55 protein-coding genes are annotated in these 43411 nt (G+C 61.6%); 29 read left to right on the top strand and 26 right to left on the bottom strand.

Annotated features, from left to right (window positions below):
- Positions 1-487: 487 nt before the first annotated feature.
- The 17 genes from KTQ37_RS14505 to atpD form a co-directional block, all read right to left on the bottom strand.
- A complete protein-coding gene (locus KTQ37_RS14505; protein ID WP_218631236.1) occupies positions 488-628 on the bottom strand; it encodes a hypothetical protein in 141 nt (46 codons plus the stop codon).
- A gap of 83 nt (positions 629-711) precedes the next feature.
- Positions 712-921, bottom strand: a complete 210-nt coding sequence (locus KTQ37_RS14510) for a hypothetical protein (RefSeq protein WP_218631237.1) — start codon at positions 919-921, stop codon at positions 712-714.
- A gap of 242 nt (positions 922-1163) precedes the next feature.
- Positions 1164-2180 (bottom strand): carbamate kinase, encoded by a 1017-nt coding sequence (arcC, locus tag KTQ37_RS14515; protein WP_218631238.1) that lies wholly within the window; start codon positions 2178-2180, stop codon positions 1164-1166.
- Position 2181: 1 nt separating this feature from the next.
- Positions 2182-3183, bottom strand: coding sequence for an ornithine carbamoyltransferase (gene argF, locus KTQ37_RS14520; protein ID WP_218631239.1), 1002 nt, complete (start codon positions 3181-3183; stop codon positions 2182-2184).
- 10 nt (positions 3184-3193) lie between these two features.
- Positions 3194-4417 (bottom strand): arginine deiminase, encoded by a 1224-nt coding sequence (locus tag KTQ37_RS14525; protein ID WP_218631240.1) that lies wholly within the window; start codon positions 4415-4417, stop codon positions 3194-3196.
- Complete coding sequence (locus KTQ37_RS14530; protein ID WP_218631241.1) at positions 4414-5865, bottom strand: YfcC family protein; 1452 nt, start codon at positions 5863-5865, stop codon at positions 4414-4416. Before KTQ37_RS14530 ends, KTQ37_RS14525 begins: the two co-directional genes overlap by 4 nt.
- 198 nt (positions 5866-6063) lie before the next feature.
- Positions 6064-6411, bottom strand: a complete 348-nt coding sequence (locus KTQ37_RS14535; protein ID WP_218631242.1) for a hypothetical protein — start codon at positions 6409-6411, stop codon at positions 6064-6066.
- A 63-nt stretch (positions 6412-6474) separates the two neighbouring features.
- Positions 6475-6996, bottom strand: a complete 522-nt coding sequence (locus tag KTQ37_RS14540) for a hypothetical protein (protein WP_218631243.1) — start codon at positions 6994-6996, stop codon at positions 6475-6477.
- Positions 6997-7060: 64 nt separating this feature from the next.
- A complete protein-coding gene (locus KTQ37_RS14545; protein WP_218631244.1) occupies positions 7061-7915 on the bottom strand; it encodes a F0F1 ATP synthase subunit gamma in 855 nt (284 codons plus the stop codon).
- Complete coding sequence (locus KTQ37_RS14550) at positions 7912-9435, bottom strand: F0F1 ATP synthase subunit alpha (RefSeq protein ID WP_218631245.1); 1524 nt, start codon at positions 9433-9435, stop codon at positions 7912-7914. Before KTQ37_RS14550 ends, KTQ37_RS14545 begins: the two co-directional genes overlap by 4 nt.
- Positions 9425-10162 carry a F0F1 ATP synthase subunit delta gene (locus KTQ37_RS14555; protein WP_218631246.1) on the bottom strand — a complete coding sequence of 246 codons (738 nt, stop codon included), beginning with the start codon at positions 10160-10162 and terminating at the stop codon, positions 9425-9427. The genes KTQ37_RS14550 and KTQ37_RS14555 overlap by 11 nt, the downstream gene beginning before the upstream one ends.
- Before the next feature lie 4 nt (positions 10163-10166).
- On the bottom strand, positions 10167-10412 hold the full coding sequence (locus KTQ37_RS14560; RefSeq protein ID WP_218631279.1) for a F0F1 ATP synthase subunit C: 246 nt from the start codon (positions 10410-10412) through the stop codon (positions 10167-10169).
- Positions 10412-11125: a F0F1 ATP synthase subunit A gene (locus KTQ37_RS14565; protein ID WP_218631247.1), complete on the bottom strand. Its 714-nt coding sequence runs from the start codon at positions 11123-11125 to the stop codon at positions 10412-10414. Before KTQ37_RS14565 ends, KTQ37_RS14560 begins: the two co-directional genes overlap by 1 nt.
- Complete coding sequence (locus KTQ37_RS14570) at positions 11122-11412, bottom strand: N-ATPase subunit AtpR (RefSeq protein ID WP_218631248.1); 291 nt, start codon at positions 11410-11412, stop codon at positions 11122-11124. The genes KTQ37_RS14565 and KTQ37_RS14570 overlap by 4 nt, the downstream gene beginning before the upstream one ends.
- Positions 11409-11702: an AtpZ/AtpI family protein gene (locus KTQ37_RS14575; protein ID WP_218631249.1), complete on the bottom strand. Its 294-nt coding sequence runs from the start codon at positions 11700-11702 to the stop codon at positions 11409-11411. The genes KTQ37_RS14570 and KTQ37_RS14575 overlap by 4 nt, the downstream gene beginning before the upstream one ends.
- Positions 11699-12109: a F0F1 ATP synthase subunit epsilon gene (locus KTQ37_RS14580; RefSeq protein ID WP_236021246.1), complete on the bottom strand. Its 411-nt coding sequence runs from the start codon at positions 12107-12109 to the stop codon at positions 11699-11701. The genes KTQ37_RS14575 and KTQ37_RS14580 overlap by 4 nt, the downstream gene beginning before the upstream one ends.
- Positions 12106-13584 carry a F0F1 ATP synthase subunit beta gene (gene atpD / locus KTQ37_RS14585; RefSeq protein ID WP_218631250.1) on the bottom strand — a complete coding sequence of 493 codons (1479 nt, stop codon included), beginning with the start codon at positions 13582-13584 and terminating at the stop codon, positions 12106-12108. The genes KTQ37_RS14580 and atpD overlap by 4 nt, the downstream gene beginning before the upstream one ends.
- 489 nt (positions 13585-14073) lie before the next feature.
- On the opposite strand from atpD, the gene KTQ37_RS14590 reads away from it, so the two are divergent.
- From KTQ37_RS14590 to KTQ37_RS14605, 3 genes are all read left to right on the top strand, one after another.
- Positions 14074-14505: a cupin domain-containing protein gene (locus KTQ37_RS14590; protein ID WP_218631251.1), complete on the top strand. Its 432-nt coding sequence runs from the start codon at positions 14074-14076 to the stop codon at positions 14503-14505.
- An 81-nt stretch (positions 14506-14586) separates the two neighbouring features.
- Positions 14587-14898, top strand: coding sequence for an ElaB/YgaM/YqjD family protein (locus KTQ37_RS14595; RefSeq protein WP_218631252.1), 312 nt, complete (start codon positions 14587-14589; stop codon positions 14896-14898).
- A gap of 471 nt (positions 14899-15369) precedes the next feature.
- The gene (locus KTQ37_RS14605; RefSeq protein WP_218631254.1) at positions 15370-16125 is read left to right on the top strand and encodes an SDR family NAD(P)-dependent oxidoreductase; all 756 of its coding nucleotides are present in this window, start codon (positions 15370-15372) and stop codon (positions 16123-16125) included.
- Positions 16126-16142: 17 nt separating this feature from the next.
- On the opposite strand, the gene KTQ37_RS14610 is transcribed toward KTQ37_RS14605, so the two are convergent.
- From KTQ37_RS14610 to KTQ37_RS14620, 3 genes are read right to left on the bottom strand one after another with little or no spacing between them, the layout of a single operon-like run.
- Positions 16143-16820, bottom strand: a complete 678-nt coding sequence (locus KTQ37_RS14610) for an ABC transporter ATP-binding protein (RefSeq protein WP_218631255.1) — start codon at positions 16818-16820, stop codon at positions 16143-16145.
- Positions 16817-18022, bottom strand: coding sequence for an ABC transporter permease (locus KTQ37_RS14615; RefSeq protein WP_218631256.1), 1206 nt, complete (start codon positions 18020-18022; stop codon positions 16817-16819). Before KTQ37_RS14615 ends, KTQ37_RS14610 begins: the two co-directional genes overlap by 4 nt.
- Positions 18022-19164: an efflux RND transporter periplasmic adaptor subunit gene (locus KTQ37_RS14620; RefSeq protein WP_236021247.1), complete on the bottom strand. Its 1143-nt coding sequence runs from the start codon at positions 19162-19164 to the stop codon at positions 18022-18024. The genes KTQ37_RS14615 and KTQ37_RS14620 overlap by 1 nt, the downstream gene beginning before the upstream one ends.
- A 223-nt stretch (positions 19165-19387) precedes the next feature.
- Here KTQ37_RS14620 and KTQ37_RS14625 point away from each other — a divergent pair, with 223 nt between their 5' ends.
- Together KTQ37_RS14625 and KTQ37_RS14630 are read left to right on the top strand one after the other, a co-directional pair.
- Complete coding sequence (locus KTQ37_RS14625) at positions 19388-20332, top strand: DnaJ C-terminal domain-containing protein (RefSeq protein WP_218631258.1); 945 nt, start codon at positions 19388-19390, stop codon at positions 20330-20332.
- Complete coding sequence (locus KTQ37_RS14630) at positions 20329-20658, top strand: chaperone modulator CbpM (RefSeq protein WP_218631259.1); 330 nt, start codon at positions 20329-20331, stop codon at positions 20656-20658. The genes KTQ37_RS14625 and KTQ37_RS14630 overlap by 4 nt, the downstream gene beginning before the upstream one ends.
- A gap of 354 nt (positions 20659-21012) precedes the next feature.
- On the opposite strand, the gene KTQ37_RS14635 is transcribed toward KTQ37_RS14630, so the two are convergent.
- Together KTQ37_RS14635 and KTQ37_RS14640 are read right to left on the bottom strand one after the other, a co-directional pair.
- Positions 21013-21855 carry a hypothetical protein gene (locus KTQ37_RS14635; RefSeq protein ID WP_218631260.1) on the bottom strand — a complete coding sequence of 281 codons (843 nt, stop codon included), beginning with the start codon at positions 21853-21855 and terminating at the stop codon, positions 21013-21015.
- 236 nt (positions 21856-22091) lie between these two features.
- Positions 22092-22688 carry a hypothetical protein gene (locus KTQ37_RS14640; RefSeq protein WP_413243727.1) on the bottom strand — a complete coding sequence of 199 codons (597 nt, stop codon included), beginning with the start codon at positions 22686-22688 and terminating at the stop codon, positions 22092-22094.
- 519 nt (positions 22689-23207) lie between these two features.
- On the opposite strand from KTQ37_RS14640, the gene KTQ37_RS14645 reads away from it, so the two are divergent.
- Positions 23208-23450 (top strand): type II toxin-antitoxin system ParD family antitoxin, encoded by a 243-nt coding sequence (locus KTQ37_RS14645; protein WP_010138160.1) that lies wholly within the window; start codon positions 23208-23210, stop codon positions 23448-23450.
- A gap of 5 nt (positions 23451-23455) precedes the next feature.
- Positions 23456-23776, top strand: a complete 321-nt coding sequence (locus tag KTQ37_RS14650; protein ID WP_010138159.1) for a type II toxin-antitoxin system RelE/ParE family toxin — start codon at positions 23456-23458, stop codon at positions 23774-23776.
- Between the two features lie 13 nt (positions 23777-23789).
- Here the strand turns inward: KTQ37_RS14650 and KTQ37_RS14655 are convergent, their stop codons facing one another.
- Positions 23790-24017 carry a hypothetical protein gene (locus tag KTQ37_RS14655; protein WP_218631282.1) on the bottom strand — a complete coding sequence of 76 codons (228 nt, stop codon included), beginning with the start codon at positions 24015-24017 and terminating at the stop codon, positions 23790-23792.
- Between the two features lie 245 nt (positions 24018-24262).
- Between KTQ37_RS14655 and KTQ37_RS14660 the strand changes: the two genes are divergently transcribed.
- Genes KTQ37_RS14660 through KTQ37_RS14725 form a run of 14 tightly spaced genes read left to right on the top strand, consistent with a single transcriptional unit; the run spans position 24263 to position 35545 of the window.
- On the top strand, positions 24263-24589 hold the full coding sequence (locus KTQ37_RS14660) for a hypothetical protein (RefSeq protein WP_010138156.1): 327 nt from the start codon (positions 24263-24265) through the stop codon (positions 24587-24589).
- Positions 24546-25229 carry a lytic transglycosylase domain-containing protein gene (locus KTQ37_RS14665; RefSeq protein WP_218631283.1) on the top strand — a complete coding sequence of 228 codons (684 nt, stop codon included), beginning with the start codon at positions 24546-24548 and terminating at the stop codon, positions 25227-25229. Before KTQ37_RS14660 ends, KTQ37_RS14665 begins: the two co-directional genes overlap by 44 nt.
- A complete protein-coding gene (locus tag KTQ37_RS14670) occupies positions 25226-25516 on the top strand; it encodes a TrbC/VirB2 family protein (RefSeq protein ID WP_054540759.1) in 291 nt (96 codons plus the stop codon). Before KTQ37_RS14665 ends, KTQ37_RS14670 begins: the two co-directional genes overlap by 4 nt.
- 9 nt (positions 25517-25525) lie before the next feature.
- Positions 25526-25804: a VirB3 family type IV secretion system protein gene (locus KTQ37_RS14675; protein ID WP_218631261.1), complete on the top strand. Its 279-nt coding sequence runs from the start codon at positions 25526-25528 to the stop codon at positions 25802-25804.
- Positions 25794-28178 (top strand): VirB4 family type IV secretion/conjugal transfer ATPase, encoded by a 2385-nt coding sequence (locus KTQ37_RS14680; RefSeq protein ID WP_218631262.1) that lies wholly within the window; start codon positions 25794-25796, stop codon positions 28176-28178. Before KTQ37_RS14675 ends, KTQ37_RS14680 begins: the two co-directional genes overlap by 11 nt.
- Positions 28175-28390, top strand: coding sequence for a hypothetical protein (locus tag KTQ37_RS14685; protein ID WP_218631263.1), 216 nt, complete (start codon positions 28175-28177; stop codon positions 28388-28390). The genes KTQ37_RS14680 and KTQ37_RS14685 overlap by 4 nt, the downstream gene beginning before the upstream one ends.
- 4 nt (positions 28391-28394) lie before the next feature.
- The gene (locus KTQ37_RS14690; RefSeq protein ID WP_218631264.1) at positions 28395-29561 is read left to right on the top strand and encodes a lytic transglycosylase domain-containing protein; all 1167 of its coding nucleotides are present in this window, start codon (positions 28395-28397) and stop codon (positions 29559-29561) included.
- A complete protein-coding gene (locus KTQ37_RS14695) occupies positions 29558-30355 on the top strand; it encodes a type IV secretion system protein (protein WP_218631265.1) in 798 nt (265 codons plus the stop codon). The genes KTQ37_RS14690 and KTQ37_RS14695 overlap by 4 nt, the downstream gene beginning before the upstream one ends.
- A 14-nt stretch (positions 30356-30369) precedes the next feature.
- Positions 30370-31017, top strand: a complete 648-nt coding sequence (locus KTQ37_RS14700; RefSeq protein WP_218631266.1) for a VirB8 family type IV secretion system protein — start codon at positions 30370-30372, stop codon at positions 31015-31017.
- Entirely contained in the window at positions 31014-31715 is a 702-nt protein-coding gene (locus tag KTQ37_RS14705) for a TrbG/VirB9 family P-type conjugative transfer protein (RefSeq protein WP_218631267.1), read from the top strand. The genes KTQ37_RS14700 and KTQ37_RS14705 overlap by 4 nt, the downstream gene beginning before the upstream one ends.
- Positions 31712-33037: a TraB/TrbI/VirB10 family type IV secretion system protein gene (locus tag KTQ37_RS14710; RefSeq protein ID WP_218631268.1), complete on the top strand. Its 1326-nt coding sequence runs from the start codon at positions 31712-31714 to the stop codon at positions 33035-33037. The genes KTQ37_RS14705 and KTQ37_RS14710 overlap by 4 nt, the downstream gene beginning before the upstream one ends.
- A gap of 1 nt (position 33038) precedes the next feature.
- Positions 33039-34073, top strand: coding sequence for an ATPase, T2SS/T4P/T4SS family (locus tag KTQ37_RS14715; protein WP_218631269.1), 1035 nt, complete (start codon positions 33039-33041; stop codon positions 34071-34073).
- Positions 34074-34088: 15 nt separating this feature from the next.
- Positions 34089-34508, top strand: a complete 420-nt coding sequence (locus KTQ37_RS14720) for a hypothetical protein (protein WP_218631270.1) — start codon at positions 34089-34091, stop codon at positions 34506-34508.
- A complete protein-coding gene (locus tag KTQ37_RS14725; RefSeq protein WP_218631271.1) occupies positions 34508-35545 on the top strand; it encodes a TrbL/VirB6 family protein in 1038 nt (345 codons plus the stop codon). The genes KTQ37_RS14720 and KTQ37_RS14725 overlap by 1 nt, the downstream gene beginning before the upstream one ends.
- Before the next feature lie 275 nt (positions 35546-35820).
- On the opposite strand, the gene KTQ37_RS14730 is transcribed toward KTQ37_RS14725, so the two are convergent.
- Both KTQ37_RS14730 and KTQ37_RS14735 read right to left on the bottom strand, forming a co-directional pair.
- Positions 35821-36234, bottom strand: a complete 414-nt coding sequence (locus KTQ37_RS14730; RefSeq protein WP_236021250.1) for a hypothetical protein — start codon at positions 36232-36234, stop codon at positions 35821-35823.
- Positions 36231-36650, bottom strand: a complete 420-nt coding sequence (locus KTQ37_RS14735) for a hypothetical protein (RefSeq protein ID WP_218631272.1) — start codon at positions 36648-36650, stop codon at positions 36231-36233. Before KTQ37_RS14735 ends, KTQ37_RS14730 begins: the two co-directional genes overlap by 4 nt.
- 343 nt (positions 36651-36993) lie before the next feature.
- Here KTQ37_RS14735 and KTQ37_RS14740 point away from each other — a divergent pair, with 343 nt between their 5' ends.
- The 8 genes from KTQ37_RS14740 to KTQ37_RS14775 all read left to right on the top strand — a co-directional run bounded on the left by KTQ37_RS14740 (position 36994) and on the right by KTQ37_RS14775 (position 42753).
- A complete protein-coding gene (locus tag KTQ37_RS14740) occupies positions 36994-37302 on the top strand; it encodes a hypothetical protein (protein ID WP_218631273.1) in 309 nt (102 codons plus the stop codon).
- Positions 37299-37643 carry a hypothetical protein gene (locus KTQ37_RS14745; RefSeq protein ID WP_218631274.1) on the top strand — a complete coding sequence of 115 codons (345 nt, stop codon included), beginning with the start codon at positions 37299-37301 and terminating at the stop codon, positions 37641-37643. Before KTQ37_RS14740 ends, KTQ37_RS14745 begins: the two co-directional genes overlap by 4 nt.
- A gap of 325 nt (positions 37644-37968) precedes the next feature.
- Positions 37969-38772, top strand: a complete 804-nt coding sequence (locus KTQ37_RS14750; RefSeq protein ID WP_218631275.1) for a hypothetical protein — start codon at positions 37969-37971, stop codon at positions 38770-38772.
- 34 nt (positions 38773-38806) lie between these two features.
- The gene (locus KTQ37_RS14755) at positions 38807-39613 is read left to right on the top strand and encodes a transglutaminase-like domain-containing protein (RefSeq protein WP_101754712.1); all 807 of its coding nucleotides are present in this window, start codon (positions 38807-38809) and stop codon (positions 39611-39613) included.
- Positions 39614-39763: 150 nt separating this feature from the next.
- Complete coding sequence (locus KTQ37_RS14760; RefSeq protein ID WP_218631276.1) at positions 39764-40255, top strand: hypothetical protein; 492 nt, start codon at positions 39764-39766, stop codon at positions 40253-40255.
- A gap of 80 nt (positions 40256-40335) precedes the next feature.
- Positions 40336-41406, top strand: a complete 1071-nt coding sequence (hflK, locus tag KTQ37_RS14765) for an FtsH protease activity modulator HflK (RefSeq protein WP_218631277.1) — start codon at positions 40336-40338, stop codon at positions 41404-41406.
- Positions 41403-42422 carry a protease modulator HflC gene (gene hflC, locus KTQ37_RS14770; protein WP_236021251.1) on the top strand — a complete coding sequence of 340 codons (1020 nt, stop codon included), beginning with the start codon at positions 41403-41405 and terminating at the stop codon, positions 42420-42422. Before hflK ends, hflC begins: the two co-directional genes overlap by 4 nt.
- Before the next feature lie 19 nt (positions 42423-42441).
- Positions 42442-42753: a hypothetical protein gene (locus KTQ37_RS14775; protein WP_218631278.1), complete on the top strand. Its 312-nt coding sequence runs from the start codon at positions 42442-42444 to the stop codon at positions 42751-42753.
- Between the two features lie 275 nt (positions 42754-43028).
- Here the strand turns inward: KTQ37_RS14775 and KTQ37_RS14780 are convergent, their stop codons facing one another.
- The gene (locus tag KTQ37_RS14780; RefSeq protein ID WP_218631285.1) at positions 43029-43340 is read right to left on the bottom strand and encodes a Na+/H+ antiporter NhaA; all 312 of its coding nucleotides are present in this window, start codon (positions 43338-43340) and stop codon (positions 43029-43031) included.
- Between the last annotated feature and the right edge of the window lie 71 nt (positions 43341-43411).

Here is a 43411-nt window from a genome sequence, read left to right on the forward strand (position 1 = left end):
TCGATGGCTTCATGGTCCGATCCTTCTGTTGGGTCGGACTCTAGCATCAACTGGAGGAATTATCGGGGGTCACAGCACCGGGCATCGCGGTGCTCGGTGTAGAACGGACTCTCGACAATAGGCCGTTGATGGCCGGGTGCACGGCGCTGTCTTGATACCTGGGGAGCCGCTAACGCCGATCAGTGCGGCGTCAGTATATCCGCGGCACAAAGAGACCTGTCGACAAACCAGATGACACATTGAGCGGAGAAGCATCATGATAGGATATGTCGCTAACATTGAAGAACTGACGGAAGAGAACACCGACTTTCGACGTGTTCTCTATTCAGGCTCGAAGCTGTAACTGGTTCTGATGTGCGTCAAGCCGGGGGAAGAACTCGGCGGCGAGATCCATGCCGATACCGATCAGTTCTTTCGCATCGAAGAAGGCAAGGGGCGGGTCATGATTGACGGCGTGACTGACCTCTGCGCCGCGAGGCCGGTCAGTTCAGTTCCCGTCGATGGTCACGCCATGCTCGTTGATCTCGATATCGATGCCACTTTGGCGTTCCTGATAGTAGAGATACCCAGCCCCGATGGCGAAAATGGCGAGCATCGCGATCAGGATGATCAAGAAGTTGCGACTCATTGCCGTCTTCCTTTCAGCTTTCCGGTGTTAGGCGTGTCCAAGGGAACATGTATCAAGCGCTTGTTCCGATGGCTTTTGACCCACTATTCGTTGCGGCAGCCGGGCACGTTCAGGTCTCTGCAAAAGTAACCCGCGGCGCCGCCGATAACAGCGCCGGTAACAGGGCTTCCGCCAGTTGCTCCGGAAATCACCGCGCCGCCTGCAGCACCGGCAACACCGCGTTCTGTATCGCTTCCGAGACATCCACCGAGGCCAAACAAGACCGGCAGGAGAAGAATGGCTTTGAAGTACATCTGATAATCCTTTGGTCTGTTGGAGCGGAAATCTGCTCGATACTCCGGACGGATTTTGGCTCGTGCGCGATCGCCAGGCGGCAGCGTTGGTCTATTTGTTTGTTTCGGGTGTCATTGCATTGTTCTTTCTTGGACGCTCCGGAAACGAGAGACACGCAAGGCAGGGGAACGAGGGGACAACTTGCCTAGCGCGTCTCTGGCTCACTCGTACTGGTAAATGTCCACCGATACTCGGCTAACACTCAGACGATCGCACCGCCGTCGTCGAGCCACACTGATACAGGTTGGTCTTGGCCCGTGAATCCGGAGGTTTTTGGGCCGAATTTGGCGTTTGGAGTGGTTTTGACCTTATCCGGCAGGATGCGGGTTCCGGCTTTGCCTTCTAAGATCGCGCGAGCGTCTGTCAATTGGCCAATGCCGGCAAGCTTGCCGCTGGCCTGGACAAAGGCGACTGCGGCACCGACCTTCGGACCCATCGACCCCGGTGCGAGCTCGAGGTCGCCCATCGCCTCGGGTGTCGCTGCGCCAATCGCGCTTTGATCCGCCTTGCCATAGTTGCGGAAGACCGCCGGCACATCGGTCAGCAGCAGGAGCGCGTCGGCCTCGACGCCCAAAGCCAGCAATGCTGACGTCCGATCCTTGTCGATGACCGCCTCCACGCCCATCATCTCTCCGTCCGCGTTCCGCATGACGGGAATGCCACCACCCCCGGCGCAGATCACGGTGTGCCCGGCGCCCAGGAGCAGTTTGATGGCTTCCAGCCCCATGATCCTAAGGGGCAGTGGAGAGGGAACCACGCGACGGCGGCCTCCTGATGCCTCGGTTATCATGGCCCAGCCATGATCGCGTGCTACCCGATCAGCTTCTGTCTCTGTGTAGATGGGGCCGATGGGTTTGCTCGGGGCCTCAAAAGCCGGATCCTCCGGGTCCACTTCCACTCGGCTGAGCAGGGTGGCGCATTGGGAGCCCTCGGGCAGCGCATTCATCAGTTCCTGCTCGATCAGATATCCGATCATGCCCTCGGTTTCGGCACCCAGCACATCCAGCGGCCAAGGTGTCGCCGGATCATAGGCCGCCCCCTGTAGCGCCAAGAGACCGACCTGCGGCCCATTGCCGTGTGCCACGACGATCTGATGATCGCGGGCCAAATCTGCCAGCGCGATTGCCGCGATCCGGACGTTCGTGTGTTGCGCGTCAGCTGTCATGGGCTGTCCTCGCTGCAAAAGCGCATTGCCGCCAAGAGCCACTACCACCCGCATCTTAGGACCCCATCGTGGCGACAAGAACGGCCTTGATCGTGTGCATTCGGTTTTCCGCCTGATCAAAAATGACCGACGCTGCGCTTTCGAACACCTCTTCGGTCACTTCCATGCAGTCGATCCCGAACTTTTGGAACAGCGCCTCGCCCAGTTCAGTGTCGCGGTTGTGGAAAGCCGGCAGGCAATGCAGGAACTTGGCATAAGGATTGCCGGTCATCTCCATGACTTTAGTGTTGACCTGATAGGGCGATAGCAGTGCGATCCGTTCTTCCCAGACCTCATCAGGTTCGCCCATGGAGACCCAGACATCGGTATAAACGAAATCGGCCCCTTCCAATCCTTCGGCATGCTTCTCAGTCAGCGTGATCCGCGCTCCCGTGGTCTCGGCGATGGTGCGACATTGCGTGACAAGGTCTGCATCTGGCCAGCAACTTTGTGGGCCACACAGGCGGATATCCATGCCGATCAGGGCGGCACCAACCATCAGGCTTGAGCCCATGTTGTTGCCTGCATCCCCCATGAAGCAAAAGGCGATATCAGACAGGTGCTTGTGCGTAAACTCGCGCATGGTCATCAGGTCGGCGAGGATCTGTGTCGGGTGAAAATCGTCCGTCAGCCCGTTGAACACCGGCACGCCGGAGAACTCCGCCAGCACCTCGGCATCCTTTTGGCCGAAGCCGCGATACTCGATGCCATCATAAAATCGGCCCAGAACTCGCGCGGTGTCCTTCATGGTTTCCTTGTGGCCGATATGGCTGCCGGATGGTCCCAGATAAGTGACATGCGCGCCTTGATCGTAGGCCGCCACCTCAAACCCGCTGCGGGTGCGCGTGCTGTCCTTCTCGAAAATGAGGGCGATGTTCTTGCCTTCAAGCATGGAGCGTTCATATCCGCCTGCTTTCGCCATCTTGAGGCTGGCGGCGAGTTGCAACAGGTGCCAGATCTGGTCCGGTGTGAAATCCAGCAGTTTGATAAAGCTACGTCCGCGCAGGTTCTGTGGCATTGGATGTTCCTCAAATGGGGTCGCGGATCAGCGGACAGGTCATGCAATGCGACCCACCGCGCCCGCGCCCAAGCTCTGATCCGGGAATGGTTATGACCTCGACACCCGCCTTGCGCAGAAGGGTGTTGGAGTAGACGTTGCGTTCGTATCCGACGACAACGCCAGGCTCGAGGCAGACCACGTTGTTGGCGTCGTCCCATTGTTCGCGGGCGGATTCGTAAGCATTGCCGCCCGTGGGCACGGTACGCAGTTTCTTGAGGCCAAGGGCGTCGGCCACGACCGCCAGAAACGGTTTCGTTTCGGCCTCCACGACGACGTCCTCGCCCTTGCCGGGGCGCAGGCTGTAGCAACGGATGGCATCGGTCAGCTCGGCAAAGACCGTGACCAGATCGCGGTCGCAGAAGGTAAAGACCGTATCGAGGTGCATGGACCCGCGCGCACGGGGAAACTGACAGGCAATGACACGTGTCGCACCGCCACCGGCAAACAATCCACGGGCAATCTGGCCGACGGCCTGTGGTGTTGTGCGCTCCCCCATGCCGATCAGAACGGTGCCGTTTCCGATGGGCATGACATCCCCGCCTTCGACCGTCGCCGGGCCATGATCGGCCATCGGGTCGCCCCACCAGACGGGAAAGCCCACGTCCTTGAAGTCGGGATGAAAGCGGTAGATCGCGGCGAGGTTCAGCGTCTCCAGCCGCCGCGCGGGCCAGTGCATCGGGTTGAGTGTAACGCCGCCATAGATCCAAGCCGTCGTATCGCGGGTGAAGATGTGGTTGGGCAGCGGCGCCAGGATAAAATCTGCGGGCTCCAGCATGGGGGCCAGCACACCCTTTTCCGGGATCGGCAGTTCGGCCCTGCTCATGCCGCCGATCAGGATGGTCGACAGTAGATCGGCGTCGACCTCCATCAGGTGGGCCATGAGGTCATCGGCCAGACCGACGCCGACGGTGTTGTCGCTGATCCGCGCATCGAGCAGCCATTTGCGGGCGTCCATATCTTTTAGCGTTTCCATCAGCAACTGGCGCAGATACACCACCTCGACCCCGCGATTGCGCATGGCATCGGTAAACGTCATGTGGTCAATCCGCGCCTGTTTGACCCACATCACATCATCGAACAGCAGCTCGGCGCAGTTGGCGGGCGTCAGGCGCGCCATGGCGGCTCCGGGCTTGTGAACGAGGACGCGGCGCAGCTTGCCCGCCTCGGAATGGACACCGTAGGTGATGCTCATGTCGGTGTTCCTTGCAAAAGAACGCCAAGGCTGAGGGCAGCCATGACGATGATCGTGAGACCCAGAAGCACCGGCCAGACGAAGCGCAGCCAGCGCTCATAGGGCACCCGCCCGATGGCAAGGCCGCCCATGACGACCGCAGAGGTGGGGGTGACCAGATTGACCACGCCTTCGGCCGACTGGAACGCGGTCACCACGAGGCTGCGCGATACCCCGGCAAAGTCGCCGACGGGGGCAAGGATCGGCATGGACAGGACGGCAAGGCCGGAGGTGGAGGGCACGAAGAAGGACAGAACGACCTGGATCCAGTACATCACGTTGATGAAGATCACCTCATTAAGGCCGGCGACGGTGCCTTCGGCCCAGTGCAGGATCGTGTCGGTGATGTGGCCCGCGTCCATGATCACGACGATGCCGCGGGCCAACCCGATGATCAGCGCCACGCCCAAAAGGTCGCGCGCACCGCCGACGAAGGCGTCGACCAGTTTCCTTTCGCCCAGACGTCCCACGATGCCGATGCCGATGCCGGCGAACAGGAAGAGCCCACTCATTTCGGCCATCCACCAGCCGCCCAAGGACACGCCCCAGATCATCACCGCGAAGGTCGCGCCGAAGAGCAGCAGGACGATCTTGTGCAGACCTGTGAAATCGCTTGTCTCGGCCTCGGTCGTGCTCAGGAAATGCGCCTCGTTCTCGGCCTTTCTGTCAAAGACCAGCGACCGCGACGGGTCGGCCTTGATCCGTGCGGCATAGCGCATGACGTAAGTGACGGCCGCGGCGAAGGTCAGCGCAAGCAGGACCAGCCGAAGCATAAGCCCGTCGGTGAAGGGCACTCCGGCGGCGTCCGACGCGATCACGGTTGAAAAGGCGTTCACGGTCGAGCCGAGCACGCCCACCCCGGCGCCCAGCAGGATCACCGCCACGGCCGTCAGCGCGTCGTAGCCCGCCGCGATCATCACCGGCGTCAGGATGACGTAAAAAGCCAGCGTTTCCTCGGCCATGCCATAGGTCGAGCCGCCCGCTGCAAAAAGCGCCATGAGGATCGGGATCATCCACTTTTCCCGCCCCTTCAGCCGTGCCATTGCGCGTTTGATGCCCGCATCGATGGCCCCCGTGGCCGTCACAACACCGATGAACCCGCCGATCATCAGGACGAAGAGCGCGACGTCGATGGCATTGGCAGAGTAGCTGCCCGGATCGTAGAAGCCCGCGATCGGGGCCAGGATGACGTCGAAGAAGCCCTGCGGATTTGCGTCGGTGGGGGCGTAGGTGCCGGCAACCGGAACGTCCTTGCCAAGCGCCTCGGACGCCACGCGTTCATACTGGCCGGCCGGGATCACCCATGTAAGGCCTGCTATAATCACGATCAGCGCGTACAGGATGGTGTAGGCAGAGGGGAAGTGGAAACGGGGGCTGCGTTCGGCAGATGTCGTTGTGGTGGGGGGCATGATGAGATCCTTTCCCTGTCCGGTCATGAAAAAGAACCGGCGGCCAACCCAATCATGATCCAGGATCGCAAATGGCGGACTGACCGAGGTTAGGCTGCGCGCATCACAGAGGCTTGTGGATCAGAACGCGAACTGTGCCCGCGATGCTTCGCCTGAACCTTGCCGCCCGTCTGGACCCGCGCCGGGTAACTCTCGCGATCAACTCAGCGGCGTCTGCTGGTGCGCTAACCGCAACCATTTGCCGTCGTCGTTCAGGTAGGTCGAGGTGCAGAGCGCCTCATAGATCGGCTCGTCGCCCCGTTCGGCAGAGACACGATAGGCCAACACGGCAATGTCGTTTTGGAGGGAGAGGTAACGCTCGCTCATCACGACCGAACGCCACCGCTGGGCGACGTCTTTTTCTCTCCAGAGCGCGTCGCCCTGAAGAATGCCTGCAGGGTACGGCAAGACGAAGACAGCTCCCTTTGCCGTGGCGTGACGCGCACTGTCGGCGCCTTGTGTCCAGAAGCGTTCTTCCAGATCCCAGATAGTGTCATCTGCAGTCACTCAAGGCTCCTTTCAAGATTGACGGTTGTGCTGGGTGATCGCTGTTTTGCGCGGGGGTTCATCTCACTGGCCTTGTGCAAGCACGGCGACCCAGCCAATGAACAGGGCTGCAGCAATGATCCAGTAGAAGGGGGATCCCTGCGGCGGCAGCGCAAGCTTGGCCGGAGTGCCGTCCCGGGGCGAACTTGCCATCGTCGCCCGCCTCGGCAGCAGGGCAAGAAGGCCCGAGACAATCCTGCTCCGATCCGGAACAGGGGTCGGTACGTCATGGAAACGTGTCATCAGCGCCTCCAACCTTTGCCGTGCCGCCGCTGCGGGCAGCCTGGAAAGCTCCGAGGCTTCGCTCCAGGGATCCATGCCGAGCCGGGCGAGCATCGATAGAACGGTGACGCTTCTTCCGCGTCGATCTTCACCCAAGGGTGCGTACAGAAACGGCTCGAATTGCGGGTCTTGTCCAAGTTGCGTCGGGGCGTATGCCATTGCGGGATCCTTGCTGGCGCCGTTTGCATGAGCCGAACTGGCCGATGTCATGGCGCCGGTCGAACCAAAACGGGCGGGTGCCACACCTTTGGTGACGACCAACATGACGGAAATCGCGTTACCTTGTACTTACCCAGATCAATAGGAGGCTACGATAGCCCTGTAGCGCTCACCTTACGCCTCGCGCGGACGCGGTCCCGGTCCCCAGTTCGATGATTTCGGCTGTGATCGCTTCCTGTCGTACCTGGCGCAGAGTCGCCTCGAATTCACCCAGCTCGCGCGTGATCTGGCTGCCCGCGGCGGACATGGCCTCCATGCGCGCCTCGTTCTCGGCGGCAAAGGCATGAAGTGCTGCCTTGCAGACCAGAGCATGAAGATAGTCCCCGCTGAGGCTATTGATCAGGGCGTCTGTTGGAAGCTGGGTCAGCGGACGTATCGCCCCGGGCGGCGGCAGGGCCGACAGATCGACCGGCAACAGAACCTGCCGGACGACTTGAGGTTGCCGGGACGCCCATCCGGCATGGACCATATCCATACGCTCAAAACGACCCTCGCCCAGGGCGCGGTAGATCGCCTTGGTAATTTGATCGGCCAGTTTCGGAATGCCGGGCGTGTGCGAGGACATCGGCGCAGACCAGACCGGATCTAGCCCGCGCGCGGCGGCGATCGACAAGCCACGGGTGCCGATCAGAAACAAGCTGGTGGCCGACAAGTCGTCTTCGATGCTGTCCAGAACGCGTTCACTGAAGGCCCCGGCAAAGCCCTGTTCTGCGCAGAACACCAAAAGACCGGTGTTGCCGTCGGCTTGGCTATCGGAGGTCTTGGCCGATGATGCGGGACTTGCGGGGCCAAGTGCATCGGATATGGCGGTTGCAATTGTCGCGGCATAGCTGTCGACGGCCTTGATCTCGGTGCGCGCGGTGCTGGCGCGCGCCGCGGCGATGCCCTTCATCGCGTTTACCACGGCCCCCAACTGGCGAATGCCGTCGATCCGGGCGCTGACATCGGCCAACCGTTCGGTCATGGCGCGGGCTCCGCATTGCCAAGCTGCGTCGCGAGGCGGGTCATCGCGGCCATCAGGGTGGCTCGTGCCGTCTCATTCAGTTCCCCTGTCTCGGCAATGGCACGCAGTGCATCGGCGGCATCCTGATCAAGATTTTCCGGCAGTTTGTCCCGAAAGGTAGCAACCGCATCGAGCGACAGGGGGTCCAGCAGCCCTGACTGCACGGCGAGCAGGATCGCCACCTCATCTGCCAGGCGAAGCGGCGCATTCTGCGGCTGACGCAGGATTGCGCGGATCCTTTTCCCGCGTCTGAGTTGCTCGCGCACGCGACCTTCGGGCATGCCCCCGAACCGGGTAAACACCTCGAGTTCCAGAAACTGCGCATGATCGAGCCGCAGCGTGCCGGCCGCCTCGCGCAGCACAGGCGCCTGGGTCTTGCCACCCACACGGCTGACGCTCAGCCCCACGTCCACAGCCGGTTTCTGCCCCTGATGGAACAGGTCCGCGTCCAGCACGATCTGCCCGTCGGTGATCGAGATCAGATTGGTAGGAATATAGGCCGACAGGTTTCCCGCATCGGTTTCCGCGATCGGTAAGGCGGTCAGAGACCCGCCGCCACGCGCCTTCGAAAGCTTGGCCGCCCGTTCCAGCAGGCGGGCATGGATGTAGAACACGTCCCCCGGATAGGCCTCGCGCCCCGGCGATTGCCGGGTCAGGAGGGCGATCTCGCGGTGGGTGGCGGCGTGTTTGGACAGATCGTCGATCACCACGAGGGCGTGCCCGCCCTTGTCGCGGAAGTATTCCGCCATCGTAACGCCCGCATAGGGCGCGATCCATTGCAGTCCCGGCGCCGAGGCGGAGCCCGCAACAATCACGATGCAGCGTGCGAAATTCCCATGCGCCTGAAGCGCGTCGATGGCACGTCGCACGCTGGATGTTTTTTGCCCCACGGCGACATAGACGCAGATCATGTCGCTGTGCGCTTGGGCGATCATCGCGTCGGTGGCCAGCGTCGTCTTTCCGGTGGAATGGTCCCCGACGATCAACTCGCGCTGGCCCCGGCCAAGCGCGAACAGCGTGTCCATCACGAGTATCCCGGTTTGCACCGGCTGGGTCACGAGATCTCGTTCGATGATCGACGGCGCCGGGCGCTCGATCGGCCAGCGCTCCTCTGCCTCGATCGCTCCCTCGCCGTCCAGCGGGCGGCCGAGCGGGTCCACGATGCGCCCAAGCAGCGCGTCACCGACAGGCACGCTTATCACTTCGCCGGTGCCGAAAACGGCATCGCCCGCCTCGACCTTGGTCGCCGCGTCGATGAACACACAGCCAATCAGGTCTGGGTCCAGAACCCGAGCGAACCCGAATTGGCCGCCCTCGAACCGCAGAACCTCGTCCAGCCGCACATCGCGCAGCCCAGAGATCATGGCCACACCGTCCCCGATCTCTTCGACACGGCCCCTGTGTTCGGGTCTCGGACCCAGTGCCGCGCGCCGCACCGCGTCTTGCGCCGATGCGAACCAGTCTGGTGTATCAACCGGCATTCTCGACCTCCTTCAGGACATTCTCCAGATCGGCCCGCCAGCTGTTGTGAAGCACGAAATGCCCGCTGCGGAGTTCCAGTCCGGCGATCAGGCTGGGATCGGTGACAAGACGAACGCTGGGCGTGCCGTCCAATGCATCCTTTACCGCTTGTTCGATGTTGGCCCTTTCCGCGTCCTCCGGGTTTGTCGCGGTGATGATCTCGATGTCGTCTGCCGAGGCTATCAGCGCCGTTCGGTCGGAGGCGGACATGCCCGCGATCGCCTCGACAAGTTGCGCAAGGAACGTCGCCTGAACCGCAGGCGTGTTGAACCGGCCCAGAAGCCGGGCTGCAATCTCGACCGACAATTCGGCGGCCCTCGTTGCGTTCTCTTTCCGCGCTGTGTTTCTGTCGCGGTCAATGGCGGTGCGCGCGGCAGCGATCATGGCGTCCGCCTTGCTCTGCGCCTCCTTCAGCTCGGCTTTCGTGGCTTTGTCCGCAGCCGCCTTGGCCTCGGCAAGTATGGCATCGCGTTCCTTCGCGATTCCTGCGCGGGTCTCAACTACCTCGGCCAGCGCAGCGTCGGCTTTCGCTTGTGCTGTCTTGCCTTCCTCCAGCATGGCCTGCGCCGCGTCCTGTCGCCGGGTGATGGCCCCGGCTATCGGCCGCCAGAACACGCGGCTGAGCAGCCAGACGAGGATTAGGACGTTGATGGCCTGAAGACCCAGTCCCCACCAATCGAGGGTCATGCGCTCATGCCAGTAGCGGGTTGGCGAAGAGCAGCAGGAGCGCAATAACCAGACAATAGATTGCCGTCGTCTCGATCATCGCGAGCCCGACAAACAGCGTGCGCGAAATCGTATTTGCGGCATCGGGCTGACGGGCGATGGCATCCATCGCCGCGGCAACGGCGCGCCCCTCTGCAAGGGCGGGGCCGATAGCGCCAAAGGCAACCGCAAAGGCCGCACAGAAGATACTGGCAAGCGAAGCATAGTCCATCATGAATCCTTTTTCGTTGGGGAAGGGGCAAGGTCGATAGTCGGTTGAGTCCGCGCGCCGTCCTCGACCGCAGAGGTAATGAACACCATCGCCAACACCGCGAAGATGTAGGCCTGCACCAGCCCGGTCAGCAGATCGAGCGCCATCAATGGGATCGGTACCAGCAGGCCAGCCAATGAGGCGACTATGCCGATGACAAATACCCCACTCATCACGTTGCCGAACAGGCGGACGAACATGGAAAAGACCCGCGTCAGGCTTTGCAGGATGTTCAGCGGGATCATCACCGGATTGGGCGCGGCGAAAGTTTTCAGCCAGCCGCCAACACCGCCCGCGCGTATGCCGAACCAGATTACGGACAGGAACACCAGAACGGCGAGGGCGGCATCGGTTTCAAGCTTTGCGGTCGGAGGGTCGATCCCCGGCACAAGAGAGGACCAATTCGCCACGAGGATGAACACAAAGAGCGTGCCGATGAACCCTCGATAGGGGGCGGGCGCGGCGCCTGTCGTCTCGGTGATCTGGGTATCGAGCGTAGCGACCATCAGCTCCAGCGCTGCCTGACGCCGGGTTGGTCTGAGATCAAGCCGCCGGGTCAAGAGGAACGCCCCGATCACCAGTATCGCCATGATCGCCCATGTCGTGACAATGGCTTGCGTGATCGGAACCGGTCCGATCTGGAACAGAACGGTGGAGTCGAGGGGAGAGTTCATGTTTGGATATCCCCCATCCTGCGGAGCAGGATCCACTTTGCGCAGAGGACCCCTGCAAGGGCCGCCAACAGGGCAAGGCCGCCTGCCAGCACGACGATGAAGAACCCGGTGGCCAGAAGCGAGATGCGCGCGAGAGTCAGGACGATCGCCCTGAGCGGTTTGCCCCCACCCACGATCAGGTTGGCGGTCTCGCGAAGCGCACGGAAATAGCCCCATCCGATGAATAACCCACCCAGAAAGCAGATCGGAAGAAGGACGATGAGCGGGAGAGTGGAGGGATCGGTCATCGTGCGTTCATCCATTTCCAAGCGGTCCAGCCGCCTATGCAAAGCCCGAGCAGCATCATCGGGGCGCTCCAGAAAATGCCCGTCTCAAATTGCGCATCGAGCCAGCGTCCGAAGAACAGGCCCGCCAGAGTCGGCACCACGAAAATCCAGCCCAGCACGCCGATCTGCGCCAGACGCCTGCCGACGGACATGTCACCTTCGCGCAACCACTGCTCGCGCCGGCTGCGATGCTTGCGGATTTCCTCGACCAGAGGATCGGTTTCTGGGGGCTCAGATGGGTCTTCGGTCACCGGAACTTTCCCGTGTCTGCGCCCCGGCGCAACCCGCTGATCATCTGGCGGATGGCGTTCATCTGTAGGCGCATCGTCTCGATATGTTCGACCCGTTCTTCGTCGGCGTCGGTCTGAAACCGGGTCAGAACCTCCGCGTCCAGCGTGGCCAGATCGTCGCCCGCCACGGCCTCGCGGGTGGCGATCGCGACGGTGCTACCGCCGGTCACGGTCAGCACCCCGCCGCGCAATGCGCAGAACCGCTCAAGCCCGGCGGCCTTCCAACTGAGGATGGATACCGAGAGCGCGGTCAGGAATGGGGCGTGGCCGGGCCGAATGCCGAAGCTGCCGCTGGCGTCCTGAGCCCGCAAGCTTTCGGCATCCTCGTCCACAACGACGGATAGGGGGGTCACGATCCGCAATCTCATGCAGCGGCCTCGGCGTCGGTGGCTTCCAAGGCATTTGCGGCGGCCTCTTTCTTTCTTGCGTCCTCCAGCGTTCCGATCATGTAGAGCGAGCTTTCGGACCACGCGTCGGCTTCGCCGTCCAGAATGGCGCGGCACCCCGAGAGGGTCTCGGTGAGGGGCACGCTGGCGCCTGGTGTGCCGGTAAAGGCCTCGGTCACCATGAAGGGCTGGGTCAGGAACCGTTGCAACCGGCGTGCGCGTTTGACGATCAGGCGGTCGGCGGTGCCCAGTTCCTCGACTCCAAGCAGCGAAATGATGTCGGTCAACTCGCGGAATCTTGCCAGTGCCTGACGGACCGCTTCGGCGGTCCGGTAATGCGCGTCACCGACAACCAGCGGATCGAGCAGCATCGATGACGAGCCCAGCGGGTCAATCGCCGGATAGAACCCTTCGGAGGCCTGGGCGCGGGACAGCATGATGACGCAATCCATGTGCCCGGAAATCGTGGTCACCGCGGGGTCGGTGAAATCGTCGGCAGGCACATAGACCGCCTGAATCGCGGTCACGGCAGAGCCTGCCACAGAGGCAATACGCTCTTGCAGGCCCGCCACCTCGGTCGCCAGGGTTGGCTGATAGCCCACGCGCGAGGGCAGGCGGCCTAGCAAGCTCGAGACCTCGGCTCCGGCCTGAACAAAGCGGAACACGTTATCCATGAGAAGCAGGACGTTCTTGTGCTTCTGGTCGCGGAAATATTCCGAAATCGTCAACGCTGTCAGCGGCGCGCGCCAGCGCGCGCCGGGTGGCTCGTTCATCTGACCGTAGACCAGCACGGTGCGCTCCAGCACGCCCGAGTCCTGCATTTCGGTCAGCAGTTCATGGCCCTCGCGTGATCTCTCACCGACGCCCGCGAAGACGGAGATACCTTCATATTTCTCGACCATGGCGCGGATCAATTCCATCACCAGAACGGTCTTGCCGACCCCGGCGCCACCGAACATCGCGGCCTTGCCGCCCTGCGCCATGGGCGTCAGCAGGTCGATCACCTTGATGCCGGTCTCGAACACATCGGTGGCGCCAGTCTGGGATTTCAGAAGCGGTGGCAGGGCGTGGATCGACCGGCGCGGCGTATCGTCAGGCAGGGTAGGCCCGTCATCCTGCGGATTGCCCACCACATCCAGAAGCCGCCCAAGAACGGCTTCGCCCACGGGCACGGTAACCGGCGCGCCGCTGGCCTGCACCGGCACGCCTCGGGCAAGCCCCGCTGTAGATTGGAACGCCACAGCGCGTATTGTCTTCTGATCAAGGTGGCTGTGGACTTCGAGAGTAAGGACGGTCGGGCGGTCCCATTTCACGACCAGGGCAGAATTGATCGGTGGAAGCTCGGCCCCGGCAAAGACGACATCCACGACCGCCCCCCGGACGGCATGCACCACGCCGTCGAGAGGCAAGCCGCAATCAACCACCTTTGCGCCGTTCCCGACGCGGGTAGCGTCCATGTTCGGTGTCGGGTCTGAGCTTTTGGGTGTCAAACGGGGCCTCTTTTCTTGCCTGTCACGGGCAGCCAGCCAGAAAACAGCAGCCTGCGGGGAACACTTGAACGAGGCATAGAACGCTGCGCGGCGGTCGGCGCTAACTTGCATCAATGCGGCCCCAACGCATGGTTGCCGCACAGGGCGTAAGCAAAATGCGCCGCATCCAGTTCCTAGTGGCCCGCCTGGCACCTACGGTCACCAAACCTGATCCCACGCCTGCTTTTGGCGGTGGTAGGCCGGAGCAAGTGCACGCGTCTTTGGGCTATGAAACGAAGCGGCGCGATTCATGACGCCCGGGGTGAGGACGTTCGACGAAAGGCCGATTTCGGCCAACCGCACCACCGCGAAGATAAACGTAGCACGCTGCTAACGCCGATCAGTGCGGCGAGGGTTTATCCGCGGCACACAGGGTCACGTCTTCGAGCCAGACGATGAAATGAACGGAGAGGCGTCATGATCGGATATGTTGCGAACGTCGAGGAACTGACCGAAGAAAACACCGACTTTCGGCGTGTTCTTTATTCAGGAACGAAGCTGCAACTGGTTCTGATGTCGCTTGAGCCCGGGACGGAAATCGGTGGCGAGATACACGCTGAAACGGATCAGTTCTTTCGCATCGAAGAGGGCAAGGGACGGGTCGTGATCGACGGCACGCCGCACAAGGTTGGCCCCGGCGACGGTGTGGTTGTTCCAGCCGGCACGCATCACAACGTGATCTGCACCGGGCATGAGGCTCTCAAGCTCTACACCCTTTACGGCCCACCGCATCACGAGGACCAACTGGTTCAAAAGACGAAGAGCGAGGCCGATGCGTCTGACGAGGCTTTCTCGGGAGAAGGCACCGAGCGGGCTTCAGAGGTGGTCCGGGTTTCGGCCCAAACATGATGCACGACGCATTCACGCCGCTCTCGGACAGAATGTCAGGCGGCACAATACCCCACTCCCCAACAAACAAAGGAAATCAAAATGTCACTTGATAGCAAGACGAACCCGCAAGCTACCGCCGCAACTGATATCGAGGCGGTCAGCCGTCAAATGGCCGCCCTGCGAGAGGATTTGTCCCGACTCACCGAGACTGTCAGCGGGATCGCGGGACGGCGCGGCAGCCGCATGGCCGCGGACATCGCGGAAGGCTTTGACGAAGCGAAGCATTATGCAGCAAGCAAGGGCCGCTCTGCAGAGGCGCGACTGGAGGAGTCCGTTGCGGCCCACCCTTTCATGACAATTGGCCTCGCCGCGGGTGCGGGTTTTTTGGTTGGCGCCCTGTCGCGGCGCTGATGGGTATTGTCGATGACATCCTGCACAGCGTTGGCCGAAACGTCCGAAGGGACGCTAGACGATTGCTGTTGCCGATCTTGCTTACTCTGGTCGGGGGACTGACAGCAGCCGCAGGAGTGGCGTTCCTGACGGCTTGGGCGTATCTCACGCTCAGTATTGCGGTAGGGCAAGGTCCAGCGTCCCTCTTGATCGGCCTCGGATTAACGATTTTGGCTGCGGTCCTTCTGGTCTTCGCCAGAAATCGATTTGCGAAAAGGGCTCTGACCGACCCACCGGTCTCCCAACCGGCGGCACCTGCAACCGGCGAAACCGGATTAGCCTCTCAGATTGCGTTCACGGCAGCATTTGTTCTGGCGCGATCCCTGGGCGAGGGCAGGCGGAACTGAAATTGGCCCGGTTCACCCAAGTTGGCGCGCCACGATTCAATCTGTGCAGCCTCTCCCAGAATTATCCATTTGCAGGAGACTGAAAATGAGCATTGAGTTCAATGCCAAGACAGCCATCGTGACTGGTGCCGCCTCCGGCATCGGCGCCGCAATCGCGCATGATCTGGCAGGCTACGGGGCACGGGTCGTTCTGGCGGATATGGACGAGGCAGGGATGTCTGCCGTGGCCGAACAGATCAAGGTATCCGGTGGGGAGGCCTTCATCCACAAGACCGACACAAGCGTTGCCGCTGAGGTGGAGGCCCTTGTCGCGTTCGCAGTGGCGCAGACGGGTGGATTGCATCTTCTTGTCAACAACGCCGGTATCGGTGGCCCCGCGCATCCGGTTGGGGAATATCCTCTGGATGGTTGGCAGCAGGTCATCGACGTCAACCTGACCGGTGTGTTTCATGGCATGCGCTTTGGCCTTCCCGAAATGGTCAAGGCGGGTGGCGGCGCGATCGTCAATATGGCGTCTATCCTAGGGTCGGTCGGTTTTGCGACGGCCGGTGCCTATGTCGCGGCGAAACATGGGGTTGTCGGCCTGACAAAGGTTGCGGCCATCGAATACGCCAAGGCCGGGGTTCGGGTAAACGCGGTTGGTCCGGGCTTCATCGCGACGCCGCTTCTGGAAAAGCACCTCGACGCAGCGGTGCTGGACGGCATCGCCGCCCTGCACCCAATCGGGCGGCTGGGTGAGGCTGCGGAGGTGTCGGCGATGACCTGTTTCCTGCTCTCGGATCAGACCAGTTTCATCACCGGAAGCTACCACCTCGTCGACGGGGGCTATACCGCGCAGTAAACACCCGCTGCGTGGGCCTAACCGGTCACAACCCCATCACCCACGACGATCTGTCGCCGACAGAAACCGGCAATCTTTTCGTCATGTGTCGAGATCAGGAAGGTCGTGCCTTCCTCGCGGTTGATCTGTCCGATCAGGTCCATCACCTGGTTTGCCGAGTCTCGGTCGAGGTTCCCGGTCGGCTCGTCCGCCAGCACCAGTTCCGGACTGTTCATCAAGGCACGGGCAACTGCGACTCGTTGCTTTTGCCCGCCCGAAAGGTTGGCCGAGGGGAATTCGATGCGGTCGGCCAGCCCCATGCGGGACAAGAGATCGCGGCCACGCGCACGGGCGGCAGGCGTCTCGCGCCCTTCACGTACGGCCGTGGGGAAGACCACGTTTTCCAGCGCGGTGAAATCCGGCAAGAGGTTGTGAAACTGGAAGACGAAGCCGATGTGCGCATTGCGAAACTCGGTCAGGGCCCGGTCATCGGCGGAAATCATGTCCTCGCCCAGCATGACATAGCTGCCCGATGTCGGCTTCATCAAGGTGCCCAGTATCGTCAAGAGCGTGCTCTTGCCCGACCCCGACGGCCCCAGCAGTGCCGCCATCTCGCCGGTGTCCAGGCGCAAGGAAAGGCCGCGCAGGACCCGTGTCGCGGCCTCTCCCGTCCCGTAGGTCTTGAACAGGTCGGTTACCTCCAGAAGCGCGCTCATTGGCCTATCGCCGTGACGGGATCCACGCGGGCGGCCGAACGTGCGGGCAGGATCGAGGCGAGGATCGCGCCGATCACGGTCAGCGTGATGGCCAGGCCATAGGATCCTTGCGTGATGTCCATCGGCAGGGTTCCCGGCTCAAACGCGTCGCGCGACGGAAAAGGCAGAAGGGCAAGGTATCCCAGCGCCGCGCCCATGATACCTCCCATCAGTCCGATCAGCGCGCCCTGCGTGACGAAGACGAAGATGACGAACCCGCGCCCGGCTCCCATCGCGCGCATGATCCCGATCTCGGGGCGGCGGCGGTAGGTCGACAGCAAGAGCGCCGAGGCGACGCCGATCACGATGGTGATGAGCGCGAAGGTTTTGAGGAAATACCCGGTCTGCGCCTGTGCGTTCAGCGCCTCCATCAGTTGCTCCGCCCCGTCCGTCCAGGGCACCGCGTCAAGGCCCGTCAGGGCGCGGATCCGCAGGGCCGTGGCGTCTGCCGCGTTCAGATCGTCCAGCTTGATCTCGATCCGCGTGACGCCTTGCGGCATGGCATAGAGCGTCCGGGCGGTCGCCAGGCTGACGAAGGCCCGCGCGCTGTCCATGCTGCCATTACCGGTCTTGAAGATACCGCTGAGCGTCAGCGCCGCCGTGACACCGTTCGAGCTTTCCAGCCGCAGCGTCTGGCCGATCGACAGCGCCAGATCATCGGCCAGATCGCGACCCAGCACGATCAGGCCCGACCCAAGCCGCACATCCCCCTCGACCATGTAGCCCGCCAGATCGAGGATGGCGGATTCGCGACCCGGCTCGACCCCGGTCACGCTGACCTGCGCGACCTGCGCCCCGCGAGTGACGAACCCCGCGCCGCTGATCTGCGGCGAGACGGACCTGACCCCCGGAACCCCTTCGATCAGGGGCAGCCAGGTCGCGGCCTCGGACAGCGTCGCGGTGCGGGTGCGCCCCCGTTCGGCCACGACCAGCACATGGCCCTCGGGCGAGATCAGCACGGACGGGTCGTCGGTCTCGGCCTCGATGGTGATATGGCTGATGTCGCCCACGGTGCGTGACAAGATGAATTCGGCCAGCCCCCCGATCAGGGCCGACATGAAGATGAAGATGAACACGCCCACCGCCACACCTGTGACCAACAGGGCAGTCTGGGCCTTGCTCGCCGTCAGATACCGGGTCGCGATCTTCAGGGCATAGAGCATCAGGGTTGATCCACTGCGACCGTCTGCCCATCCGCGATGCCTGTGGCGTCCACGATCACCGCCTCGCCCGCCTCAAGGCCGCCGGTCACGATCAGGCGCGCGGCTGGCCAGTCCACCACCGTCACGGGCCGCAACTCCGTCACGTCGTCCGACACCACGAAAACCCCGTCGTCGTTCAGCAAGGCGGTGCGCGGCACGGTCAGCGCGGCCTCGCGCTGCTCGACGATGATATTCGTCGCCACGGTAAGGCCGATGGGGGCCGAAACCGGGCTGTCGAAGGCGATCTTGATGGCAAGGCCCCCGGTGGCCTCGTCCACGCGGTTCGACACGAAGCTGACATGACCCTCCCGCGTCATGGGTTCCCCGGCCAGTTGCACGATGGCGGGCAGATCGACCGCGATCTGTGTCGCATAGGCCTCGTCCACATCCGCTTCGACGACAAGTTCCGTGAGATCGGCCAAGGTCAGCAAACGTGCGGACGGGCCGACGATCTGCCCCGCCTCGGCGTCAAGCTCAAGGACGGTGCCCGCAATGGGCGCCCGGATCGTGTAGGTCCCAAGCGCGATGTGCGCCTGGTCGAGCAGCGCGGTCAGTCGCGCCACCTCCTGTGCCGCGGATCGCAAGGCGAAGGTATCCGCCTCAAGTACGGTCCGAGCGACGTTGTCGCCCAGCGCGACAGCGCGATCATAGGCCTCCGACGCTTGTTGCTGTGTCACCAGTGCGGCGTCGAGCGCGGCCATGGCCTGCCGGACGGCGGCGGCCTGCGCGCCCGCATCGAGCTGCGCGAGGATCTGGTCTGCCTCGACCATGTCACCCTCTGCCACCGGAAGCTGCGCGAGGGTGCCGGAAACCACCGATCTGACATCGACGGACCGAACCGCCGCGATCCGGCCGTTGACGGCAAGTACACGCGTGACCGGGGCGAGGGTCGCGATCTCGACCGTGACAACGGTCGGCCGTGCCATCCAGACCTGCGACCAGACCAGGCCGCCAACCGCAAGGACCAGCAGGCCCGCACCCCCCCAAAGCCATCGGCGACGCCTTTTCACAGGGGTGGGCGCGACCGGGCGCAGGGCTGGCACGCGCGGCGCTGATGCAGCCTCGTTTTCCGTTCCGGCGCGGGGGTTATCCCGTGTCTCCATGGTGTTTGCCGAGGCCAAGCTGGATCCTTTCCGAACGTCATTCCGCATCGGCGGAGTGATGGCTCCGATCAGACAGCGGCCGGGACAAGATATCCGGCCAGCGCGACCGCGCCCTGACATGGATCAGGGACGCCACCGGCATCGCCATGGCATTTAGAACGGGAAGAGGCCACCTGCGCGCGCGTCGCCCGGCCTTGAGCCGGTTGTCCAATGGGAGGCTCCGATGCCCGACGATCCATATGAGGTGCTTGGCCTGACCAAGGCCGCATTGGCCGACGACATCAAGAAGGCGTATCGGAAACTGGTGCGGACAAGCCATCCTGACTTGCATCCCGACGATGCCGGGGCCGAGGCGCGGTTCAAGGCAATCTCTGCTGCCTATGAGATCCTGAAAGATCCCGAGACCCGCGCCCGATATGATGCGGGAGAGATCGACGGGCTCGGCGCAGAGCGCCCACAGCGGCAGTACTATCGTGATTTTGCAGACGCGTCGGATAACGCCTACCAGCAAACGCGCGGGTACGGGCAGAATGCCGATCCGGCTGACATCTTCGCGGAGATCCTGCGCAATCGTTCGCGGTCGTCCGGTGGCGACTTTTCTGACCGTGGGTTTTCAGCCCATGGCCCGGATGTGCGCTATACGCTTGAGGTGCCGTTTCTGGATGCAGCACGAGGTGCCGAGACCCGTATCACACTGCCGGATGGCCAGAGCCTCGCCGTCAAGATCCCAAGGGGCACCGAGGACGGCCAGACGCTCCGGTTGCGCGGAAAAGGCGCGCCCGGCTTCGGTGGTGGTCCGGCAGGGGATGCGCTCGTCACCGTTCTGGTGCGGCCCCACCCGGTGTTCCGTCGTGACGGCGACGACATTCTCCTGACGCTCCCGATCACCATCGACGAGGCTGTTCTCGGCGGCAAGGTCACGGCACCGACCATCGACGGCCCCGTAGGTCTCACCATTCCCCCGGGGACAAGCTCGGGCCAGGTTCTGCGTCTGCGGGCGCGCGGGGTCGCACGGGCAGGGCGCCAGACAAAGGGCGACCAGCGGGTCGAGCTGAAGATCGTCGCGCCGCCTGACGTGGACGTTGGACTGCGCGAGTTCCTTGCGGAATGGCGCAAGACCCATGCCTACGACCCGCGCGCCGATCTGATGAAAGGGGCCGGGACATGACAGACCGCTATTCCGAAGACGACGTCGTTGCCAGCGTGACGCGGCTGACCCGCAGCCAGCTTGTTACCTTCATCGAAGGTGATTTTGTCAGGCCAGAGCGCGAAGCGGGCGCGTATGTCTTTCGCCGCATCGATCTCGCGCGGCTGGAGCTTTTGTGCGATCTGTCCCAAGACCTTGATCTGGATGAGATCGGCCTGGGCATTGTGATCTCGCTCATCGACCAATTGCACGCCGCGCTGCAGGATATCGCGACCATGTCGCGCGCGATAGGCGCGCTGCCGGCCGACCTGCAGGCCCGGATCATAGCGGAAATGAAAAGGCCTTGAGCGGAATTCCAACGGGACCGAGGAGCGGTGTCCCTACGTCCAATAAAACGCTACGCCTGTTCCCGACGCCGACGTTGGCATGCGGGTCACGCAGCGCCTGCCCCATCAAAGAAGAATGGTTTTTCTTGTCGCATAGTCGTCGCAACGTCTTTGCTAAGGTCTTTCTGAGACTCAGTCGCTTCTGGCGCCGATGGGGGATTGGATGGATTTGTTCTATGCTTCTGCTGGTTAGCAGATCTGGCTCAGCAAACCCTGTGGAGATGTCGATACAGCAAGCGACGGAACATAAACTTCCCTATCGGATCTTGACATCTGTGGTCGTATTTTCCCGACTCCAAAGCCTGGCAAGCGAGCCTACCTAGAAATTTCCCCTACCAACACCGCTCGTCCGTGCACGGCCAAGGTTGCTGAAAACCTCTGGCACCCAAACTTGCGGATCACATCGAGTACCCGCGCTTCGTAAGCAGCGTGCCCGATCAAACGACACAGGTCGGACGCATGGAACTGGCGGTTCGCAGTTGGTGCGGCTTGCATCTGTCTCAGCAATTCGCGCTCTTTGGGGTCTGCTACCCGTTTCTGCGATGGTTTCACCTCGGGACGAGGCGGAGTCCCCGACGAATTTCGCCATCGGCGCATGAAGCCAAGCAGGAAGCCGGCCGGCACCTTTCCGTTGCCTCGGGACCGGTTGAAGGCCAGGAAGCGATCCCAGATGACCTGGGTGTCGATGTTCCAGCAAGGCAACGTGGCCTTCGCTGCTTTGATGAGCTCTGCCCAACTGGTCTGGAAAACGTTCGAACTCGCGGTGATTTCGATCAGCCCTGAGAAGATAGTTTTGTTATTATTATCTCTAGATAGTGATGTGTCGCCTTCACCTGACACGAGATCATGGGTTTCACTCTCCTTGTCGAAGGCGGAAAACCGAAAGATCCAGGGCGCGAACTTGCCATTCGGCTTCGCCCGCTCGAGCTGCAATTCCGACGTCTCAAGTTCGCTCAAAAGAACCGAAAGATATTGTCGTGAGACACCCATCTTCTCCGCTAGGGCCGAGAGGGTGAAGGCTGCCGTTCCGCGCGACAAACCGTTGTAGCCATCCTTCCAAGCGATGACATCGAGGATGAGGGTAGCAAGCTTGTGCGCAGCAACAGAGAGATTTGTCTGCGTGATCCGTCGCAGGATCAGGCCGGTCGTAGGTTCCATGGTCGAGGTCTCCTTGGAGATCCGACGCCATGTCGTGAGACAACAACATTCTTGCCAGCAAAACAACTTTGCTGGTTGCAGGTGTTTTAGCGGTGCGCTAGGAAACTCTTGCTCACGGAGTTTTCTAGCACGGCGTCAGGCTTCACGGTCTGGCGTCGTCTCCTTTTCAGGGGTTTTGCACAGCCTCCCGTGCGGGGTTGAGATGACGCGCGCGGCAAAACCGCGCGCAGATTTTGTCAGTAGCGAACTTCTTCAGAACCATAGTTCCCGGCGTGATCACGCCAGTCGACGAAGACGGAACGGTAAAAGTAGCTGCCACATCCATTCGGGATGCTCAGTCCGGATGCGGTCGGCACTTGGCCCACGTTCGACCTTGTCCATCGGTAATCGCCCTGCACGCCGTAGGACCCCAACCGCGTAGAGTCGCTGCGATTGCAGTCGCCATCTCGGTTTTCATGCTGGCGGTACTGGATGTGATAAACGCGAATGCTACGCACGAAATCAAAGGCGTCGCCTGAGATGTCGATGTCGGCTTGCTCATCTGCTTGGACGCGAACAAGGGGGATCGGAGTCGATTTCGGCGGTTCGGGCGGATCGCGGAACGTGATGTCATAAAGGCGTTCCATAGGCGACATCGGACTGGGATCGTTGAGCGACACACCCATCGGACACCGCCAGATTTGTAAGGGCGGCTCGATCGGCCATGGCGTGATCCGCCGAATGAAGACCGCTCTGGCATGCGCGCAGGGCGCGGAGGCAGGCCAGCCGCCCGCAAGGCAGAGGAGGATCGCACAGTCGACCTGATAGGCCTGAGCCGGACCTGACGAGGCCATTAGTCCGGATATGCTTATTGCCGTGGCGGTGGCCACGCCGTGGATCACCTGCTTCATGATGCCGACTCCATCTATAATGGTGCAGCGATACGAAACAACATTAGTGATAGCAAGGAGATTTGATTGATGGTTGCGCGCGATTGTTCGCTTGTGCCGCTTGACGGCTTCCAAGATATGACGCCGGTGTTGGCTGTTTCGGCGTCTTGAAAGTGGCCAAAATTGCGGACCCCTTTCATGTAAATCTCCAAACTAACATCTGTAATAAAATACAAATGTGGCGTTCCAATACGGCCAAGAAAGCGGTCACGGCAGAACAGACAGTATGAGCCCGTCAAACGGCGAGTCGCAGCGCTCATGGTCTCGGGACGGGCAGTATCGGAAAACTGTCCCGCCTGGTTCCCCGGTTGGGCTCCTGGAGCAAAAGGTCGGGATGAAGCAACGAGCCTATGTTGGGATCGAACATCAGCTTGAAGATTTATATCAGTATCTGATATGATTGAGCATAGATAGGAGAGTCTGATGCCAAACGTCCACCTGACCGAACCGATGCAGAAATATGTGCAGGCGCAGATCGAGTCCGGCGCCTACGCCAATCTGAGCGAAGTCGTGCGCGCCGGCGTAAGGATGCTGATGGAGAAGGATGGCGCCCGGCAATTCTATGCCCTCAAGGCCGACCTAGAGGAGACAGCCACCCTAGCCGAAAATGGGGATTTCGCCGAGTTCGATGCTCAAGCCTTCGAACCGGATGCGTTTGATCGCTGACCCGCATGACCATTCGACTTTCCGGTCGGGCCAGAGCCGACCTTGAAGAGATCCGTGCCTACACCGTCGAAACTTGGGGCAGGGACCAATGGCTCGCCTATTACCGTCAGTTGGTCACCGCCTTCGAGCGGATCACTGGCGATCCCGACGCGGGCCGGGACAGGAGTCTCTTTGTCCCGGGGATGCGGTCCGTCAACTGCCAGCGTCACGTGATCTTCTACAAGCGGCTCGATGCGACGGATGGTGCGGCAGTCATCCTGCGCATCGTGCACCAGCGCCGCAACATGCCCGCGCTCGTCTACTACGAGGATCTCGACGGCGGCTAAGCCATGCGTTCCCTCAATCCAATAGCTCGACCAACCTTCCATAGTCCTCACTGACCTCGCGCGCCTCCTGAAACGCGCGTTGGCGCTCGGCATCAAGGCAACGGAAGTATCCCTGGATGTCGGCGATGTAGCCCTCAAAATCAGAACGCAGCAGATCGGCGTAGGCACGCATGTCTTCTTGCGACTGAGGCAAGAACGGTCGTTCGGGAGGTACGCAATCCGCAGCCGCGGCTACCGGCATGCTTCCAAGCAGGAGCGCGAACAGCAACGGTGCGTTGCGCGCAATAAACAAGCGCAGAGCAAAACTCCTTTGCCGCCTTTAAGATTATCATTCTGTCGGCTATCACCGTTATCGGAGCAAGGCGAACTTCGTCAACACGTTATTATTGTCTTGCTATCATTAATGTTGTTTTGTATCGCTCACGGTGTTGCGACCCCGTGGGCCTGATACTGCACCCAGGCAGAACAAGGACCCAAGGGAAGGCCATGATAGAAGAAGCCCCGAATGTGGTTACAGAAGACGGACTGCGCGGCTTGCTCGCCGAGGGCTACCTCATTGAGGTGGTCTGCAAGGAGCGAGCGGAGAAGCGCCATAACAGCTGGTACGGCTCGTGGGTCATCCGCGCCGTCGCCACTGATGGGCGTGACGATAAAATGCTCGTCACCAGCCGAAGCGTCCTCAAGCTCCGCGACTTCAAAACCATCGTTGGTCTTGTCAGTTTCCTGGCCGACATGGGCTGTACGACCGCTAGCATCCCACTTGAAGAAGGTGGCCGCGAGCGCCACGCCGCGCCTCCGGTCAAAGGCAGCTGACCGCGCGACTGCGCTCGTCGTTGCTTTGGGTACAGGCGTTTGTTCCGCGCCCCCGGCCCTGGCCGACGGTTTCATCTTCTCGGTTGGCCCAGAAGGCCAATTGATTTCCACTTCTCAAGAGGCAAACGGGCGCCTTTTTCTCTTCGCAGAACCTCGTGTACCTGACGCCACTGTCGAGACAGCGATCCCGGCTCAATCCGCCGCCCGCGCCACTCCAGAAATCCTCCATGCGATCGAGACCACGGCTCTGCGGTATGCCGGGCATGGTGCGCTGCGTCGCGCAGGGCTTTCCGTAACTGATTGGGCGCTCCTTTACCGGGCCAATATCGAAGTCGAGAGCGCATACAATCCGGCTGCACGCAGCCCTGTCGGTGCCATAGGCCTGGGGCAGCTTATGCCAGACACCGCCCGCGATCTCGGCGTGGACCCACATGACATTGCGCAGAACCTCGACGGATCAGCCCGCTACCTGCTGATGATGCTCGACCAGTTCGGCGAGGGCTCTCTGGCCCTTGCGGCCTACAACGCTGGTCCGGAGGCGGTCACGCGCCACGGCGGCATTCCCCCTTTTCGAGAAACCCAAGGGCATGTGGCCCGTGTGACTGCCGTGTTTGAGCGGCTCAGAGGAGATCTTTCATGACATCGAGACCTTCGATCGTCGCGCTCGGCGCGATGGCTCTTATCGTGCTGGCGGGTCCAGCGCTTGCACAGAGCATCGACCTCTCGCCGGTACAGACCCTGCTTCAAGGAATTGTCGATGCGATCACCGGTCCCTTGGGGATCGTGATTGGCACGCTCGCACTGATCGGGGTGTTCCTTTCCTGGCTCTTTGGCATCCTCGACTTTCGTCAGGCGCTCTGGGTCGTGGTTGCCATCGCCGGCATCGCCGCAGCACCCACCATCGTCGCCGCCATCTGGACCACCTGAGCTCCGTCCATGGCTGACCAGTCCCGCGTGTTCATCGGTCTTCTCAGGCCACCCAAGCTGATGGGCTTGCCGATCATGTACGCCATGGTCTGGCTCTTCGGCTCGACGCTTCTGTTCCTCTGGGTGCAGAGCTGGGTGGTGGCTGTGTTCGCGGGGCTGGCCTGGCCGGCGCTCTGGAAAGCCGCAGACTGGGATCCGAACTTCCTCGATGTCCTGGTGACCACTCTGCAGGAAACCCCGCCCACGACGAACCGCAAGCTGCACGGAGGCGACAGCTATGCCCCGTGATGGAATTGCCGATGAGGTTGAGAACGCCATCGATCCGCTGACCGCGCTACCTGCATGGGTCAAGGGCGAGAAGCGGCTCTCAATGATGCTGCCTTATGTGAGCCTCGTGAACGACCGAACGATCCGGACACGCGGCAACGAACTGATGCAGTGCATCCGCCTCGAGGGGGTGAACAGCACCACGAGCGAGGACGGGCATCTCGACCGGATCGGAGGGTTGCTGGCTGGCATCGTCGCGCAGGTCGGGACCGAGTTCTCATTCTACCTGCACAAGGTCTCGAAAGCGGTCGACGTGACCCTGCCGCCCATTCCGGGCGAGGGGTTTTCTGCCGCCGTCGACAAACGATGGCACGCGCATCTCGGCCGCGCGGGCTTGCGCGACAAGACGCTGACCCTGACTGTGTTGAAGCGCCCGGAGACCGGCAGCCGCTTGCCCTTCGGTCTGGGCGCGTCCCGCGCCCGACATGCGGCGGACACAACCCGGCGCTTGCGAAAACTCGACGAGGTTGTGGGGTTTCTGCTGTCCTCCTTCGACGAGTTGAAGCCCCGCCTGCTGGCCGCCAGCAGCGGCGAGCTTCTGGGCTTCCTCGGTTCACTCAACACAGGCGAGGAGCACCCGCTCTTCCCCCGGTCGCGCCTCGGTGTGATCGCCGAGGACGTAGCCAATACGCGCGTCACCTTCCGCGGCACGACCATCGCACTCTCGGACGGTGCCGTCGGCGACAAGCTCGGGGCGATCTTTGCGGTGAAGAACTACCCGGCCAAGACCGATAGCCTGATGCTCGACGAGTTGAATCTGCCCGTCGACATGGTGGTCACGCACTCTTTTGTGCCGATCAACGCCAACATCATGGCGGGCCGGATCAAGCGGCAGCTGCGGCTAATGCAGGCCGCCAATGACGGAGCTGTCAGTCTCGCCCAGGAACTGGAACTCGCGCAGGACGATCTGGAATCCAAACGTCTGATCTTCGGCGAGCACCACATGACCGTAGCTGTCTATGCGCGATCCCAGGCCGCCCTCGACGACATCGCGGCCGAAATCCGCAACATCTCCGCCACTTCCGGGATCAACCTGATCTCGGAAGCCTTCGGGGCGCGGGCGCATTTCATGGCGCAGCATCCCGGGAACACAGGGGCGCGCAGCCGCAAGGCCGCAATCACGAACCACAACTTCGCCGATCTCGCTACCTTCCACCGCACCCCGCTCGGAAAGACAGGGCGGGAAGTCCCCTGGGGCGTGCCGATCACGCTCTTTCCGACACCCGAGCGCAGTGGTTTTCGCTTCAACTTCCACGAACAGGGCGCGCCGGATCGCGAGCCCACGGGAGGCCACACGCTGATCCTCGGCCGTCCCGGCTCCGGCAAATCTGTCCTGGCGGCTTTCCTGATGACTATGGCACGGCGGGCAGGTGCGCGGGTCTTCGTATTCGACTATCGCGCGGGCATGAAGATGGCCGTCCGCGCGCTCGGCGGCAGCTATTCGACCGTGCGGGCGGGGCGCCCCACGGGCCTCAATCCGCTCCAGACCGAGATCGACGTGCGGGGCCAGGCATGGCTTGCTGATTGGCTCGCGAGCCTCTTGGAGCGGCGCGATCGACCGCTAACCCCGGTTCAGACCAACCGACTGCAGGAAGTCGTGCGCCAGAACGCGAGCGCAGGACATGCGGGCCTACGGAACTGGTCGGATTTCGCCTCGCTGCTGGTCTCGACCGATGACGAAGGCGATCTCTTCGAGCGTATGCAGGAATGGACGGCCGAGGGTCGCTACGGCTGGATCTTCGGGGCCAATGCCGAGGACAGTTTCAGCATCGACGGTGACGTCGCGGGCTTTGACCTCACCGGCATCCTCGATTCCGAGAGCGAGCGGGAACGCATGGCAGTCCTGTCCTACCTCTTCCGCCGGGTCGAACGGGTGATCGAGGACCGCAAGCCCACCATCATCGTCATCGACGAGGCATGGAAAGCCCTCGACAACGCCTACTTCGCAGAGCGGCTCTCAAACTGGCTGGTGACCGCCCGCAAGCAGAACGCCGTCGTCGTGATGATGACCCAATATGCCAGCCAGCTCGAGCGCACGCGCACCGGCAAGACCATCGTGGAAGCGGTGCCGACTCAGGTGCTCTTGCCCAACATTCGTGCTTCCGCCGCTGACTACGCGATGCTCGGCCTGACCGAGAAAGAGCTCGACGTGCTTCTGGGCGTCGGCTCGGCCTCGCGGCTCGCGCTTGTACGCGACGACCGGGGTTCCGTCGTGATCGATGCCGATCTCAGCGCGCTCGGCCCGCTCGTGACCATCCTTGGCGGAATGGAGAAGGGCGAAGCGCTTGTCGGCGCCGATTATCGCGAACGTCCTGATTTCTGGAGAGTGACATGACCCGTACCATCATTCGCAGCGTCGTGCTGCTCGGGCTCGGCCTGACGCTGACAGCCTGTGCGCAGCATAACGCCCCGCAAGCCAACTGCTTCAGTTTTCGCGAGGCTCCTGCGCAGGCAGGAACCGCCACCGCCACGATCTCGACCATGGGGGCGGACGTCACGCGCCGCGACACGGCCTGCGATTTCGTCCTCTTGGGGGCGGGCGGCTGAGCCAATGCGGACCTGGCTTCCTCTCTCGATGATCGGCTTTGCACTGGCAGCTCCCGCGGCGGGGCCGGCGGTCGCCCAAGGCGTGCCAACCTTCGATCTGCGCCTCTTCGCAGAGCGGCAGGCGATCCTTGAGCAGACCGATCGGGACCTGGCACTGCAACAGGACCGGCTAAGCCGCGAGGAGGAACTGGCCGAGATCGAGCGCCAGCAACTCGCGTCGTTAGAGGGGCTGATGGATGCCATGTCGCTTGGCGCTGGAGACGTGGCCGGAACCGTGGCGGGGCTCGAGGCGGGGCAGGGGGCGGTAGACGACGTCGAAAGCGCGGCCGCCAGTCTTTATGCGCCCGAGGACACCAATCCAGCGGCAGCGCGGATGTTCGGCGATGCCAGGGAGGGGATCGAGGAGCTGATCATCCGCGCAGCACGCGACACCCATAGTCTGTCCGGGGTCGGCCGCGCAGGTCTTTCGCTCGTGCAATGGCGCTGTCTCTTGCAGGCGCTGATCTGGCAGGAAAGCCGTTTCCAGATCGGGGCACGCTCACCCGTGGGGGCCTTCGGACTTACCCAGATCATGCCCGGTACCGCGGGCGATCTCGGGATCTACCCGGCCTATTACGACGATCCCTATCTGCAGGTCACCGGCGGTGCGCGATACCTCGCACAAATGCTGAACATGTTCGATGGCAACATTATCCATGCGCTCGCCGCCTATAACGCCGGGCCGGGCAATGTGCAGGATTATGGCGGTGTGCCACCCTTCGCGGAAACCCAGCATTATGTCGTGGTGATCCCGCAGCAGTACAACAGCTACCTCGCGGCCGTAGGCGGCATCGATGCGCTCGGCACCATCGACCCTGTGCTACTCGCCAACGCGAGTTTCAGCCTCTCGGCCCACGGCGCAGGGGTCTATGGCGACTATTCGCTGGTTTCGGTCCGTGCCGCCGCCCTGCGGGTTCAGGACATCATCACCCGCATCGGTGAGACCGAGGATCTCCACGAGGCCATCGCGCTCAACACCTATGCCCGGGCCGAACTGGCCCGGCTGGTCGCAATCCGGACCCGGATCAAGGCCGCCCGAACCGAGCCACTCAGTGCCGAGCAGATCGCCTTGGCGGCGGCCCAGGCTGCCGAGCGGCAATACATGGATTTCAGTCAGGAGGATTTGCGTTGAACCTGCGCCTGCCCCGTTCCCTTTTCGCCGGTAGCATTGCTCTCGCGCTCACCCTCAATGTCACCGGACCTGTCGCGGCACAGGGTGTGCCCACGGTGGACACTCAGAACATTGCTCAGGAAATCCGCCAGCTTCAACAGATGCTGCAGGATTTCGGGATCCAGACCGATCTTCTGGACAATGCGTTGGAGCAACTGGACATGCTGCAAAGCCAGCTCGATCAGCTGAACGAGATGTATGCCTCGCTCACCGGGCCGCGCAGCATCCTCGGGCTCGCCATGGGCGGGGACCTCGACACCTTGCTTGAGGCCAACTTCGAAGACATCCCCGGCCTGATCCGAGGCATCCAGGCGGGCGATTGGAGCGCTCTCATCGGGCCCAATGCCGGGCCCATGCGCACGCAGATGGAACAGGCGCTGGCAAGCGCCGGGTTCGACGAGGATTCACTCCGCGAGATCGCCACCAGCGGCAATCCGGGCGCCGAAGGCGTGGCCACGCGGGCAACCACAGGTGCTGTGATGTCGGCGGCGGCGCAGAACAGCCACGCAGAGGCGGAACAGTCTCTCGAGCGGGTGGAACGTCTGGTCGAGATGATCCCGGACATGGAAGATCTCAAAGCCTCGATGGATCATAACACACGCGTCACGGCGGAACTTGCCATCGCCATGACCCGGATGTGGGAGCTGGAAGCGATCCAAACCCTAGGCGCAGGCAATGGAGGCGTGGTTGACGCCGCCACCGTTGCCGAAGAACGCCGCTACATGGACTTCACCTTGCCGGATCTTGAGCCGTGAGTGGGGCAGGGGTGATGACTGCGCGCGAGCTCGTGGAAGAGGAACTTGTCTACGGTGCCCTGCGCCGGGAACAGCTTTGGCGGATGATCGGCATTTCCGGGGCAGGTTTTGGCGTATTCGGCTGTTTGGCGGCTGCGGCTGTCGCGCTGATGGTCGAGACGCCGCCTCCCGTGGTTGTGCCCTACGATCCCGCGACCGGGATGGCGCTCCCCAATGCCACGGTTGAAACCGTGTCGCTGGCCGAACGGCCTGCCGTGATCGAAGCGCAAATCTACCGCTATATTCTCGACCGCGAGACCTACAACCAGCTTGACAACGATCTTCGTGTCCGCCGTGTCCTCGTACAGTCTTCCGGATCAGCCGAGGCCAACATGCGCGCGATGTGGACATCGGGGCAGGACAGCTATCCGCCGACGCGTTACGGGGCTGCGGCCGAGATGGCCGTTGAGATCGCATCGATCACCCTTATTGGCGATAACCGCGCCCAGGTGCGGCTCAGAAAGCGCCTGACAAGCCCGCAAGGGGTACAGGATGGATCGTTCACTGCCACGTTGATGTTCGAATTCCGGCCCGAGCGGACCCGCGCGATCGACGATGTCTGGCAAAACCCTTTCGGCTTCACTGTTACCCAATATGCCATCCGATCGGACCGTTCCGAATGACTCGCACTCTAATCTCTACGCTGTTGGCCGCCAGCATTCTCGCGTTCGCGGGAACAACTGCCTTGGCCGAGACCACCCCCCGCCCAGGCTCGCACGACAATCGCGTGCGCGTGGCGACCTGGACTGAGGGCCAGGTTTACCGTGTCGTCACGACTCTGACCCGCGTCACCACGGTCGAATTCGGTGAGGGTGAAACCATCCGCTCGATCATCGCCGGCGATACGGTCGGGTTTCAATTCGACGGTGTCCCGGGTGGCCGTGCCTTCGCCATCAAGCCAACAGCATCTGGCGTCGCCACCAACATCACCGTCTACACCAACCGCCACTCCTACTACTTCCATGTCGTCGAAGCCCGGGAGACGCCGCATTACGTCGTGCAGTTCCGCTATCCTGAAAACCGCGTGCAACCCACCAGGGCGGTTGCAGCCGATGCGCCGAACGCGAACTATGCGGTCAGCGCCCGAGAAGAGTTCACGCCGACGGCCATCTGGGATGATGGTACCTTCACGTATTTCCGGTTTGCACGGAACGCGCCGGTGCCCGCCATCTTCCGATTTTCGAACGGCAGGGAACGCGCGGTGAACAGCCACACCTCAAGTGACGGCGTCATCCGCGTGTCTGGCGTCAACCGACAATGGGTCCTTCGCCTTGGAGAAGATGTGGTTTGCGTCCAGGACGCAGGACAGGCCACATCATGACCGAAGGTACGGAAGACCTCGCCGCGCGCCTCGCGGCTCTCGAAGGTTCGACAGGCAAAGCGAAGGCCAACAAGCGGCCTGCACCGCTTGCCGCGATCCTTGGAGTCGTCGGCATCGCCGCAGCAGGTGGTCTGGCGTGGGCTGCCCTGCAGCCGTCGGCAGAAGCACCAATGGCGACCGCCGCGCCGGAAGAGTTTCAGAGCAACGGCCCCGGATTCGGAGATCTGGCGCCGATTTCTGCCCCGGAGCCCAGCCAAGCCCCGCCTGCGGACACAGGTCCGAGCGAGTCGGAACTCGCGCTGATGGAAAGTCTTGCGACATTGAGAGCGGAACTCGAGGAACTACGCGCAAGACCGGCCGAGGCCGCGGACAGCGGGGCGGAGCAGGCGATTGCGGACCTGACGGCGCAAATTGCCACCTTACAGGAAGCATCCGCCGAGGCTCAGCGTGCCCTCGAGCGGCAGCTGACAGAGCGGGATCGCGAATTGGATCAGCTCCGAATGGACTTGGAACTTGCAAGGCTTGCGCCACCAGAGCCGACCTCATTGGGACCAAGTGAAGAAGAATTGCGGCTGGCCGAACTCGAAAGGCGGCGCGCAGCCGAAGCCGAGGCCCGCGCAGAGCGTATCGCGTCTCCTATGATCGCCTTCTCCGGGATGGGCGCAGGTGCGGATAGGGAGAATACGCTGGAAGCCGCACGTTTGAATGCAGATGAAGCCTTTGTTCGTTCGGGCGCGCAACCTGCACAGGTGACACGTGCCGAAGTGATCGCGAACCCATCGAACACGGTTGTTCAGGGCACCATGATTCAGGCTGTGACTGAGACGGCCCTCGACAGCACACTGCCCGGCGCGATCCGCGCCATCGTTTCGGAAGACGTCCATTCTTTCGATGGAACGCGTATCCTGATCCCGCGCGGCGCGCGCCTGATCGGGCGCTACCGCTCCGATGTCGCACTCGCCCAATCGCGCGTCATGGTGGCCTGGGACCGGATCATCCTTCCCGATAATCAGACCGTTCAGATTAGCGCCTTCGGTGGAGACGAACTCGGCCGTACTGGCACCACCGGGTTTGTCGACACCCGTTTCGCGCAACGCTTCGGCTCCGCCGCGCTAATCTCCTTGATCGGTGCCCTGCCTGCGGCTGCAGCGGGTCAAATCGACAGCGAGGCGGCGGCCGATGTTGCGAGTGATGTCGGCACCGATCTGCGCGATAGTACGCAAAGCGTGATGCAGGACTATCTGGCGATCCGGCCGGTGATACATGTCGATCAGGGTACACGGATCACGGTCATGGTTGATCGTGACCTCGAGATTTTCTGACATGGCTGCAAGTTATCTGGAGGCGTCGCTCGACCGTTTCGGCCCCGAAGTCCTGCGCGACGACACGATCGAGATCTGCATCAATCCCGACGGACAAGTCTGGGGCGAATTCCAGGGCGATCACTTCATGCGAGGTCTCGGCAGCCCGCTGAGCCAGACCGAGATCAAGGACCTCGGCAACCAAATCGCCTCGGCCGCCTCGACCACGCTCAGCACCAAGAAGCCCATCGTCTCTGTCTCGATCCTGTATCGAGATCGCCCGATCCGTGCGCAGGTGATCCAGCCGCCGGCAGTCGAGGGCGGTTTCTCGATTTCTCTTAGGTTCTTTTCCTCCCTGCCGCTTGAGAAGATCAAACTCGGATTCCTTTTCGGCAAGGAACGCAGCCTTGAGGATCTGCGCCGGGAACGGAACGCCGCGCTGCGCAATGTGGTTGCCTCCGGCGACATCGACGCCGCGCTGCGCTTCTGCGTCGAGAACAAGCTCAATATGATCGTCTCGGGCGGCACATCGACCGGCAAGACGGTCGCGGCGCGCAAGATCCTTTCGCTGATCCCGCCCGAAGAGCGGATCATCACCATCGAGGAGGCGGCCGAGCTGCGCCCCGAGCAGCCCAATGCCGTGACGTTGATCGCGGACCGGGACACGGATGCCCGCAGTGCCGATGTGCTCTTGGCCTCAACGCTTCGCATGCGACCTGACCGGATCGTCCTAGGCGAAGTCCGCGGGCGCGAGGCGATGACATTTCTCGAGGCAATCAACACCGGCCACGGTGGATCGCTGACTACGCTCCATGCCGAGACCCCACAACTTGCTGTTCGCCGCCTCGCCATCGCCGCCCTGAAAACCGATGTGCCGATGACCTATGCCGACATGATCGATTACATTGAGGGCTCGATCGACGTGATCATTCAGGCAGGCCGCCATGAAGGCGCGCGCGGAATCACCGAGTTCTTCCTGCCGGGTCAAACCACAGATTTGAACCTCGACACGGTCGACGGCAGAGGTAACAAGAGCCCCTCCGTTGCCGTTGAGTAAGAAAGGAACCCCCAGATGCGAAAACCAATTCTTGCACTCATGCTTGCCGCCTTGGCGGGTCCCCTTATGGCGCAGACTTCGCCTCAGGTCTCAAACGATCTCACAGTCGATATGTCGCCTCAACAGTACCGGATCTGCAACGAGCGTCCGGCGCGACCGACTTGGATGGACGAAATCAATCCGCGTGAAGCTTACAAGGCAGCAGCTTTGATGGAGTTGTACGAAATTCGGGCCTGGGAAGAGATTGCTGAATCTGGCGACTGCGGCTGTGAAACCCGCTTTCCCGCTTGGGATAGCTCCGATGGCGAATATCATGAAAGGTATGCAGGCCTTAGCCAAGCCGAGCATTCGGCGTTTCGCCGCGACTGGATTGAAGTAAAGAAGCAACTCGAGCCGAGAGTGCGTACAATCTGCGAAGCTCAAGGCAACTGGTAATGGGCGTTGTCAGCTGGATGGTCGAAACGGCAGACGCGTTCCTTGTCGATGCGGCTGAGTCCCAGTTCGGGGCCGTGGCAAGCAATACCGGCACGATCGTCCTGCTGATGGTCACGCTTTCGCTGATCGGCGTCTGCATCAACATGGCATTCCAGTTCCGCAGCATGGATGGGGCCAGCTTCTTCTGGTACCTGATCAAGCTGACCCTTATCGGTCTGTTCGCCTTCAACTGGGCAAACTTCAATGCAGTAGCAAACGCAGTCATTGGAGGCTTGGACTACGTCGCTGGCGCACTGGTGTCTTCGGTTGGCGGCGGAGGAGCCGGAGCCACACACTTTGCCGGCGAATTCGACATCCTGATCGAAAAATTCAGCCGGTACCTGAATGCCATCGGCAGCAACCTGAACTGGATGACGGGCGCGATCCTAGGCGGCATCGGGCTTGTTCTTTTGAGCCTCCTTGGCTTTATGACCGGCATCGTCCTCATCTTCGCCAAGATGATGCTGACCCTCATGCTCGGCCTCGCTCCGATCATGATCGCACTGTCGCTCTTCGACGCGACCAAGGATTTCTTCCATAGGTGGGTCTCGACGACAGTCAGCTATGCCTTCTACCCCATCGTAATCGCAGCAATGTTCTCGACGGTCGTCGGCATGGCGAATTCGCTGCTCGCCCAGCTCGGCGATCCGAACTCGGCAACCAACATCGGATCGCTAGTGCCATTCTTCGTGATGGTCTTCCTGGCGAAAGGTTTCGTCGCGGCGACACCTCTGATCGTGAGGGGGATTTCGGGCAACCTGATGGTGGCGGCCGCGCCCGCCATTGTCGCTGGATCGGCTGGGGTCGTGCGTGGGATCTTCAACACGGCCGGCGTCAAAGGCAGGTCGCGGATTGGTGCGCTGACCAGCGGGGAGGTGATTGGGAGAGGCCTTGTGCAGGCGCCTGCGTCCGCGCAGAGCTCCGTGGCGATGGCAAGTGTGCAAGTTGTTAGGATGGCGGAGAGGGCGAAGCGGTTGGGACAGGGTAGAGCGCATTGAAATGAGAACGCCCATTCGGACTGAGAATATGAAGGCCGTTGGTTTAAATCCTGCCCCGCAACCGCTCTAAACTACGTCAGAATCCTCTAAACTGGAATTCTCGACGACGGGCTATCCCCTAGATGCTTCGATCTGTTAACTCTTTCGCGAAAATTGTTTGCATACGGCATCGGTCTCCGATGCTAGCTACCTTGACCATATTCTGAACAACCCGATCCGGAATCGGCCTTTGATTCAGGCAAATACGGAACCGCTCTATGGGCTCATCATACGGCTCAGTCGACTGGAGTCTGCTGGTGAGACGTGCGGAGCCAGCCACCCACATCGTTCAGATAGGTGGAGGCGCAAAGTGCTTCATAGATGGGCAGATCGGGTTTCTCAGCAGAGGCACGGTAGCTGAGAATGACAATGTCGCCACATTGCATTGCTCTGCGCTCAGCCATCGCCACGGACCGCCAGCCGGTCCTGCGCGTCAGGCCATGCCAGATCTGATCGCCCTGCAGGATACCCGAAGGATACGGAAAGATCATGACTGCGTTTTTCGCAGTTGTCGTGCGCGCGTTGTCGGCGCCATTGGTCCAGAAGCGCTCTTCCATAGCCCAGAGACTTTCCTGATCCGCTGGAGAGGGCCTGCCGATCTTATTTGCAGCATGTTCGACAGTGGTCTTTTGCGGCACGGAGAGGGTCATTCGGCTGTCTCCCATGTGCCGGAAAAGAGGATCTGGATCAGGATCAGGATCACGAGCGTCACCGACAGGACGGCTCCGGGCGAGAAGGCGACGCCCTTATGCAACGCATCGCTAAAACTCGTAGCGGCCGGTGCGGCACCCGGAAGGAGAGCGGCAAGGCTGCGGGCCACCTCTCCATTCTCCGTCGCAAGTGCAGGCACGTCAATGCTACGTGACAGCAGCTTTCCCAGACGCGAGACGGCCGCTCGACGCCCCGAAGACGCAAGCTCGGCGGCCACGTCCCAAGGATCGAGGTCCAGCCGGGCAAGCGCAGAGAGCACGGTCACGCTGGAGCCATTTCGATCTTCGCCGACAGAGGCGTAGAGAAACCGCTCCAATGCGGGGTCATGGGAATTGAGGATACCGGCTACGGGCATTTTTGCTTCCTCCAGAAATGGGGCTCGGGATCTCGGCAGGTTTAGACACAGAACGATCTGGGTCGCCAACTCCGGCCGAGAAGACCTCGGTTGGCGTCGATCCTGCCCAAATTCCGCCCTGCACGGGCTGATGCAGATCAGTCTGGCGCCAAGCTGACGCTGCCAATGCCAGACCCGCTCGGGTCTTGCCCGTCAGCTCACCATTGCGAGCCATGCTAACATGGGTCAGGGCGTGTCGTCCGATCGTCAGGTAAAAGTACTGATACCAGCACGCTGTGCCTCTTCCCCGAAATCATGGGGTGGACGTGGTGCTGCCCCCCCGCAGACAGCACGGAGATCAGGTATGGCCATGCGCTCGACCAAGTCGACTGTGACGTTCGAACACCCGTTTCTCTTGTCCGGTTACACGGATGAATTGCCCGCCGGCGACTACGACGTGGTCGTCGAGGAAGAGCTTCTGGAAGGTCTCAGCTTCGCGGCCTACCGGCGAACGGCCACGTATCTGACCGTTCGCGGAAAGGGACGCATGGCGGGGCTAGTCGAACGACGACCGACCAGCGAGCTCGATCTGGAAACGGCACTTGAATTGGACAGAAGGTCCGTGAAGCCAAATAGCGAGACGGCGCTTTCCCCGTCGGAGGACTTGGAATGAACACTCCCGAATGGCTCAAACCCGGAATCTACGGCGCCGCAATCGGCGCGGTCATTTTTGGCGTTGTCGGATTTACCTGGGGCGGCTGGGTGACCGGTGGAACCTCGAGCGACAGGGCCATGACCATGGCCCATAACGATGTTGTCGCGGCCATGGTGCCCGTATGCTTGGAAATGGCCCGGACCGATCCGGAGCGGGCTGCAAAGCTGGAAGCGATCCGGGCTGCCTCCACCTATCAGAAGCGCGACGCGCTTATGAAGGCCGGATGGGCCACCGTACCAGGCGCAGACGCTCCGAACCGCGACATCGCGCAAGCCTGTCTCGCAGAGCTCGAACTGTAAGGGGTCCAAATGGAACAGCCCTCAAATGTCAGCAACGAAAAGACCCCGCCCGCAACGGAAGAGATTTCCGCGCGCTGCGCTGAGACTACAGAGCTTGAAGGTCGTGTGATCGCTCTCGAAAGGGGTCTTCGACCCACAGGACAGATCGAGTTTGCGGTCCAGGCAGCGGAGAACGAAGGCATGCCGACACGACCGGTGGCTGTTCCCGTGGCGCGACGCAGGCGCCCGGCGGCAAACCGCAACATCCCGGCCGGTGCACCCGAAATCAGGCGCGCAAGCGCACCACCCCCGACCGCGAAGCCCCCCACTGCGAAGGATTGAGCAAATGAAACACGATGCGCATTCACATGGCAGGACCCTCGGGCGCCTTTTTGCGAAACTGACTGCGGTGGCCGGCATGATCGCCTCTCTCGCGTTTCCAGTCTTTGCGCAGGACGGGACTGGACCGATCCCGCAGAACGCGCAGGCCCGCAGCTATGGCGGAGGGTGGAACTGTGTCCTGGGGTATCGGGTGGATGGCGCTGAGTGCCTTGCGATTGAACTGCCGGAGAATGCCTATGCGACGGGTCGTTCCTACGGAACGGGGTGGGAATGTCGCCGCGGATACGAAGAGGTGGGTGAGGCATCTTGCGCCCCCATCCTTGTGCCCGCCAACGCCTTCCTGCAATCTTCCGGTTACGACTGGCAGTGCGAACGCGGATATCGGCAGGACCGCGAAACCTGCGTTCCAATCATCCTGCCGGAACACGCATTTCTCACGGAAGATCCCGGAGGCACGGGCTGGACCTGTGATCGCGGCTTCGTCGCGGGCGAGGATGCATGCGTGCCAGTTGCGGTGCCGGAGAACGGCTATCTGACTAACGCCGAGTACGGCGATACTTGGCGGTGCGATAGAGGATTTTTCGAGGTGGACGATCGCTGCGATGTCGTCGTGCTACCGGCCAATGCCTTCTTGGATACAGATACCTACGGGCCTGGATGGCGTTGCGAACGTGGATATGAGAGCAAGGATCGGAACTGCGTCGCGATCGAGTTGCCGCAAAACGCTCATCTCGACCGATCCGGCAACCGCTGGACCTGTGACCGAGGCTTTCACTTGTCCGATGGGGGGTGTGCTCTTGGACGATGATCCGCACACTTCGGGGGGTCCTCGTGCGTCCGGCATGAGCGTCAGCTTAGGATGCCGCCTGCGCTACGCGTTGACCCAACCGACGCCCTTGATCGCAATGCTGAATGTACACTATTCGCGCTTCGGTGATCTGGAGCGCGCCGACTATCTCGTCACCTCTCCCAGCGTCCCGCTCGAAAGCTACCGTGACGGTTTCGGAAACTGGTGCACGCGCATGGTGGCACCAGCGGGCGATTTCACCTTGTCCTCCGATGGCATTTTCCGGGATGGCGGGTTGCTCGACCCCGCTGCTCCGGATGCGGCCCAGCACGCGGTCCAGGATCTGCCGTTCGAGACGCTCGTCTATCTGCTCGGCAGCCGATATTGCGACACGGATCTTCTGTCCGACGAAGCCTGGCGGCTGTTTGAGAACACAAGGCCCGGATGGGCCAGGGTCCAGACGATCTGCGATTTCGTCCACGAGACTGTGGCTTTCGACTATATGCAGGCGAATGCGACCCGCACAGCCTCTCAGACGCTTGCCGGCCGGGCCGGTGTGTGCCGTGATTTTGCGCATCTCGCCATCGCCTTCTGCCGATGCATGAACATTCCGGCCCGCTATTGCACGGGCTATCTGAGCGATATTGGCGAGCCCGAGCCCTATCCGCCCGGAGATTTCGCGGCCTGGATGGAAGTCTTTCTCGAGGGTCGCTGGTGGGTCTTCGATCCGCGCAACAACACACGGCGCACCGCAAGGATCCTGATCGCGCGCGGCCGGGATGCCGCGGATGTGCCTTTGACGCAGACCTTCGGGCCAAGCACGCTGTTGGAATTCCGGGTCTGGACCGATCAATTGACCTGATCGGGCCTCAATCCAAGTGGTCGGCCATCAGGCGATCACGGCTCTGATCCTCTCTGAGGCAAGGCTCTGGATTTGAAGGTCTTCCAACGCAGGGGAGGCCGCTGGCGGAACATGAGATCACCGAATTGACCGTAAACAAGGAGGACGCAGATGGAACACCCCAAACTAAAGAGCGTTGCGGTGTTTTCGAGACCGTTCACTGTCCCGGGTTTTGACGAAATGCTGCCGGCCGGAACCTACGACATCGAAACCGAGCTGAGTGCGCCGCCCGATGACCGAAACCCCGATGCCTGGAAGGCCTCGGTCCTGATAAATCTGCATCCGCGAACTTCACATCCAGGACTGTCACGAACCTTGACGGTTTCTCTGGTTGACCTCGATGCGGCGCGCGCAAAAGATGAACTCACCGGGAAAGAACTCACGGAGCTCTTCCTCGAAGAGATGCTGGCAGACCCGATGGTGCGGCTGGTTATGCAGGCCGATGGCGTCTCTGAAATGCAGCTTCGGCAACTCTACTCAGGTAGACGTTCGTCTGAGGCCGCCCCTGATGCCACGACACCCGTCCGTGAAGTCAGAACGCCGCAGGACAAATGTTCGATTCAGGCTGCGGAGAATGAGGGAATGCCACCGCGGCCAAATTGAGCCGTGCCGAAGTACATACGCAGACCCTTCGGCTCTCGGCCTCATCAGAGATGGCCGCAACCCAAAAAGAGGAAAACACCATGACTGATCATGAGGATGACGGCCCGGAAGATCGAGGGCCTTGGAACACCAGACAGAAGCGCGCTCCACCAGAGATCGATGCCATTCTCCGCCAGGGTCGCGAACGCTTGGGTGGCCTGTTGCCAAGTGGGCTGCCGCCCGCCAAGAGCATCGCGGTGCTAGGGGCTGTTACTTTCTTCGCAGTTGTCGCCTGGTCGTCCTACTACACGGTTCCGAGTGACTCCGTCGCAGTCGTCCAGCGATTTGGAAAATACACTGATGAGGTTCCGCCGGGGCTTCACTTCAAATTTCCGCTTGGAATCGATGTGGCAACGCTGGTTCCCGTGAAGCGTCAGCTTAAACAGGAATTCGGCTTCACAACGCCGGGCGCGAGTGATCCGTTTCAAAGTCCAGTCGATGGCCGTCGCGAAACCGAGATGGTAACCGGCGATCTGAACGCCGCTCTCGTGGAGTGGGTGGTGCAATACCGGATATCAGAGCCTCTGAAATTCCTCTTCGAGGTGCGTCAGCCGGGCGCGACGCTTCGATATGTTTCCGAATCCGTGATGCGTGAGGTGGTCGGCGACCGCACGGTCGACGAGGTCATCACCATAGGCCGACAGGAGATCGAAAGCGAAGCGCTTCTGAAGATGCAGGCGCTGACGACCAAATATGCGATGGGGATCAGCATCGATCAGGTGCAGCTCAAGAACATCAACCCGCCCGAACCGGTTCAGGCCTCATTCAATGAGGTCAATCAGGCGCAGCAGGAGAAGGAGCGCCTGATCAACGAAGCGCGTCGCGAATACAACAGAGTCATTCCGCTGGCCGAGGGCGAGAAAGACCAGCGCATCCGCGAGGCCGATGGCTATCGCCTGAAACGCATCAACGAGGCTGAAGGTGATGCCGCACGGTTCACCGCGCTTCTGGCCGAATATGTGAAGGCGCCCGAAGTCACGAGACGGCGCATCTATATCGAGACCCTGCAGGACGTGCTGCCAGGGATCGGGTCGAAGATCATCGTCGATGGCTCGACCGCGAGCATTCTCCCGCTTCTGACGCTCGATCGGGCCCGGGAGGATCAGCCATGAAACTGAAATCTGGCATTCTTGCAGGTCTCGCCGTTGCGGTTGTCGTGACCGCCCCGGGCGCCTTCTACACGGTTGGCGAGGTCGAACAGGCGATCATTACGCAATTCGGCAAACCCGTTGGAGAACCGATCACGACAGCCGGCCTCAAGCTGAAACTCCCCTTTATTCAGGAGGTCAATCGGATCGATCGCCGGGTTCTCGAGTGGGACGGCAACCCTTCGGACATGCCAACCAAGGATAAGCTCTATATTTCCGTGGACTTGTTCGCCCGTTGGAAAATTACAGATCCGTTGCAGTATTTCCTGCGCCTGCGCGACGAGCGCAGCGCGCAATCGCGGCTCGACGACATTCTCGGCAGCGAGACCCGCAATGCCGTCGCCAAGCACGAGCTGATCGAGATCATTCGAACAACGAAAGGCAGGGTGCCGCTGCGGGACACGCTCCTGACGGATGAAGAGCGCGCGCAGGACATCGGTGCGCTGGTCCCCATACAAAAGGGCCGGGCAATGGTGGAGCAGGAGATCTTCGCGGCTGCCGCAGAGAAGGTTCGTGTCTTCGGGATAGAACTCCTCGACATCCGCTTCAAGCGGATCAACTACAACGAAAGCGTGCGTCCGAAGATCTATGATCGCATGATCTCGGAGCGACGACAGATCGCCGAGCGTTTCCTGTCCGAAGGCAATGGCGAAGCCGCGCGTATCCGCGGCAACCGCGTGCGCGACCTGAACAAGATCCAATCCGAAGCCTACCGGGAGGTGGAAGAAATCCGGGGCCTGGCAGATGCCTCGGCGGCGGACATCTATGCAAGAGCCTACAACATCACTCCCGAGGCCGCTGAATTCTACGCGTTCACGCGAACCATGCAGGCCTACAAGGATATGATCGCGGGCGGAACGACACTTGTTCTCACGACCGACAGCGATCTCTTCGGATACCTGAGGGCAATGGAAGGAGAAACGCCAGGCGCAGGGGCTGACCCTGCCCGTGCAGGGGCCGAAGCGTTGGTCGAACGATGATACCAGGGAGACAATAGCGATGACCGACGATCCGGTTGACCTCGATACAAGGCGAAGCGCCGAAGGCCGGATCGCGGCCGACATCCGGCGACACTCCCTGAAGGATTTCGAAGCCGATCAAAGAGCGCTCCGCTTGCGGCAGGAGGAACTCGAAGTACAGCTCCTCGCCCAACCCGCCGCCAACTGGCATGAGGCAGCGCTCAAAGCGCAGTATCTGATACGGCGCTACTCGGAAACCGCCGAAGCCAGTGACGCCCGGCGACAGGAACTCATCGAGCGCACGCTTGGTGATCTGGCACGGCTGATTGAAGAGGGTGGCGCAGATCGATGACCGAACTCGTGGATCAGGACAATGGGCCTGTGCGGGCCATCGACGATGTCCCGAAAGAGCGTCTTTGTCTCCGTTGCCGCACGCCCTTTCCGAGTGAAGGCTTCGGGGAACGGATTTGTCGGCGGTGCAAAGCGTCGCACTCATGGCAAACGGCGGTGCAACCTGTCCGCTCGTCAGGGCGCCGGTGACAGCTGTATTGCAGCGCCCTGGCCCAAATCCAAAATCCTGGGCACTCCAAAAGGCTGCAGTCTCTGAGCGTCGTCATGGGTTGCGTATCATGTCCTCGTCTCGAGCCGTGTCAGTTGAAGCAGTATCAGTGTGCCGATTGTCGCAGCGAAGGCCGATCCTGACAGGATTCCTAGTTTGGCAGCGTTAAGCATCGTCGCATCGAAGGCCAGATCCGCGATGAAGACCGACATCGTGAACCCAATGCCCGCCAGAAACGAGCCGGCCACGATGAAGGGCCAGGACAGGCCCGGCGCAAGCACCGCAATACCGGAACGAACTGCAAGCCAGCTGAAACCGAGTACGCCGATCGGCTTTCCCAATACCAATCCGGCAATGACCGCCAGAGTGACTGTTTGAATAGCCCCGCGTTTTCTAGACGCCTTCGGGTCTCAGTTTCCGCTGCCGTTCGAACTCGACGGGCGACAGCATC

The sequence above is a fragment of the Sedimentimonas flavescens genome (assembly GCF_019264375.1).
Classification (GTDB): Bacteria; Pseudomonadota; Alphaproteobacteria; order Rhodobacterales; family Rhodobacteraceae; genus Rhodobacter; species Rhodobacter flavescens.

Excerpts from the sequence above, each read along its gene's own strand:
- KTQ37_RS14640 (WP_413243727.1), bottom strand. The coding sequence starts at position 22,688 with ATGGCCTCGTCAGGTCCGGCTCAGGCCTATCAGGTCGACTGTGCGATC.
- KTQ37_RS14645 (WP_010138160.1), top strand. The coding sequence starts at position 23,208 with ATGCCAAACGTCCACCTGACCGAACCGATGCAGAAATATGTGCAGGCG.
- KTQ37_RS14670 (WP_054540759.1), top strand. The coding sequence starts at position 25,226 with ATGACATCGAGACCTTCGATCGTCGCGCTCGGCGCGATGGCTCTTATC.
- KTQ37_RS14755 (WP_101754712.1), top strand. The coding sequence starts at position 38,807 with ATGAGCGTCAGCTTAGGATGCCGCCTGCGCTACGCGTTGACCCAACCG.
- KTQ37_RS14530 (WP_218631241.1), bottom strand. The coding sequence starts at position 5,865 with ATGCCCCCCACCACAACGACATCTGCCGAACGCAGCCCCCGTTTCCAC.
- KTQ37_RS14725 (WP_218631271.1), top strand. The coding sequence starts at position 34,508 with ATGGGCGTTGTCAGCTGGATGGTCGAAACGGCAGACGCGTTCCTTGTC.
- arcC (WP_218631238.1), bottom strand. The coding sequence starts at position 2,180 with ATGCGGGTGGTAGTGGCTCTTGGCGGCAATGCGCTTTTGCAGCGAGGA.
- KTQ37_RS14715 (WP_218631269.1), top strand. The coding sequence starts at position 33,039 with ATGGCTGCAAGTTATCTGGAGGCGTCGCTCGACCGTTTCGGCCCCGAA.
- KTQ37_RS14705 (WP_218631267.1), top strand. The coding sequence starts at position 31,014 with ATGACTCGCACTCTAATCTCTACGCTGTTGGCCGCCAGCATTCTCGCG.
- KTQ37_RS14630 (WP_218631259.1), top strand. The coding sequence starts at position 20,329 with ATGACAGACCGCTATTCCGAAGACGACGTCGTTGCCAGCGTGACGCGG.
- hflK (WP_218631277.1), top strand. The coding sequence starts at position 40,336 with ATGACTGATCATGAGGATGACGGCCCGGAAGATCGAGGGCCTTGGAAC.
- KTQ37_RS14510 (WP_218631237.1), bottom strand. The coding sequence starts at position 921 with ATGTACTTCAAAGCCATTCTTCTCCTGCCGGTCTTGTTTGGCCTCGGT.
- KTQ37_RS14615 (WP_218631256.1), bottom strand. The coding sequence starts at position 18,022 with ATGCTCTATGCCCTGAAGATCGCGACCCGGTATCTGACGGCGAGCAAG.
- KTQ37_RS14560 (WP_218631279.1), bottom strand. The coding sequence starts at position 10,412 with ATGGACTATGCTTCGCTTGCCAGTATCTTCTGTGCGGCCTTTGCGGTT.
- KTQ37_RS14775 (WP_218631278.1), top strand. The coding sequence starts at position 42,442 with ATGACCGACGATCCGGTTGACCTCGATACAAGGCGAAGCGCCGAAGGC.
- KTQ37_RS14635 (WP_218631260.1), bottom strand. The coding sequence starts at position 21,855 with ATGGAACCTACGACCGGCCTGATCCTGCGACGGATCACGCAGACAAAT.
- KTQ37_RS14580 (WP_236021246.1), bottom strand. The coding sequence starts at position 12,109 with ATGAGATTGCGGATCGTGACCCCCCTATCCGTCGTTGTGGACGAGGAT.
- KTQ37_RS14690 (WP_218631264.1), top strand. The coding sequence starts at position 28,395 with ATGCGGACCTGGCTTCCTCTCTCGATGATCGGCTTTGCACTGGCAGCT.
- atpD (WP_218631250.1), bottom strand. The coding sequence starts at position 13,584 with ATGGACGCTACCCGCGTCGGGAACGGCGCAAAGGTGGTTGATTGCGGC.
- KTQ37_RS14625 (WP_218631258.1), top strand. The coding sequence starts at position 19,388 with ATGCCCGACGATCCATATGAGGTGCTTGGCCTGACCAAGGCCGCATTG.
- KTQ37_RS14505 (WP_218631236.1), bottom strand. The coding sequence starts at position 628 with ATGAGTCGCAACTTCTTGATCATCCTGATCGCGATGCTCGCCATTTTC.
- KTQ37_RS14570 (WP_218631248.1), bottom strand. The coding sequence starts at position 11,412 with ATGACCGATCCCTCCACTCTCCCGCTCATCGTCCTTCTTCCGATCTGC.
- KTQ37_RS14655 (WP_218631282.1), bottom strand. The coding sequence starts at position 24,017 with ATGCCGGTAGCCGCGGCTGCGGATTGCGTACCTCCCGAACGACCGTTC.
- KTQ37_RS14735 (WP_218631272.1), bottom strand. The coding sequence starts at position 36,650 with ATGCCCGTAGCCGGTATCCTCAATTCCCATGACCCCGCATTGGAGCGG.
- KTQ37_RS14720 (WP_218631270.1), top strand. The coding sequence starts at position 34,089 with ATGCGAAAACCAATTCTTGCACTCATGCTTGCCGCCTTGGCGGGTCCC.
- KTQ37_RS14590 (WP_218631251.1), top strand. The coding sequence starts at position 14,074 with ATGATCGGATATGTTGCGAACGTCGAGGAACTGACCGAAGAAAACACC.
- KTQ37_RS14605 (WP_218631254.1), top strand. The coding sequence starts at position 15,370 with ATGAGCATTGAGTTCAATGCCAAGACAGCCATCGTGACTGGTGCCGCC.
- KTQ37_RS14740 (WP_218631273.1), top strand. The coding sequence starts at position 36,994 with ATGGCCATGCGCTCGACCAAGTCGACTGTGACGTTCGAACACCCGTTT.
- KTQ37_RS14730 (WP_236021250.1), bottom strand. The coding sequence starts at position 36,234 with ATGACCCTCTCCGTGCCGCAAAAGACCACTGTCGAACATGCTGCAAAT.
- KTQ37_RS14700 (WP_218631266.1), top strand. The coding sequence starts at position 30,370 with ATGACTGCGCGCGAGCTCGTGGAAGAGGAACTTGTCTACGGTGCCCTG.
- KTQ37_RS14650 (WP_010138159.1), top strand. The coding sequence starts at position 23,456 with ATGACCATTCGACTTTCCGGTCGGGCCAGAGCCGACCTTGAAGAGATC.
- KTQ37_RS14680 (WP_218631262.1), top strand. The coding sequence starts at position 25,794 with ATGCCCCGTGATGGAATTGCCGATGAGGTTGAGAACGCCATCGATCCG.
- KTQ37_RS14540 (WP_218631243.1), bottom strand. The coding sequence starts at position 6,996 with ATGTTGGTCGTCACCAAAGGTGTGGCACCCGCCCGTTTTGGTTCGACC.
- KTQ37_RS14555 (WP_218631246.1), bottom strand. The coding sequence starts at position 10,162 with ATGACCCTCGATTGGTGGGGACTGGGTCTTCAGGCCATCAACGTCCTA.
- hflC (WP_236021251.1), top strand. The coding sequence starts at position 41,403 with ATGAAACTGAAATCTGGCATTCTTGCAGGTCTCGCCGTTGCGGTTGTC.
- KTQ37_RS14710 (WP_218631268.1), top strand. The coding sequence starts at position 31,712 with ATGACCGAAGGTACGGAAGACCTCGCCGCGCGCCTCGCGGCTCTCGAA.
- KTQ37_RS14565 (WP_218631247.1), bottom strand. The coding sequence starts at position 11,125 with ATGAACTCTCCCCTCGACTCCACCGTTCTGTTCCAGATCGGACCGGTT.
- KTQ37_RS14525 (WP_218631240.1), bottom strand. The coding sequence starts at position 4,417 with ATGAGCATCACCTACGGTGTCCATTCCGAGGCGGGCAAGCTGCGCCGC.
- KTQ37_RS14595 (WP_218631252.1), top strand. The coding sequence starts at position 14,587 with ATGTCACTTGATAGCAAGACGAACCCGCAAGCTACCGCCGCAACTGAT.
- KTQ37_RS14760 (WP_218631276.1), top strand. The coding sequence starts at position 39,764 with ATGGAACACCCCAAACTAAAGAGCGTTGCGGTGTTTTCGAGACCGTTC.
- KTQ37_RS14610 (WP_218631255.1), bottom strand. The coding sequence starts at position 16,820 with ATGAGCGCGCTTCTGGAGGTAACCGACCTGTTCAAGACCTACGGGACG.
- KTQ37_RS14550 (WP_218631245.1), bottom strand. The coding sequence starts at position 9,435 with ATGCCGGTTGATACACCAGACTGGTTCGCATCGGCGCAAGACGCGGTG.
- KTQ37_RS14660 (WP_010138156.1), top strand. The coding sequence starts at position 24,263 with ATGATAGAAGAAGCCCCGAATGTGGTTACAGAAGACGGACTGCGCGGC.
- KTQ37_RS14750 (WP_218631275.1), top strand. The coding sequence starts at position 37,969 with ATGAAACACGATGCGCATTCACATGGCAGGACCCTCGGGCGCCTTTTT.
- KTQ37_RS14620 (WP_236021247.1), bottom strand. The coding sequence starts at position 19,164 with ATGGAGACACGGGATAACCCCCGCGCCGGAACGGAAAACGAGGCTGCA.
- KTQ37_RS14745 (WP_218631274.1), top strand. The coding sequence starts at position 37,299 with ATGAACACTCCCGAATGGCTCAAACCCGGAATCTACGGCGCCGCAATC.
- KTQ37_RS14685 (WP_218631263.1), top strand. The coding sequence starts at position 28,175 with ATGACCCGTACCATCATTCGCAGCGTCGTGCTGCTCGGGCTCGGCCTG.
- argF (WP_218631239.1), bottom strand. The coding sequence starts at position 3,183 with ATGCCACAGAACCTGCGCGGACGTAGCTTTATCAAACTGCTGGATTTC.
- KTQ37_RS14675 (WP_218631261.1), top strand. The coding sequence starts at position 25,526 with ATGGCTGACCAGTCCCGCGTGTTCATCGGTCTTCTCAGGCCACCCAAG.
- KTQ37_RS14545 (WP_218631244.1), bottom strand. The coding sequence starts at position 7,915 with ATGACCGAACGGTTGGCCGATGTCAGCGCCCGGATCGACGGCATTCGC.